Origin of the sequence: Umezawaea sp. (assembly GCF_036375055.1) — a bacterium.
Classification (GTDB): Bacteria; Actinomycetota; Actinomycetes; order Mycobacteriales; family Pseudonocardiaceae; genus Umezawaea.
Genome location: NZ_DASUSQ010000124.1, coordinates 1 through 52,714 on the forward strand (window position 1 = coordinate 1; position 52,714 = coordinate 52,714).

General features: G+C 71.3%; 55 protein-coding genes. 35 read left to right on the plus strand and 20 right to left on the minus strand.

Annotation, left to right across the window (positions count from 1 at the left end; genetic code table 11):
- Positions 1-793 (plus strand): adenosylhomocysteinase (locus VFZ92_RS30750; protein WP_330879571.1); only part of this gene is annotated, 793 nt, incomplete at its 5' end.
- Positions 794-925: 132 nt separating this feature from the next.
- Here VFZ92_RS30750 and VFZ92_RS30755 read toward each other — a convergent pair.
- Positions 926-1,912 (minus strand): hypothetical protein, encoded by a 987-nt coding sequence (locus tag VFZ92_RS30755; RefSeq protein WP_330879572.1) that lies wholly within the window; start codon positions 1,910-1,912, stop codon positions 926-928.
- 161 nt (positions 1,913-2,073) lie between these two features.
- Here VFZ92_RS30755 and VFZ92_RS30760 point away from each other — a divergent pair, with 161 nt between their 5' ends.
- From VFZ92_RS30760 to secA, 7 genes are all read left to right on the plus strand, one after another.
- On the plus strand, positions 2,074-2,718 hold the full coding sequence (locus VFZ92_RS30760; RefSeq protein WP_330879573.1) for a dTMP kinase: 645 nt from the start codon (positions 2,074-2,076) through the stop codon (positions 2,716-2,718).
- Positions 2,719-2,990: 272 nt separating this feature from the next.
- Positions 2,991-3,668: an MtrAB system response regulator MtrA gene (gene mtrA / locus VFZ92_RS30765; RefSeq protein WP_259627158.1), complete on the plus strand. Its 678-nt coding sequence runs from the start codon at positions 2,991-2,993 to the stop codon at positions 3,666-3,668.
- A gap of 19 nt (positions 3,669-3,687) precedes the next feature.
- Positions 3,688-5,601, plus strand: a complete 1,914-nt coding sequence (gene mtrB / locus VFZ92_RS30770) for an MtrAB system histidine kinase MtrB (protein WP_330879574.1) — start codon at positions 3,688-3,690, stop codon at positions 5,599-5,601.
- Positions 5,598-7,349: an LpqB family beta-propeller domain-containing protein gene (locus VFZ92_RS30775; protein ID WP_330879575.1), complete on the plus strand. Its 1,752-nt coding sequence runs from the start codon at positions 5,598-5,600 to the stop codon at positions 7,347-7,349. Before mtrB ends, VFZ92_RS30775 begins: the two co-directional genes overlap by 4 nt.
- A gap of 37 nt (positions 7,350-7,386) precedes the next feature.
- A complete protein-coding gene (locus VFZ92_RS30780) occupies positions 7,387-8,049 on the plus strand; it encodes a hypothetical protein (protein WP_330879576.1) in 663 nt (220 codons plus the stop codon).
- A 576-nt stretch (positions 8,050-8,625) separates the two neighbouring features.
- Positions 8,626-9,312 (plus strand): ribosome hibernation-promoting factor, HPF/YfiA family, encoded by a 687-nt coding sequence (hpf, locus tag VFZ92_RS30785; RefSeq protein ID WP_330879577.1) that lies wholly within the window; start codon positions 8,626-8,628, stop codon positions 9,310-9,312.
- Positions 9,313-9,591: 279 nt separating this feature from the next.
- Positions 9,592-12,450 (plus strand): preprotein translocase subunit SecA, encoded by a 2,859-nt coding sequence (secA, locus tag VFZ92_RS30790; RefSeq protein WP_330879578.1) that lies wholly within the window; start codon positions 9,592-9,594, stop codon positions 12,448-12,450.
- A gap of 635 nt (positions 12,451-13,085) precedes the next feature.
- Here secA and VFZ92_RS42530 read toward each other — a convergent pair.
- Positions 13,086-13,514: an Rv3235 family protein gene (locus VFZ92_RS42530; RefSeq protein ID WP_414720066.1), complete on the minus strand. Its 429-nt coding sequence runs from the start codon at positions 13,512-13,514 to the stop codon at positions 13,086-13,088.
- A 54-nt stretch (positions 13,515-13,568) separates the two neighbouring features.
- Between VFZ92_RS42530 and VFZ92_RS30795 the strand changes: the two genes are divergently transcribed.
- Both VFZ92_RS30795 and VFZ92_RS30800 read left to right on the plus strand, forming a co-directional pair.
- Positions 13,569-13,979, plus strand: coding sequence for an HAD-IA family hydrolase (locus VFZ92_RS30795; RefSeq protein WP_330879579.1), 411 nt, complete (start codon positions 13,569-13,571; stop codon positions 13,977-13,979).
- A 36-nt stretch (positions 13,980-14,015) separates the two neighbouring features.
- On the plus strand, positions 14,016-14,507 hold the full coding sequence (locus VFZ92_RS30800) for an isochorismatase family cysteine hydrolase (protein WP_330879580.1): 492 nt from the start codon (positions 14,016-14,018) through the stop codon (positions 14,505-14,507).
- Between the two features lie 352 nt (positions 14,508-14,859).
- Here the strand turns inward: VFZ92_RS30800 and VFZ92_RS30805 are convergent, their stop codons facing one another.
- Positions 14,860-15,618 (minus strand): RNA methyltransferase, encoded by a 759-nt coding sequence (locus VFZ92_RS30805; protein WP_330879581.1) that lies wholly within the window; start codon positions 15,616-15,618, stop codon positions 14,860-14,862.
- A 65-nt stretch (positions 15,619-15,683) separates the two neighbouring features.
- Between VFZ92_RS30805 and VFZ92_RS30810 the strand changes: the two genes are divergently transcribed.
- From VFZ92_RS30810 to VFZ92_RS30820, 3 genes are read left to right on the plus strand one after another with little or no spacing between them, the layout of a single operon-like run.
- The gene (locus VFZ92_RS30810) at positions 15,684-16,361 is read left to right on the plus strand and encodes a phosphotransferase (protein WP_330879582.1); all 678 of its coding nucleotides are present in this window, start codon (positions 15,684-15,686) and stop codon (positions 16,359-16,361) included.
- Between the two features lie 54 nt (positions 16,362-16,415).
- The gene (locus VFZ92_RS30815; protein WP_330879583.1) at positions 16,416-17,798 is read left to right on the plus strand and encodes a wax ester/triacylglycerol synthase family O-acyltransferase; all 1,383 of its coding nucleotides are present in this window, start codon (positions 16,416-16,418) and stop codon (positions 17,796-17,798) included.
- Positions 17,795-18,298 (plus strand): DUF6912 family protein, encoded by a 504-nt coding sequence (locus tag VFZ92_RS30820; protein ID WP_330879584.1) that lies wholly within the window; start codon positions 17,795-17,797, stop codon positions 18,296-18,298. The genes VFZ92_RS30815 and VFZ92_RS30820 overlap by 4 nt, the downstream gene beginning before the upstream one ends.
- A gap of 43 nt (positions 18,299-18,341) precedes the next feature.
- Here the strand turns inward: VFZ92_RS30820 and VFZ92_RS30825 are convergent, their stop codons facing one another.
- A complete protein-coding gene (locus tag VFZ92_RS30825) occupies positions 18,342-18,728 on the minus strand; it encodes a VOC family protein (RefSeq protein WP_330879585.1) in 387 nt (128 codons plus the stop codon).
- 151 nt (positions 18,729-18,879) lie between these two features.
- On the opposite strand from VFZ92_RS30825, the gene VFZ92_RS30830 reads away from it, so the two are divergent.
- Both VFZ92_RS30830 and VFZ92_RS30835 read left to right on the plus strand, forming a co-directional pair.
- Complete coding sequence (locus tag VFZ92_RS30830; protein WP_330879586.1) at positions 18,880-19,800, plus strand: sigma-70 family RNA polymerase sigma factor; 921 nt, start codon at positions 18,880-18,882, stop codon at positions 19,798-19,800.
- On the plus strand, positions 19,797-20,369 hold the full coding sequence (locus tag VFZ92_RS30835) for a TIGR03086 family metal-binding protein (protein ID WP_330879587.1): 573 nt from the start codon (positions 19,797-19,799) through the stop codon (positions 20,367-20,369). Before VFZ92_RS30830 ends, VFZ92_RS30835 begins: the two co-directional genes overlap by 4 nt.
- Here the strand turns inward: VFZ92_RS30835 and rsgA are convergent.
- Both rsgA and aroA read right to left on the minus strand, forming a co-directional pair.
- Positions 20,332-21,345, minus strand: a complete 1,014-nt coding sequence (gene rsgA, locus VFZ92_RS30840) for a ribosome small subunit-dependent GTPase A (RefSeq protein ID WP_330879588.1) — start codon at positions 21,343-21,345, stop codon at positions 20,332-20,334. The two genes, VFZ92_RS30835 and rsgA, sit on opposite strands and share 38 nt — an antisense overlap.
- A 1-nt stretch (position 21,346) precedes the next feature.
- Positions 21,347-22,615: a 3-phosphoshikimate 1-carboxyvinyltransferase gene (aroA, locus tag VFZ92_RS30845; protein WP_330879589.1), complete on the minus strand. Its 1,269-nt coding sequence runs from the start codon at positions 22,613-22,615 to the stop codon at positions 21,347-21,349.
- Between the two features lie 102 nt (positions 22,616-22,717).
- Between aroA and VFZ92_RS30850 the strand changes: the two genes are divergently transcribed.
- Together VFZ92_RS30850 and VFZ92_RS30855 are read left to right on the plus strand one after the other, a co-directional pair.
- On the plus strand, positions 22,718-23,482 hold the full coding sequence (locus tag VFZ92_RS30850; RefSeq protein ID WP_330879590.1) for an SOS response-associated peptidase: 765 nt from the start codon (positions 22,718-22,720) through the stop codon (positions 23,480-23,482).
- Entirely contained in the window at positions 23,479-24,093 is a 615-nt protein-coding gene (locus VFZ92_RS30855) for an alpha/beta family hydrolase (RefSeq protein WP_330879591.1), read from the plus strand. Before VFZ92_RS30850 ends, VFZ92_RS30855 begins: the two co-directional genes overlap by 4 nt.
- Before the next feature lie 321 nt (positions 24,094-24,414).
- Here VFZ92_RS30855 and ybaK read toward each other — a convergent pair whose 3' ends face one another.
- Positions 24,415-24,891: a Cys-tRNA(Pro) deacylase gene (gene ybaK / locus VFZ92_RS30860; RefSeq protein WP_330879592.1), complete on the minus strand. Its 477-nt coding sequence runs from the start codon at positions 24,889-24,891 to the stop codon at positions 24,415-24,417.
- A gap of 179 nt (positions 24,892-25,070) precedes the next feature.
- Between ybaK and VFZ92_RS30865 the strand changes: the two genes are divergently transcribed.
- Together VFZ92_RS30865 and rsrA are read left to right on the plus strand one after the other, a co-directional pair.
- Complete coding sequence (locus VFZ92_RS30865) at positions 25,071-25,703, plus strand: sigma-70 family RNA polymerase sigma factor (protein ID WP_330879593.1); 633 nt, start codon at positions 25,071-25,073, stop codon at positions 25,701-25,703.
- Positions 25,700-26,005: a mycothiol system anti-sigma-R factor gene (gene rsrA, locus VFZ92_RS30870; RefSeq protein WP_330879594.1), complete on the plus strand. Its 306-nt coding sequence runs from the start codon at positions 25,700-25,702 to the stop codon at positions 26,003-26,005. The genes VFZ92_RS30865 and rsrA overlap by 4 nt, the downstream gene beginning before the upstream one ends.
- A 96-nt stretch (positions 26,006-26,101) precedes the next feature.
- On the opposite strand, the gene VFZ92_RS42535 is transcribed toward rsrA, so the two are convergent.
- Positions 26,102-26,176, minus strand: a complete 75-nt coding sequence (locus VFZ92_RS42535; RefSeq protein ID WP_096498094.1) for a 50S ribosomal protein bL37 — start codon at positions 26,174-26,176, stop codon at positions 26,102-26,104.
- A gap of 96 nt (positions 26,177-26,272) precedes the next feature.
- Here VFZ92_RS42535 and VFZ92_RS30875 point away from each other — a divergent pair, with 96 nt between their 5' ends.
- Positions 26,273-27,751, plus strand: coding sequence for a sensor histidine kinase (locus VFZ92_RS30875; RefSeq protein ID WP_330879595.1), 1,479 nt, complete (start codon positions 26,273-26,275; stop codon positions 27,749-27,751).
- Positions 27,752-27,903: 152 nt separating this feature from the next.
- Here VFZ92_RS30875 and VFZ92_RS30880 read toward each other — a convergent pair whose 3' ends face one another.
- Together VFZ92_RS30880 and VFZ92_RS30885 are read right to left on the minus strand one after the other, a co-directional pair.
- Positions 27,904-28,158, minus strand: coding sequence for a WhiB family transcriptional regulator (locus VFZ92_RS30880; RefSeq protein ID WP_015104912.1), 255 nt, complete (start codon positions 28,156-28,158; stop codon positions 27,904-27,906).
- A 225-nt stretch (positions 28,159-28,383) separates the two neighbouring features.
- Complete coding sequence (locus VFZ92_RS30885) at positions 28,384-29,340, minus strand: diacylglycerol kinase family protein (RefSeq protein ID WP_330879596.1); 957 nt, start codon at positions 29,338-29,340, stop codon at positions 28,384-28,386.
- 260 nt (positions 29,341-29,600) lie between these two features.
- Here VFZ92_RS30885 and VFZ92_RS30890 point away from each other — a divergent pair, with 260 nt between their 5' ends.
- From VFZ92_RS30890 to VFZ92_RS30905, 4 genes are all read left to right on the plus strand, one after another.
- Positions 29,601-30,008 carry a hypothetical protein gene (locus VFZ92_RS30890; protein ID WP_330879597.1) on the plus strand — a complete coding sequence of 136 codons (408 nt, stop codon included), beginning with the start codon at positions 29,601-29,603 and terminating at the stop codon, positions 30,006-30,008.
- Between the two features lie 174 nt (positions 30,009-30,182).
- Positions 30,183-30,926, plus strand: coding sequence for a S1 family peptidase (locus tag VFZ92_RS30895; protein WP_330879598.1), 744 nt, complete (start codon positions 30,183-30,185; stop codon positions 30,924-30,926).
- A gap of 170 nt (positions 30,927-31,096) precedes the next feature.
- The gene (locus VFZ92_RS30900) at positions 31,097-31,897 is read left to right on the plus strand and encodes an SAM-dependent methyltransferase (protein ID WP_330879599.1); all 801 of its coding nucleotides are present in this window, start codon (positions 31,097-31,099) and stop codon (positions 31,895-31,897) included.
- Between the two features lie 92 nt (positions 31,898-31,989).
- Positions 31,990-32,520, plus strand: coding sequence for a DUF4328 domain-containing protein (locus VFZ92_RS30905; protein WP_330879600.1), 531 nt, complete (start codon positions 31,990-31,992; stop codon positions 32,518-32,520).
- Between the two features lie 51 nt (positions 32,521-32,571).
- On the opposite strand, the gene VFZ92_RS30910 is transcribed toward VFZ92_RS30905, so the two are convergent.
- The 3 genes from VFZ92_RS30910 to VFZ92_RS30920 form a co-directional block, all read right to left on the minus strand.
- Positions 32,572-32,958 carry a DUF5684 domain-containing protein gene (locus VFZ92_RS30910; RefSeq protein ID WP_330879601.1) on the minus strand — a complete coding sequence of 129 codons (387 nt, stop codon included), beginning with the start codon at positions 32,956-32,958 and terminating at the stop codon, positions 32,572-32,574.
- A 158-nt stretch (positions 32,959-33,116) separates the two neighbouring features.
- A complete protein-coding gene (locus tag VFZ92_RS30915) occupies positions 33,117-33,602 on the minus strand; it encodes a GNAT family N-acetyltransferase (protein WP_330879618.1) in 486 nt (161 codons plus the stop codon).
- Positions 33,593-34,204 (minus strand): histidine phosphatase family protein, encoded by a 612-nt coding sequence (locus VFZ92_RS30920; RefSeq protein ID WP_330879602.1) that lies wholly within the window; start codon positions 34,202-34,204, stop codon positions 33,593-33,595. The genes VFZ92_RS30915 and VFZ92_RS30920 overlap by 10 nt, the downstream gene beginning before the upstream one ends.
- Before the next feature lie 124 nt (positions 34,205-34,328).
- Here VFZ92_RS30920 and VFZ92_RS30925 point away from each other — a divergent pair, with 124 nt between their 5' ends.
- Positions 34,329-34,484 carry a DUF6131 family protein gene (locus VFZ92_RS30925; protein WP_330879603.1) on the plus strand — a complete coding sequence of 52 codons (156 nt, stop codon included), beginning with the start codon at positions 34,329-34,331 and terminating at the stop codon, positions 34,482-34,484.
- A gap of 63 nt (positions 34,485-34,547) precedes the next feature.
- Here VFZ92_RS30925 and VFZ92_RS30930 read toward each other — a convergent pair whose 3' ends face one another.
- Complete coding sequence (locus VFZ92_RS30930) at positions 34,548-35,147, minus strand: TetR/AcrR family transcriptional regulator (protein ID WP_330879604.1); 600 nt, start codon at positions 35,145-35,147, stop codon at positions 34,548-34,550.
- 349 nt (positions 35,148-35,496) lie between these two features.
- Entirely contained in the window at positions 35,497-35,913 is a 417-nt protein-coding gene (gene sodN / locus VFZ92_RS30935) for a superoxide dismutase, Ni (RefSeq protein WP_259627126.1), read from the minus strand.
- A gap of 102 nt (positions 35,914-36,015) precedes the next feature.
- Here sodN and VFZ92_RS30940 point away from each other — a divergent pair, with 102 nt between their 5' ends.
- Entirely contained in the window at positions 36,016-36,309 is a 294-nt protein-coding gene (locus VFZ92_RS30940) for a S26 family signal peptidase (RefSeq protein ID WP_330879619.1), read from the plus strand.
- On the opposite strand, the gene VFZ92_RS30945 is transcribed toward VFZ92_RS30940, so the two are convergent.
- On the minus strand, positions 36,302-36,904 hold the full coding sequence (locus VFZ92_RS30945) for a dTDP-4-dehydrorhamnose 3,5-epimerase (protein WP_330879605.1): 603 nt from the start codon (positions 36,902-36,904) through the stop codon (positions 36,302-36,304). The two genes, VFZ92_RS30940 and VFZ92_RS30945, sit on opposite strands and share 8 nt — an antisense overlap.
- A 286-nt stretch (positions 36,905-37,190) precedes the next feature.
- Here VFZ92_RS30945 and VFZ92_RS30950 point away from each other — a divergent pair, with 286 nt between their 5' ends.
- Both VFZ92_RS30950 and VFZ92_RS30955 read left to right on the plus strand, forming a co-directional pair.
- The gene (locus tag VFZ92_RS30950) at positions 37,191-38,378 is read left to right on the plus strand and encodes an NAD(P)-dependent malic enzyme (protein WP_330879606.1); all 1,188 of its coding nucleotides are present in this window, start codon (positions 37,191-37,193) and stop codon (positions 38,376-38,378) included.
- 253 nt (positions 38,379-38,631) lie between these two features.
- Positions 38,632-41,811 carry a sensor domain-containing protein gene (locus tag VFZ92_RS30955; RefSeq protein ID WP_330879607.1) on the plus strand — a complete coding sequence of 1,060 codons (3,180 nt, stop codon included), beginning with the start codon at positions 38,632-38,634 and terminating at the stop codon, positions 41,809-41,811.
- Here the strand turns inward: VFZ92_RS30955 and VFZ92_RS30960 are convergent.
- The gene (locus VFZ92_RS30960; RefSeq protein WP_330879608.1) at positions 41,808-43,385 is read right to left on the minus strand and encodes a bis-aminopropyl spermidine synthase family protein; all 1,578 of its coding nucleotides are present in this window, start codon (positions 43,383-43,385) and stop codon (positions 41,808-41,810) included. The genes VFZ92_RS30955 and VFZ92_RS30960 overlap by 4 nt on opposite strands.
- Before the next feature lie 174 nt (positions 43,386-43,559).
- Between VFZ92_RS30960 and VFZ92_RS30965 the strand changes: the two genes are divergently transcribed.
- The 4 genes from VFZ92_RS30965 to VFZ92_RS30980 are packed head-to-tail and all read left to right on the plus strand — an operon-like array spanning position 43,560 to position 46,943.
- Positions 43,560-44,645 carry an ABC transporter ATP-binding protein gene (locus tag VFZ92_RS30965; protein ID WP_330879609.1) on the plus strand — a complete coding sequence of 362 codons (1,086 nt, stop codon included), beginning with the start codon at positions 43,560-43,562 and terminating at the stop codon, positions 44,643-44,645.
- Between the two features lie 59 nt (positions 44,646-44,704).
- Positions 44,705-45,313, plus strand: coding sequence for an ABC transporter permease (locus VFZ92_RS30970; RefSeq protein WP_414720071.1), 609 nt, complete (start codon positions 44,705-44,707; stop codon positions 45,311-45,313).
- On the plus strand, positions 45,313-46,059 hold the full coding sequence (locus VFZ92_RS30975) for an ABC transporter permease (protein ID WP_414720072.1): 747 nt from the start codon (positions 45,313-45,315) through the stop codon (positions 46,057-46,059). The genes VFZ92_RS30970 and VFZ92_RS30975 overlap by 1 nt, the downstream gene beginning before the upstream one ends.
- The gene (locus VFZ92_RS30980; protein WP_330879612.1) at positions 46,056-46,943 is read left to right on the plus strand and encodes an ABC transporter substrate-binding protein; all 888 of its coding nucleotides are present in this window, start codon (positions 46,056-46,058) and stop codon (positions 46,941-46,943) included. The genes VFZ92_RS30975 and VFZ92_RS30980 overlap by 4 nt, the downstream gene beginning before the upstream one ends.
- Positions 46,944-46,991: 48 nt before the next feature.
- Here VFZ92_RS30980 and VFZ92_RS30985 read toward each other — a convergent pair whose 3' ends face one another.
- The 3 genes from VFZ92_RS30985 to VFZ92_RS30995 form a co-directional block, all read right to left on the minus strand.
- On the minus strand, positions 46,992-47,774 hold the full coding sequence (locus VFZ92_RS30985; protein ID WP_330879613.1) for an IclR family transcriptional regulator: 783 nt from the start codon (positions 47,772-47,774) through the stop codon (positions 46,992-46,994).
- Between the two features lie 147 nt (positions 47,775-47,921).
- Positions 47,922-48,866: an NAD-dependent epimerase/dehydratase family protein gene (locus tag VFZ92_RS30990; protein ID WP_330879614.1), complete on the minus strand. Its 945-nt coding sequence runs from the start codon at positions 48,864-48,866 to the stop codon at positions 47,922-47,924.
- Between the two features lie 20 nt (positions 48,867-48,886).
- A complete protein-coding gene (locus tag VFZ92_RS30995) occupies positions 48,887-49,105 on the minus strand; it encodes a hypothetical protein (RefSeq protein ID WP_330879615.1) in 219 nt (72 codons plus the stop codon).
- Between the two features lie 177 nt (positions 49,106-49,282).
- On the opposite strand from VFZ92_RS30995, the gene VFZ92_RS31000 reads away from it, so the two are divergent.
- The 3 genes from VFZ92_RS31000 to hutU all read left to right on the plus strand — a co-directional run.
- Positions 49,283-49,465 carry a hypothetical protein gene (locus VFZ92_RS31000; RefSeq protein WP_330879616.1) on the plus strand — a complete coding sequence of 61 codons (183 nt, stop codon included), beginning with the start codon at positions 49,283-49,285 and terminating at the stop codon, positions 49,463-49,465.
- 162 nt (positions 49,466-49,627) lie between these two features.
- Entirely contained in the window at positions 49,628-51,136 is a 1,509-nt protein-coding gene (gene hutH / locus VFZ92_RS31005; protein WP_414720070.1) for a histidine ammonia-lyase, read from the plus strand.
- Positions 51,133-52,714, plus strand: a 1,582-nt coding sequence (gene hutU, locus VFZ92_RS31010) for a urocanate hydratase (RefSeq protein WP_330879617.1), incomplete at its 3' end; no start/stop codon positions are given. The genes hutH and hutU, both read left to right, overlap by 4 nt.

Genomic DNA, 52,714 nt, shown 5'->3' on the forward strand with positions numbered 1-52,714 from the left:
CCCGGCCATCAACGTCAACGACTCGGTCACCAAGTCGAAGTTCGACAACAAGTACGGCTGCCGCCACTCCCTGATCGACGGCATCAACCGCGCGACCGACGTGCTCATCGGCGGCAAGGTCGCGGTCGTCTGTGGCTACGGCGACGTCGGCAAGGGTTGCGCTGAGTCGCTGAGGGGCCAGGGCGCCCGCGTCATCATCACCGAGATCGACCCCATCTGCGCGCTCCAGGCCGCGATGGACGGCTACCAGGTCGACACCCTCGACAACGTCCTCGACATCGCCGACATCGTGATCACCGCGACCGGCAACAAGGACGTCGTCACCGTCGAGCAGATGTCGAAGATGAAGCACCAGGCGATCCTGGGCAACATCGGCCACTTCGACAACGAGATCGACATGGCCGGCCTCGAGGCCGAGGGCGTCGCGACCCGCAAGAACGTCAAGCCGCAGGTCGACGTCTGGACCTTCCCGGCCGAGGGAGACCGGCCGGAGCACTCGATCATCGTGCTCTCCGAGGGCCGGCTGATGAACCTCGGCAACGCGACCGGCCACCCGTCGTTCGTCATGTCCAACTCGTTCACCAACCAGGTCCTCGCCCAGATCGAGATCTTCACCAAGCCGGAGGACTACCCGGTGGGTGTCTACGTGCTGCCCAAGCACCTCGACGAGGAGGTGGCGCGCCTCCACCTCGGGTCGCTGGGCGTCAACCTCACCGAGCTGACCACCGACCAGGCGTCCTACCTCGGTGTCGACGTCGCGGGCCCGTACAAGTCGGACCACTACAGGTACTGAGCCGACCGCGGGCCCCCGCGGGGCCGCGTCGGCAGGTCGTTCGAGTCGGGTGGTGACGAGGTCTCCGCCCGACTCGAACGACGTCGGGGCCGAACTGCCCGCTCGCGCCGTCCCCGGAGGAGCGGCCGTGCGTCAGCTCCACTCGACGGAGACACCCGCCGTGCCGGGGCCCACGTCGCTGAAGTAGGCGCTCACCACCCCACCGAGCCCGCACACCAGTTCCTCCACGTCGACCGGCGTCGCCGTCGGTCCGCTGCGGAACTGCTTGGTGCACCGGGCGGGCAGCGCCCGGCGGTGGAAGCCCAGCTGCACGAGGTAGCTGCGGCACGGGTCGCGGAACGTGCGGTGGTGGCCGGGCGTGGGGCCGCCGGTGTCGTCCACGACGGTGTAGCTGAAGACGTGCTCCTCGCCCTCGGCGAGCCGCCGGTCGAACAGCAGTTCCACCGCCAGCCCGCGCGACGCGGCCTGCCTGCGCAGCCGCCCCTGCCGACAACCCTCACCCGGACGGATGGCGGCGCTCTCGATGTGGCTGCCCTCGTCGCCCTGGTGCACGGCCAGGTAGCGGTCGGGTCCGGCGCGCAGCGCCCTGACCACCAGCCGGGTCGTCACGGCGCGCTGCTCGTGCCTGCCGCCGACCAGCACGGCGTCGTGCACGCACAGCACCTCCAGCCCCGCGTTCGACCTCGACGACTCGGGGATGGCGTCGAACTCCGACGGCAGCGGCACGGTGTCCGCCCAGGCCGACGCGAGTTCGGCGAACGCCGAGGGCGTCGGGCGGACGTGCGGTGGGTGGCGGGGGCCGATCAGCGCGGTCAGCGAGTCGGTCGGCAGCTTCAGGACGACCTCCAACGCCCGCACGGTCGGGATCGCCCTGGGCACTTCCGGGTGACGGAGACCCCGTTGCCAGTAGCTGAGCGTCGATTGGCCCACCTGCACGCCGAGCTGCTCGATGTGCGCCCGCAGCCGGGCCAGGGAGAGCCCCCGGTGGGCGATGGCGTCGCGCAGGGCCCGGTGGAACGGCCCGTAGCGGAGCGTTTCGGCAAGTGAGGCGGGCACCTCTCCGGTCGGGAGGCCGGTCGGCTCGTCAGCCGGACCGGCGTGCCCGAAGTCCGCGGTCACCGCGGCACCACCTTCCGCACGCCGAAGTGTTGGTTCACCGTAGTCACTCGATCTGGTGACCGGAAGATCCTGTTTCACCCATGTGGGTTACAGGCTTGGGACGGTTACGGCGTTCGCCTGCGTCCGGCGGTGACGGACCGCCGCACAACTAGGGTGGGCAGGTGGGAAAGCTCGTGGTTATCGAGGGACTTGACGGTGCGGGCAAGCGGACCCTGGCGGGTGCGCTGACCGCGGAGCTGGCCGAGCGCGGCGCGAAGGTGGTGACGGGCGCGTTCCCCCGCTACGAGGAGGACGTGCACGCCGAGCTGGTGCGCGACGCGCTGCACGGCAGGCTCGGCGACCTCACCGACTCCGTGCACGGCATGTCCGTGCTCTACGCGCTGGACCGGCGGGGCGCCGCCGACCGGATCAGGGCCGACCTGGACCAGTACGACGTGGTGCTGCTGGACCGGTACGTCGCGTCGAACGCCGCGTACGGCGCCGCCCGGCTGGGCCAGGGCGCTCGGGGCGAGTTCGTGGAGTGGGTGCGCGCGCTGGAGGTCGACCGGTTCGGGCTGCCGGTCCCGGACCTCCAGCTGCTGCTGAGGGTGCCGACGGCGGTCGCGGCGGACCGCGCGGCCCGGCGCGAGGCGTCCGACGCCGACCGCGCCCGCGACCTCTACGAGTCCGACGACGGGCTCCAGCAGCGCTGCGCCGCGGTCTACGACGACCTGGCCGCCGACGGCTGGCTCGGGCCGTGGGAGGTGCTCGACGGGTCGGCGGACGTGACGATCACCCCTGTCGTGGATCGCCTGTTCGGTCCCTGATCGTCACGCGGTGTTCACCTGCCAGGCCAGCGTTGACCCCGGCCTTCTAGACCGTAAGAGTGGGTTTTCGCGAACGGTTCGGGACCTTCGGTAACGAATAGTGAGCGTGCCGCGTATTAGTCCGAGACAACCGCTCAGCGGCGCTAACAGGGCGAGGTGGCCTGGTGGAACGACGGCACCAGATGGTTACGGATCGAACCCGCGCGACGACCAGCAGCGATGATCGCTGGGCGGTGCGCGAACGGCCGACCGTCAGTGCAACGATGTCGGGCATGAAGGCACGTGTGCTGGTGGTGGACGACGACCCCGCGTTGGCGGAGATGCTGACCATCGTGCTGAGGGGTGAGGGCTTCGACACCGCGGTGGTGGCCGACGGGGCGAGGGCCCTGCCCGCGCTGCGCGAACTCAAGCCCGACCTGGTCCTGCTGGACCTGATGCTGCCCGGCATGAACGGCATCGACGTGTGCAAGGCGATCCGCTCGGAGTCGGGCGTCCCGATCGTCATGCTGACGGCGAAGAGCGACACCGTGGACGTGGTGCTGGGCCTGGAGTCCGGCGCCGACGACTACGTGGTCAAGCCGTTCAAGCCGAAGGAGCTGGTCGCGCGGATCAGGGCGCGGCTGCGGCGGACCGAGAACGAGCCGGCGGAGACGCTGGCGATCGGCGACCTGAGCATCGACGTCCCAGGGCACGAGGTGCTGCGGGAGGGCAAGCCGATCCAGCTCACGCCGCTGGAGTTCGACCTGCTGGTGGCGCTGGCGCGCAAGCCGCGCCAGGTGTTCACCAGGGAGGTCCTGCTGGAGCAGGTCTGGGGCTACCGGCACGCGGCCGACACCCGGCTGGTGAACGTGCACGTCCAGCGCCTGCGGTCCAAGGTCGAGCGGGACCCGGAGCACCCGGAGGTCGTGCTGACCGTCCGCGGCGTCGGGTACAAGGCCGGTCCTCCGTGATGTCCGGGGGGAGCCGGGGATGACGTGGCTCACGCGGCTGCTCCTCCCCGCCGTCCGCAACGGGCGGCGGGTGGCGGAGCAGGCGCGCAGGCGGTGGCTCGCGTTCGGCGAGCTGTGGCGGCGGTCGTTGCAGCTGCGGGTGGTGGTCAGCACCCTCGCGCTGTCCTCGGCCGTCGTCTTCGTGCTGGGAATGGTGCTCCAGATGCAGATCACCAACCAGCTGCTGGAGACCAAGACCAACGCCGCGATCCAGCAGACGAAGGCCAGCGCCGCCGCGGTGCAGCCGGACCTCCTCGGCCTCAACCCCGGCCCGGACACCGTGCGCACGCGCTTCCTCAGCGCCGTGAACAAGCTCAACACCGCCAGCTCCGGCCAGGACGTCGCGAGTTCCGGGGCCGGCGCGTTCGAGCCCGTCTTCGACGACGCGGGCAACATGGGCGTCGACGGCCAGCCGAACTCCGTCGGACCGTACTGGGAGGTGCCCGAGGGCCTCGCCAAGATGGTCCAGAGCGGCTTCTCGGGCAGCCAGATCACCACCGTGGAGCGCGAGGCGGGCCCCACCACGCTGCTCGTCGTCGGCGTCCCGGTCAGCACGTCGGCCCGCGCGATGCAGCTCTACCTGCTGTTCCCGCTGACCAGCGAGCAGGCCACGGCCGAGGTCGTGCAGAACACCCTCATCGTCGGCGGGCTCGTCCTGCTCCTGCTGCTCGCGGTGATCGCGAACCTCGTCACCCGGCAGGTCGTCCGCCCGGTCCGGCACGCCGCCGAGGTCGCCGAGCGGTTCGCCGACGGCAGCCTGGACGAGCGGATGGCCGTGGTCGGCGAGGACGACGTCGCGAGGCTCGCCCAGTCCTACAACGAGATGGCCGAGAGCATCCAGGAGCAGATCCAGCAGCTGGAGGACTTCGGCCAGCTCCAGCGCCGCTTCACCTCGGACGTGTCGCACGAGCTGCGCACCCCGCTGACCACGGTCCGGATGGCCGCCGACGTGCTGCACGCCTCGCGCGAGCAGTTCCCCGGCGGCCTGGCCCGCTCGACCGAGCTGCTGGTGGACGAGCTGGACCGGTTCGAGTCGCTGCTCGGCGACCTGCTGGAGATCAGCAAGCTCGACGCGGGCGTCGAGGAGCTGGCCGCCGACCCGGTCGACGTCCGGGTGCTCGCCCGCCGCGCCCACGACGCCGTGCGGGCCATCGCCAAGGGCAACGGCACGACGATCGTCATGGACATGCCGGACCACGACGTGACGGCCGAGCTCGACTCCCGGCGCGTCGAGCGGATCCTCCGCAACCTCCTCGCGAACGCCGTCGACCACGGCGAGGGCCTGCCGGTCGAGCTGACGGTCCGCAGCGACGGCAACGCGGTGGCGATCACCGTCCGGGACCACGGCGTCGGCCTGCGCGCGGGCGAGGCCGAGCTGGTGTTCAACCGCTTCTGGCGCGCCGACCCGTCCCGCAACCGCCGCACCGGCGGCACCGGCCTCGGCCTGTCCATCAGCCTGGAGGACGCCCGCCTGCACGGCGGTTGGCTGGAGGCGTGGGGCGAGCGCGGCCACGGCGCCCTGTTCCGCCTCACCCTGCCGTGCACGCACGGCCGCGAGATCACCAGCAGCCCCCTGCCGCTGCGCCCGGTCGACGCGCCGGAGCACGTCGTCGGGTCGGACGCGGACGACGCGCCGGAGCAGGTGGAGCTGACCGAGTCCGAGATCACCTGGCAGCCCGCGCAGCCGGTCGGCGACATCGAGCCGGACGAGCAGCCCGCCGTCCAGGAGCCGTCGGACGTCGAGCCGCCGAAGCTCGCGTGGGACTCGGAGAAGGAACCCGTCAAGATCACCTGGGACTCGGAGAAGGCGGTGGACGAGCCCGTCCGGCGGTCCGCCCACCCCGTCGGCGGACTCGACGCGACCGAGCCCTCCGAGCGCGAGGAGGCGCGGTGAAACGGCGCTCGCGAGTGCTGGCCCTGCTGGTGGCGCTGCTCCCGCTGGCGGGCTGCGCGGCCATCCCGACGCAGACCTACCCGAAGCCGCTGGGCCCGTCCGCGGCGCGCCAGACGTCCGTCGAGGCCCCGGAGCCCCAGAAGGACCTGGACGCGCTCCAGATCGTCCGCGAGTTCATCCTGGCGTCGGCCAACCCCGAGGTCGACTACGCCGCCGCGAAGGCGTACCTCACGCCGGACGCGCGGAAGTCGTGGAACACCAAGGGCACGCCGACGATCATCGACAACGCCTTCAACACCGTGCCGAGCACCGGCGACGCCGACCTGCCCGCGGACGCCAAGGAGCGCACGGTCCAGCTGCTGGGCCGCAACGTGGGGCGGCTGGAGCTGGCGGACAGCTCGTTCGTGCAGCAGGGCGGTGACCTGAACGAGCCCGTGCGGGTCCAGCAGGTCGACGGGCAGTGGCGCATCTCGACGCCCCCGGTCGGCGTGCTCGTCACCATCGCGGACTTCACCCGCAACTACCAGCGCGTGGTCCTGTTCTTCTACGACAAGGACCGCAACGTCCTGGTGCCGGACCCCCGGTTCGTGGTCATCCCACCCGCGAGCGGCATCCCGCAGCGGGTGGTCGAACTGCTGGTCAAGGGCCCGTCGAGCGCGATGCGCGGCGCGCTGTTCAGCGAACTCGGCCCGGACGCGGGCATCAACAAGAACACCGCCGAGGCCAACGACGGCGCGCTGGAGGTCGACCTCACCAGACTGGGCGACCCGAGCCCCGCGGTCCGCAAGAAGATCGTCGCGCAGGTCGTGCGGTCCCTGGCGGGGGTCACCAGCAGCCGGGTGCGCGTGCTGCTCGACGGCGACGTCATCTCCACGGAGAAGCCGGACTGGCGGCCCGCCGACGTGCAGTCCGGCGAAGCGCTGATCACCCCGACGGCCGAGGAGCGCGGCATGGTCGCCACCGGCGGCAAGCTCCTGTCGCTGCCGGAGGACGCCCAGGTCAAGGGCCCCGCGGGCACGGGGGAGTACAACGTCGTCAGCGGTGCCCAGTCGCTCGACGGGTCGCAGCTCGCCGTCGTGAGCCGCACCGGCCCGAACGCCGTCCGCCTCCGCGTGGGTCCGGCCGAGGAGGCGCTGCGCGAGGTCGAGCTGCCCGCGGCCAGCCTCACCAGACCCACGTGGATGCCCGGCAACACCGTCGGCCAGCCCGGCACCGAGGTGTGGACGGTCGCCGACGGCACCAACGTGGTCCGCGTGGTCCGCGGCGAGGGCGGCGCGCTGAGCGCCAACTCCGTCAACGCCACCGAGCTGACCGGCTTCGGCCACATCGAGGAGCTGCGGCTCTCCAGGGACGGCACGAGGGCCGCCGTCGTCGTGAGCGGCAGGCTCTTCGTCGTCGCGGTCGTCCGCGGCGAGGACTCCTCGATCGCCCTGCGCATCCCGAGGCCCCAGCCGACCTCGCTGGACGGCGTCGTCAAGACCGTCGACTGGCTGGCCCAGGACGTGCTGGTCGCGGGCACCTCGCTGCCCAACAGCCCGGTGGTCCGGCTCAACATCGACGGCCTGAAGATCGAGCGCTACAACACCTCGAACCTCACCGTGCCCATCACCTCGATCGCCGCCGCGCCCGGCCGCCCCATCCTGGCCCTGGACCGCTCCGGCCTGTGGAGCGCCAGCGAGGTCGGCGACGTCTGGCGCGGCAACCAGGTCAAGCCCGAGTCCACCGGGTACGTCTTCTACCCCGGCTGACCGGGAACTGTCGGTGTCCGGGAGCACCCTCGACCCCGTGCTCACCCAACTCCTGGACCTCGTCCTCCCACCCCGCTGCGCGGGGTGCGGCGGCCCAGGGGCGTGCTGCCCCGCCTGCCTGGCGGAGTTCGGCGCCCCGACCCGCGCGCACCTGCCCGGCCGCCCCGCCTACGCGCTGGCCGACTACCGGGGCGCTCCCCGCGACCTGGTCCTCGCCTTCAAGGAGCGGGGCCGCCGCGACCTCGCCACGAGCCTGGGCGCCCTGCTCGGCCGGGCCCTGCGCTCCGTCCCCGAGGCCCGTCCCGACGCCGACGGCACCTGGTGGCTGGTCCCGGCCCCGTCCCGCCGCTCGGCCAGCCGCAGCCGGGGCGGACCCCACGTGCTCCGCCTGGCCCGAGCGGCGGCCGCGAGCGCCGGTGTCCCGGTGGCCGTGGCCCCCGCGCTCGTCCTCACCCCCGGCACGCGCGACTCCGCGGGCCTCTCCGCCGCGGCCCGCCGCGCGAACCTCGCGGGCCGCGTCCGCCTGACCGGCGCGCTGCCCCCGCCGGGCACCGGCGTGGTCCTCCTCGACGACGTGGTGACGACCGGGGCCACCGCGGCGGAGTGCGCCCGCGTCCTGCGCACCGCCGGGGTCGGGGTGAACGCCGTCCTCGCCCTCACGTCCGCCGCCGCCCACCGGTGGTGGTCACCACCGGGTTGACCCGCTCGACCGGGGCGGGTAGCGGCGCGGGTGCGGTGAATCCCGTTCACCCCGGGCTACGAAGATCCACTCCAAGATCAGGTAGTTCAAACCACCCGCAAGAGTGACGCCGGATAAACATCGACAATGGATCGGATCTATTCCGCTCGGCCGGGAACCTGGCGCCCACGTCGGCCGTTGGCCGGACATGACGTCCATCCGGAGCCGGAACACGGCGGTGACTCAGCCGAGTGGTCTGCGGCGCGCGCTGCGCCATCCGGGTGAGTCCGCGGCGCCGCGCGCTGCCGGCCGTGCCCCCGGTGGCACGGCCAGTGGCCAGTTTCGGTCGCGGAGCGTGACAGGGCGTTTTTCTCCGAGTTCCCCCGCCCCGGGGGCTGTCGCTGAGATGAATACCGGGCTAACGTGCTGCGCTATCAGCGTTCCCGGCCCGGTGGGGAAGGAGGCGAAAAGCCCATGACCCTGGCGCCGGAAGACTTGTTGAGGACGACCCTCAGCGACAATCCGCGACTAATGTTCGCGTTTCCGGTGCCGCACTGATCCAAGCCACAGCTCGCAGCAAAGCGAGGGAGGTCGTGTATGGACATCGTCGTTAAGGGCCGCAACGTCGAGGTGCCCGATCACTACAGGGTGCACGTGACGGAGAAGCTGGCCCGGCTTGAGCGCTACGACCGCAAGGTCATCCGCTTTGACGTGGAACTCTTCCACGAGCCGAACCGCAGGCAGGCGAAGAACTGCCAACGGGTCGAGATCACCGGCAAGGGTCGCGGACCGGTCGTCCGCGCCGAAGCCTGCGCAGGCGACTTCTACGCCGCGCTCGACTCGGCGGTCAGCAAGTTGGAGAACAGCCTGCGCCGATCCCATGACAGAAGGCGCGTACACCACGGGCGACGCGGCCCGACATCCGTCGCGGAAGCGACCAGTGGCCTCGGGGCCGTCGTCACCCCCACCGACACGAACGGGTCCGCGCAGCGCGCGCGGCTCGGGCAGACAGCTCTGCTCGACGCCCCCGACCCCTCGGACGACTACGCGGGTGTGGCCGAAGTTCCTGCTCAGCAGCGCTGGGACGACGTCGAGGACAACCTCCCCGGCCGGATCGTCCGCGAGAAAGAGCACCCGGCCAAGCCGATGACCGTCGACCAGGCCCTCTACGAGATGGAGCTGGTCGGCCACGACTTCTTCCTGTTCGCGGATTCCGACTGCGGCAGGCCCAGTGTCGTCTACCGGCGGAAGGGGTTCGACTACGGCGTGATCCGGCTCGCCTGACCGGTTCGACCGCCCATCGACCTTCGACCGAGATCCCCCGGAGCACCCGCTTCGGGGGATCTCGGCGTTTTCGCGGCACCAAAGCGCACCCTCGACCGTTGTACCGTCGTGCGCGGCGCATCCGGGGACCTGTCACAGCGAGTTCTGGACCGGTTCCTGCCTGTGTCGGTGCACACAGGTCTCGCTCTTGCCTACGATGTCGGCTAGAGCGGGCTTCTCGAGCCTGGTGGAAGGCGCCCTGAACGGGCGCGTCGCGATGAGGTAATGAGGTCGACCCGGATGGTGCTGTCCCGACTGCTCCGCGCTGGCGAGGGCAAGATGCTCAAGCGCCTGCGCAACATCGCAGCGCACATCAACAACCTGGAAGACGAAGTCGTAGACCTCACGGATGCGGAACTCCGGGAGAAGACGAACGAGTTCCGCAGGCGCTACGCCGACGGGGAGTCCCTCGACGAGCTGCTTCCTGAGGCGTTCGCCGTCGTCCGCGAAGGTGCGAAGCGCACGCTGGGCCAGCGGCCCTTCGACGTGCAGCTCATGGGTGGTGCGGCGCTGCACCTCGGGCAGATCGCCGAGATGCGCACGGGTGAGGGCAAGACCCTGACCTCGGTGCTGCCGACGTACCTCAACGCCCTGGCGGGCGAGGGCGTGCACGTGATCACGACCAACGACTACCTCGCCAAGCGCGACGCGGAGTGGATGGGTCGTGTCCACCGCTTCCTCGGCCTCACCGTCGGCGTGATCCTGTCGGAGCTGACGCCGGAGCAGCGCCGCGTGGCGTACAACGCGGACATCACCTACGGCACGAACAACGAGTTCGGCTTCGACTACCTGCGCGACAACATGGCGTGGAGCCTGGACGAGTGCGTGCAGCGCGGCCACTACTTCGGCCTGGTCGACGAGGTCGACTCGATCCTCATCGACGAGGCGCGCACGCCGCTGATCATCTCCGGCCCCGCGGACCAGTCGTCGCGCTGGTACCAGGAGTTCGCCCGGCTCTCGCCGCTGCTGAAGAAGGACGTCCACTACGAGGTCGACGAGCGCAAGCGCACCGTCGGCATCTCCGAGGTCGGCGTGACCTTCATCGAGGACCAGCTCGGCATCGAGAACCTCTACGAGGCCGCGAACACGCCGCTGGTCGGCTACCTGAACAACGCGCTCAAGGCCAAGGAGCTCTTCACCAAGGACAAGGACTACATCGTCCGCAACGGTGAGGTCATGATCGTCGACGAGTTCACCGGCCGCGTCCTGGCCGGTCGGCGGTACAACGAGGGCATGCACCAGGCCATCGAGGCCAAGGAGCGCGTGGAGATCAAGGCGGAGAACCAGACCCTCGCCACGATCACGCTCCAGAACTACTTCCGCCTGTACAAGAAGCTGGGCGGCATGACCGGTACCGCCGAGACCGAGGCGGCCGAGTTCCACCAGACCTACAAGCTCGGCGTGGTGCCGATCCCGACGAACCGCCCCGCGCGCCGCGACGACCAGCCCGACCTCGTCTACAAGACGGAGGAGGCGAAGTTCGAGGCCGTCGCGGACGACATCGCCGAGCGCCACGAGAAGGGCCAGCCGGTCCTGATCGGCACGACGAGCGTCGAGCGCTCCGAGTACCTGTCGAAGCTGCTGGTCCGCCGCGGCATCCCGCACGAGGTGCTGAACGCGAAGCACCACGACCGGGAAGCGCTCATCATCGCGAAGGCGGGCCGCAAGGGCGCCGTCACCGTCGCGACGAACATGGCCGGTCGAGGCACCGACATCGTGCTCGGCGGCAACCCGGACATCATCGCCGACCACGAGCTGCGCGAGCGCGGCCTCGACCCGGTCGAGGCCCCGGAGGAGTACGAGGCCGCCTGGTCGAAGCTGATCGAGGAGGTCACGCGCGACGTCAAGGCCGAGGCCGAGGAGGTCCGCGAGGCCGGTGGCCTGTACGTGCTCGGCACCGAGCGCCACGAGTCGCGCCGCATCGACAACCAGCTCCGCGGTCGTTCCGGCCGCCAGGGCGACCCCGGCGAGTCCCGGTTCTACCTGTCCTTGAAGGACGAGCTGATGCGGCGCTTCAACGCCGCCATGGTCGAGACCGTGATGACGCGGCTCAAGGTGCCGGACGACGTGCCGATCGAGCACAAGATGGTCACCAGGGCCATCCGCAGCGCTCAGACCCAGGTCGAGCAGCAGAACTTCGAGATCCGCAAGAACGTCCTCAAGTACGACGAGGTGATGAACCTCCAGCGCAAGGTCATCTACGCCGAGCGCCACCGCGTGCTCGACGGCGAGGACCTGCGCGAGCAGGTCGAGCACATGATCACCAGCGTGATCGAGGAGTACGTCGACGGCGCGACCGCCGACGGCTACTCGGAGGACTGGGACTTCGAGCAGCTGTGGACGGCGTTGAAGACGCTGTACCCGATCAAGCTCGACTGGAAGCAGCTCGTCGAGGGCGACGACGACATCACCCGCGAGTCCCTGCGGGAGACGTTGCAGAAGGACGCGCTGGAGGCCTACCAGGCTCGCGAGGCCGACATCGACTCGCGCGTCGGGCCGGGTGCCATGCGCGAGCTGGAGCGCCGCGTGCTGCTGTCCGTGTTGGACCGCAAGTGGCGCGAGCACCTGTACGAGATGGACTACCTCAAGGAGGGCATCGGCCTCCGGGCGATGGCCCAGCGCGACCCGCTGATCGAGTACCAGCGCGAGGGCTTCGAGATGTTCAACAGGATGTTGGACGCCTTGAAGGAGGAGATGGTCGGCTTCCTGTTCAACCTCCAGGTGGAGGCGGCAGAACCGGAACCGGTAGCCGCACCGCCCATCCCGGTGTCGCTGAGCAACGGCGCCGGCCCGCTGACCGGCAGCCGAGCCCGCGCGCGCGCCGCAGCGGCCAGCGAGGCCCCCGCCCCCGCTCCGGAGGCACCGGCGGGCCCGGCGCTGGCACAGCTCTCGGCCGGCTCCGCGATCCCCCCGGCGCTGCGCGGCAAGGGGCTGGACGAGCCGGGCAGGCAGCGCCTGAGCTACTCCGGGCCCAATGAGGACGGAGAGGCCGAGGCGCGCGACGCCGAGGCGGGCGACGACACGGCGGGCACCCGAAAGGAACGCCGCGCGGCCGCCAGGGCCCAGGCCAAGTCGGCCAGGAAGGGCCCGCGCAGGTAGGGCTTTCAAGAGCGAGTCAGCGAGAGGGCCGTTCCCGATGGGGACGGCCCTCTCGCTGTGAATGGTGGGGGCCCGTGGTTCGAACTGGAGGCCGAGGCGCTTGAGCTGCGAGGTCGAGTGCTCAAGCCCTGGTAACCGGGGCTGAGACCAAGGGCGGAGCCCGACCCTCCCTCCACCGCGGCAACGACACTGGACCACCTTTTCCACCGCGGCAACGAACCCCACCCACAACCGCCAAGCATCCCTTCCCCACCAGCCCCACCACCCAACCCGGAGCCCTCAACCACCCCAACCCTCCGCCGCCCCGGTCCCACAGCGCCCTCGCGGTTTCCGGAGTTTGTCAAGGCATCTTTTCCGCCTTGACAAACTCCGGAAACCGTACGAGACGATCGCGCGACCGGGGTGGTGGAGGGGGGCCCACGCCCCCGGATCACACAGCGATGAGAACCCGGGCCACCGCCACTCCCAGCGGTGGTGGCCGATGTGACTCGGGGACCCCTGGATTTTGACCCTTTGATCGGGCTGAAGGGCAGGTGGTGTCAAGCAGCCCGATCAGCGAGGGCAAGGATCAAATCCCCGACTGAAATCGGCCACGCTTCAGAGAAGACCCCGACCCGCCTTGGTCGGCCCGCACTCTATTTGATTACTTTGAAGACCGTGCACGTCCAGTGTCCCCCCGTGTGTTCCAGTCTCGCGACCAGTGCGTGCACCCTGTTGTTTCTGGTCAACGTGCCCGATATCTCCGCCGCCGTCGGTGCCACTCGGCACAGGCGGATTCTGCCGAGGCGTACGCGCCCTGTCTCCACCGGCAGTTCTCGTGCTGCCTTTTCGTCCATCAACCCTATGAGTTGTCGTGGTGCTCGGCGGCCGTCCAGGGCTTCCGCCACGAACGTGAGTATTCTGCGTGCGTCTTCCTCGGTCAGGCGGCGTTCCGGTGCTGTTCGCATCGCCGGTATTTCCGTGTTCGCTCGTGGTGGCGGTTGCAGCGACCCCAACGTTCGCAACTGGGACGGCACATCGACTCCTGTGGACCTGGTGATCTGTCGCAGGTACCGAGTGCCCATCGCTCCGAACCGGACCGTGATCACCCGATCCGGTGAGCGGCGTAGGTTGCTCCTGTGCTGCGTGGACTGGTGTTGGACTTCGGTGGGGTGCTCACCGACTTCGGTGATGGGTTCGCCGTCGAGCCGCCGTTGTTGACGGTTGTTCGGGAGGTTCGGGCGCGCGGGTTGTCCACCGGGCTGCTGTCCAACGCGGACGGGTTGTGGGCGCCCCCCGCCGAGTGGGACGGGTTGTTCGACGTCGTGGTCGTGTCCGGCGAGGTGGGGTTGGCGAAGCCCTCCGCCGCGATCTACTCGTTGACCGCCGAGCGCCTCGGCCTGCGGCCCGAGGAGTGCGTGTTCGTCGACGACCTGGCGGTCAACGTGCGGGGTGCGGCGGCTGTCGGGATGGTGGGGGTGCACCACACGTCCATTGCGGTCACTGTTGGCGAACTTGCTGTGCTGCTTGGGTTTCCGCTGCTACCCTGAAGATCAACTCATCATGACGTCAGGTGGTTCAAGCCCTTGCTCAGCGCTCGGTCAGTCCTGGTCCTGGTGGAGCCGCAGCAGCGGATCCTCGACATGCCCCTCGCCCCGATCGGGGGTTCGGCCGTGGTGGACGCGGTGGTCCGGCTGCGCGACGCGTTCGACCGGGCCGCCGCGCCGGTGGTGATCGTGCGGCACCTGCGCGGCGACGGCGCCGACGACGTGGTCGAGTCGCTGGAGCCGGGGCGCGGTGAGCACGTGGTGACGAAGACCGGGGTCGACGCGTTCAGCGGTACGCGGCTGGTGTCGGACCTGCGGGACATCGGGGCGAAGTCGGTGGTGATCGCCGGGGTGTCCACGAAGCACGGTGTCGGCGGCACGGCGGCCAAGGCGTTGGCCCTGGGGTTCGAGGTGACCGTGGTGTCCGACGCGACCGCGAGCGCGTCCGTCGAGGAGCACCAGGCGACGCTGTGGCGGCTGAACGAGGACGGGGTGGCCGTTCTGACGGTCGACGAGGTCCTGGCTCGCTGACACCCTCCGTGAACCGAGCGCGGTGGTCGGGTGCACCCGCGCGGAGCGCGTTGTTCTGCTAGGGGCATTCCGGATGTCCGCACCGGTCACAGCCCGCGAGAGAACCCGCCCCTTTTCGGTCATTGTCCGTCATCACCGCGCCTGCGTAACGTCAACGGCGTCGACGGTTGAGGTGAAGGGGGCGAACAGGTGAACACCAGTCACGAATTGTGCGGTTCCAGCCCCGTGGCTCGAATGCCGCCGACCACGGGACGCTGACACGGGAATTCGATCCGGCGCTCGCCGCGCCGTGGTGGCGATCGTGTCGTGACTCGCTGGACCCGCCGCTGGAAAACGCGGCGGGTCCAGTCGACTACCTACCCGCTTCGCGCCTGCGGACGACCTCGAAGCACAGGACGGCGGCGGCGCTGGCGACGTTGAGCGATTCGACGCCCGCGAACATCGGGATCGACAGCCAGCCGGTGACGTGCGGGCGGACGTCGTCGGAGATGCCGTTCGTCTCGCTGCCGAGCACGAACGCCGCCCGCTCGGGCAGGTCCGCGGTGTAGATCGACTCCTTGGCGTTCGCGTCCAGCGCGAACAGCGGGTAGCCGTGGGCGCGGAGGTTCGCGGCGGCCTCGGCGGCGGTCGCGCAGCGCAGCATCGGCGCGCGGAACGCGACCCCCGCGGACGCCTTGACCACGAGCGGGTCGATCGAGGCGACGCCGCGCCGCGGCACGACGATGCCGTCCATGCCCGCCGCGGTGGCGGTCCGCAGGATCATGCCGACGTTCGCGGGCGTGGTGATCCCGTCGAGCACGAGGACACCGCGCGGTCGCTCCGGGCCGTCCAGCGCCAGGTCGAGGGGGAGCATCCGGGGAGCGACCACGTCGGCGAGAACGCCCTGGTCGTGCCGCCCGTTGCCCGCGAGCACCTTGACCCGCTGCTCGGTCGCGCGCTGCACGCGCACCCCGCGCCGCTTGGCCGCGTCGAGGATCTCCCTGGCCGCCGCGCCGCGCGCGGTCTCGGCGAGCACCACCTTGTCCACGTCCAGGCGCGGGTCGTCGAGCGCTTCGAGGACCGGCTTGCGGCCGTAGACGGTGACGAACTTGTCCTTGGGGGAGATTTCCACGTGCAGAAGGGTGCCATGCCCGTTCAGGGGCTTGCATTGGCGCCGTCAACCATGAGGATCGTCACATGAGCTCGGGCGAGCGCAGCGTTGCGCACCGCGCCCGCCTCTTGGCCAGTGGTCAAGAGGCGGACGTCTTCTTGCGGCCGGACGGCCTCCTGGTCAAGCACAACCGCGACGGCCGGGACCTCGATCCCGAAGCCGAGCTGATGCGCTACCTGCGCAAACGCGGGATTCCGGTGCCGAGGGTCCACGGCGTCGAGGACGAGGGCCTGGTCATGGAGTACGTTCCCGGCCCCCGGATGTCGGTCGAGCTGGACCGCAGGCCGTGGCGCGCCGCCGCGCTCGGGCGCCAGCTGGCCGAGCTGCACCACCGCCTCGACGACGTCCCGGCCCCCGACTTCCTGCCCGGCTCGCCGAAGGGGGCGCTGCTGCACCTCGACCTGCACCCCGGCAACGTCGTGCTGGGCCCGGACGGCCCCGTGGCGATCGACTGGGCGTGCGCCGCCCGCGGCGACCGCCGCGTCGACCTGGCCCTGAGCTGGCTCGCGATGGCCGTCGGCAAGCTCCGCCCCGTCCGCCGCGCCGCCAGGGCGCGCCTGGTCAGGTCGTTCCTCGCCGGTGTCGACGACGCCGTCCGGCAGGCCATGCCCGCCGCCGCCGAGATCCGCCTCGCCCGCCACGACCGCGACCCGGAGGAGGTCAGGGCCGTGGAGGAACTGGTCGAGCGCTGCCGCCGTCCGTGACGGACGACCTCGGTGTTCCCCGGTCCCCGACCGGCGGCGGGCTAACCTGACCCCATGCCCGATCGCCTGTCCGCGTTGGACGCCTCGTTCCTGTACCTGGAGGACGCCACGACGCCGATGCACGTCGGTGGGGTCGCGGTGTTCCGGAGACCGAGGACGGGGTTCGACTACGACCGCCTCGTGGAGCTGATCGAGCAGCGCCTGCCGCTGGTGCCGAGGTACCGCCAGAAGGTCGTGCACGTCCCCGGCAGGCTGGCCAGGCCGGTGTGGGTCGACGACCCGGACTTCGACGTGACCTACCACGTGCGCAGGTCCGCCCTGCCCAAGCCGGGCAGCGACGCGCAGCTGCACGACCTGGTGGCCCGGCTCATGTCCCGCCCGCTCGACCACACCCGTCCCCTCTGGGAGACGTACCTGGTGGAGGGCCTGAAGGGCAACCAGATCGCCGTCATCACCAAGACCCACCAGGCCGTGGTCGACGGCGTGGGCGCGATCGAGATCGGCCAGGTCATGCTGGACGTCTCCCCGAGCCCGCGCAGGCCGCTGGAGAGCCTGTGGATGCCCCAGCCGGAGCCCAGCGGCCTCCAGCTGGTCGCCGACGCCGTGGCCGAGGCCGTGCAACGGCCGGGTGAGCTGGTCGAGAACGTCCGCTCGGCCGCGATGGACACGGTCGCCACCGTGCAGAAGGTCGCTGGCGCGCTGGGCGGTCTGGCCTCCGCCCTCCGCACGGCGTCCACCCCGGCGCCGGGCAGCCCCCTCAACGTCCGCATCGGCCCGGCCCGCCGCTTCGCCGTCGCGCGCGGCACCCTGGAGCAGTTCCGGGCGATCCGCCGCGCCCACGGCGGCACGGTCAACGACGGCGTGCTCGCGGTCCTCTCCGGGGCCATGCGCGCCTGGCTGATGTCGCGGGGCGAGGTCGTCTCCGCCCACACCACCATGCGCGCGATGGCGCCGCTCTCGGTGCGCGACGAGGACGGCTCCAACGGCGTGGCGGCGTTCCTGGTCGACCTGCCCGTGGGCGAGTCGAACCCGGTCGTGCGCCTGCACCACGTCAGCCACGCGATGCGGGCCCACCAGGAATCCGGCCAGTCGGTGGCGGCGGACACCCTGGTCAAGGTCTCCGGCTTCGCCCCGCCGACCCTGCACGCCCTGGGCGCCCGTGCGGCCAGCTCGTTCTCCCGACGGCTCTTCAACGTCGTCGTCACGAACGTGCCCGGCCCCCAGGTGCCCCTCTACGCGGCAGGCGCGAGGATGACCGAGATCTTCCCGGTGGTCCCGCTGGCGAAGAACCAAGCCCTGTCGATCGGCGTCACGTCGTACGACGGTGGTGTTTACTTCGGTCTCAACGCCGACAGGGACGCGATGTCCGATGTGGACGTTCTAGCTGCGATGGTCGAGGAATCCGTGGAAGAACTGATGGGGACGGTATCGGAATGAGGGTCTACCTTCCGGCGACCGTGGCCATGCTGCGCGACCTGGTGGACACCGGTGAGTTCCGCCCGGTGGGCGGCACGGCGTTCGCGCTGACACCGGCACTGAGGGAGTCCTACGCCGCGGGCGACACGGAGGAGCTGGAGTACGCGGCCATGCTCGACGCGGCCCGCGCCTCGATCCGCCTGCTGGCGGCCGAGCTGGGCACGGACGACAAGGCCATGCCGAGGCGGGCGGTCGTCTCGGTGGACGTCGACGACGTGAAGCTCCGCCCCGACCTCGACTTCTCGGTCGTCAAGGTCTCCGGTCCGGTGCCGCTGGAGCTGGTGGCCGCGATCCACCTGGACACCTCGGAGGCCGAGGACGCGGTGCGCGCGGCGGCGGAGGTGATCGACGAGGCCGACCTGGGCGACCCGGACGCGGAGTTCACGCTCGGCAGCGCGGAGGACCACGAACTGGCCTGGTACGCGCGTCAGGAACTCCCGTTCCTGCTGGACCTCATGTAGCGCCCCTCCGAGCGGGGTGGGGAGGGGGTGCTCGAAGTCGGGGTCACATCCCCTCGGCGGGCTCCCACAGCTCGATCCGGTTGCCCTCCGGGTCCACGCACCACCCGAACCGCCCGAACTCCGAGTCCTCGGTCTGGGGCAGCACCTCGACGCCGCGGGCCTTCAGCTTGGCCAGCAGGATCCGCAGGTCGTCCACCCGCAGGTTCAGCATGGCCCGCTGCCCCGGCTCCCCGAGGTAGTCGGTGTTGTTCGCGAACAGCGCGATGGTCGTGGTCCCGGGGTTGTCCTCGGTGGACGAGTCGACCCAGTGGAACGTCACCGTCCCGTGGTCGTTCATGGGCACGCCGAGGTTGTCGCGGTACCAGCCGGCCAACCGCGCGGGATCCCTGGCGCGGAAGAAGACGCCGCCTATTCCCGTCACCTGCGCCATGGCGCGCAGGCTACCGCGCACCCCCGTTCCGGGGACATGGGCGCACCTCCCCGTACACCCGAACCGGTTAACACCCCCATCCGTTCATACGAACCGCGATGAGTTTCCACCCCCGAACGGGTCATCACCACGGACAGAGGAGGTACCCACGATGGCCGACGACTTCATCAGGCTCTCGGACCCGTTCCGCCGCGAGCTGCTCGCGCACTGCTACCGGATGCTGGGCTCGGTGCACGACGCCGAGGACCTGGTGCAGGAGACGTACCTGCGCGCGTGGAAGGCCTACGACCGGTTCGAGGGGCGGTCGTCCCTGCGGACGTGGCTGTACCGGATCGCGACCACCGCGTGCCTGACCGCCATCGAGAAGCGCGCCCGCCGCCCGCTGCCCACCGGCCTGGGGTCGGACTCCGACCCGGAGGACGACCTGGTCGACGGCACCGAGGTGCTGTGGCTGGAGCCGGTGCCGGACGAGCTGGTCGGCGCGGACCCGGCGGCGATCGTGACCGAGCGCGAGACGATCCGGCTGGCGCTGGTCGCCTCGCTCCAGTACCTGCCGCCGCGGCAGCGGGCCGTGCTGGTCCTGCGCGACGTGCTCAGGTGGCGGGCCGCCGAGGTCGCCGAGCTGCTGGGGACGTCGACCGCGGCGGTCAACAGCATCCTCCAGAGGGCGCGGGCGCGGCTGGCCGAGGTGACCGAGGACGCGGTGGTGGAGCCGTCGACCGCGGCGCAGCGCGAGCTGCTCGACCGGTACGCGGCGGCGTTCGAGGCCAAGGACATCCCGGCGATCGTCGGTCTGTTCACCGCCGACGTCGTCTGGGAGATGCCGCCGTTCAGGTCCTGGTACCGCGGTCCGGAGGCGGTCGCCAGGCACCTGGAGATCCGCTGCCCCGGTGAGGTCCGGGTGGTGCCGACGCGCGCGAACGGCCAGCCCGCGTTCGGCCTCTACCTCAGCGGGAAGCCGTTCAACGTCCAGGTGCTGGAGGTCGGGGAGAAGGGCATCACCCACGTGGTCAACTTCCTCGACACGTCGCTGTTCGAGGTGTTCGGCCTGCCGCCCTCGGTGGCGACGTGAGCCACGTCGACCTGCTCGAACGCGCCGTCACCTACACGCTCGGCTGCCTGCACGGGGTCACCCCGGCCGCCCTGTCGCGCCCGACCCCGTGCCGCGACTGGGACCTGCGGGCGCTGCTGCGGCACCTGGTCGACTCGCTGGCGGCGCTGCGGGAGGCCGCCGACGACGGGCACGTGGACCTGGAGCCCGCGGCCGTCGACCACGACGACCCGGTCGCCGCGGCCCGCGACCACGCCCGGCAGGTGCTCGGCGCGTGGACGGCCCGCGACGGCCGTCCCGCGGTGTCCGTCGGCGGGTGCCCGGTGACGACGGACGTCGTGGCGAGGGCGGGCGCGCTGGAGGTCGCCGTGCACGGGTGGGACGTCGCCCGCGCGTGCGGCGACGTCCGGCCCATCCCGCGCGCCCTCGCCGACGAGCTGTACCCGGTGGCGCTGCTGCTGGTCAGCGACGCCGACCGGCCCGCTCGCTTCGCCGCGCCGCTCCGACCGGAGACCCCGGCCGACCGGCTGCTCGCCTACCTGGGCCGCGGCACTAGTCCGGGTACTCCTCCAGGCCCGCGCGCGAGCTGAGCAGGCGGCGCAGGGAGTCCAACCGGCCCTGCGTCGCCACGCCCGTGGTGACCAGCTCGTCCAGCACGCAGTCCGGGTCCTCCGGCGCGCCGAGGTGGCCGCAGCCCGACGGGCACTCCTCGGCCATCTCCCTCATGCCGGGGAACGCGGCCACGATGTCGGTCGGCGTGATGTGCGCGAGCCCGAACGAGCGGATGCCCGGCGTGTCCACCGCCCACCCGCCCTCGGGCAGCGGCAGCGCCACGGTCTGCGTCGACGTGTGCCGCCCCTTGCCGACCCCGCTGACCACGCCGACCGCCCGGTTGGCGCCCGGAACGAGCTGGTTGATCAGCGTCGACTTGCCGACACCGGAGTGCCCGATCAGCGCGGACACCCTGGTGGCCATCTGCTCCCGCAGCGGCTTCGGGTCCTCGTCGGACCTCGTCACGACCACCACGAGGTCCAGTTCGGCGTACGCGGCGAGCAGCTCGTCCGGGCTCGCCAGGTCGGCCTTCGTCAGGCACAGGACCGGCGTCAGCCCACCCGCGTAGGACGCCACCAGGCACCGGTCGATGAACCCGGTGCGCGGCACGGGGTCCGCCAGCGCCGTCACGATGATCAGCTGCTCGGCGTTGGCGACCACGACCCGCTCGAACGGGTCCGTGTCGTCCGCGGTGCGGCGCAGCACGCTGCTCCGGTCGGCGACCTTCACGATGCGGGCCAGCGTGTCCGGCTGCCCGGACGCGTCGCCGACCAGACCGACCCGGTCGCCGACGACGACCGGCGTCCGCCCCAGCTCCCGTGCCCGCATCGCGGTCACCAGGCGCTCCGGGTCGTCGTCCAGCGCGCACGTCCACCGCCCGCGGTCCACGCCGACCACCATCGCGGGCACGGCGTCCGCGTGCTCGGGGCGCTTCTTGCTGCGCGGCCGGGTCCCCTTCCCCGGCCGCACCCGCACGTCGGACTCGTCGAGCTTGTGCCAGTCGCCACGGCTCACGTCAACGGACCTCGTTGAGCATCGTCGCCCACATTCCTGGGAAGTCGGGGATCGTCTTGGAGGTGCTGCCGATGTCGTCGACCTCGACGCCCGGCACGACCAGGCCGATGATCGCACCCGCGGTGGCCATCCGGTGGTCGGCGTACGCGCGCCACGGCCCGCCGCGCAGCGGCTTCGGGTCGATGACCAGGCCGTCCTCGGTCTCCTCCGCCGCTCCGCCGACGCCGTTGATCTCGGCGACGAGCGCCGCGAGCCGGTCCGTCTCGTGGCCGCGGATGTGCGCCACGCCGCGGATCCGCGTCGGCCCGTCCGCCAGCGCCGCCAGCGCGGCGACGGTCGGGGTCAGCTCGCTCTCGTCGTGCAGGTCGATGTCCAGGCCCGCCAGCCGCTCCGGCCCGCGCACGGTCAGCCCGCGCTCGTCCAGCACGACCTCGCAGCCCATGCGCTGGAGGATGTCGCCCACCGCGTCGCCCGCCTGGGTCGTCTCGGTCGGCCAGCCGGGCACGGTCACCTCGCCCCCGGTCACGGCCGCCGCCGCCAGGAACACCGTCGCGTTGGACAGGTCCGGCTCCACGTGCCACTCGCGCCCGCGCACCGGGCCGGGCGCGACGGTCCAGGTGTTCGGCTCCCGGTCGTCCACCTCGACGCCCGCGGCGCGCAGCACCTCGACGGTCATCGCGATGTGGGGCAGCGACGGGACGGGTTCGCCGTCGTGCAGGACCCGCACGCCCCGCTCGTAGCGCGCACCGGACAGCAGCAGGCCCGAGACGAACTGCGACGAGCCGGACGCGTCGATCGTCACGTCGCCGCCGCGCAGGGAGCCGGTGCCGGTCAGCGTGAACGGTAGCCCGTCGCCCGCGATGTCCGCGCCCAGCGCGCGCAGCGCGGACAGGACGGTGCCCATCGGCCGGAGCCGCGCGTGCGGGTCGCCGTCGAACCGGATCTCCCCGGTCGCGATGGCCGCGGCGGGCGGCAGGAACCGCATCACCGTGCCCGCGAGGCCGCAGTCGACGTCCGCCGGTCCGCGCAGCTCGCCGGGGGTGACGTGCCAGCTCCCGTCCTGGCCGTCGGTGACGGCGACGCCCAGCGAGCGGAGCGCCTCCACCATCAGCGTGCTGTCGCGGCTGCGCAGGGGCGCGTGCAGCACGGAGGGGCCGTCGGCCAGCGCGGCCAGCAGCAGCAGGCGGTTGGTGATCGACTTGGAGCCGGGCACGGGTACCGTCGCGCGGACGGGGCCGTTGGCGGTGGGAGCGGACCACTGCTGAGTCATGGGTCGATGATTGCGCATGGGGCGGTCGAGGGGTCGCACCGGTGCCGGCGACGTGCGACGATGGCTTGCCCAGAAGTTGATCTGGCGCGGAGGTGATCTGGAGTGTGCGGTAGGTACGCCTCCACCAAGGACCCGGCGCTGCTCGCGGCGGAGTTCGACGCGGTGGACGCCACGGAGGGCGACGCCCCCGGTCCGGACTACAACATCGCCCCCACCAAGAACGTGCTGGCCGTGGTGGAGCGGCACCCCCGCGACGCCGACGGCGAACCCGACCCGACGGTCACGGAGCGCAGCGTCCGCGTGATGCGCTGGGGTCTGGTGCCGCACTGGGCGAAGGACATGTCCGGGGCCGCAAAGATGATCAACGCGAGGTCGGAGAGCGTCCTGACCAAGCCGTCCTACCGGGACAGCGCCGCCAAACGCCGCTGCATCCTCCCCGCTGACGGTTGGTACGAGTGGCAGCCGGGCGAGGGCAGGAAGCAGCCCTTCTTCATCAACCCCGACGACGGCTCCAGCCTGGCCATGGCGGGGATCTGGTCCGTGTGGTGGCAGCCGGACGAGGAACTGGGCCGCAAGGCCGTCATCACGTGCGCGGTGCTGACGACGGACGCCGTCGGCGAGATGGCGTCGGTGCACCACCGGATGCCGCTGCTGCTGCCCGCGTCGCACTGGGGCGCGTGGCTGGACCCCGACTCCGCGGACCCCTCCGCGCTGCTGGCGCCGGACGAGGCGCTGGTGGACTCGCTGGAGCTGAGGCCGGTGTCGATGGCGGTCAACAACGTCCGGAACAACAGCCCCGAACTGATGGACCCGATCTCGCTGTCGCCCGCCGAGATGCCTGAACCGACGCTGTTCGAGCTGTCATGACCAGCACCCTCGTCGACACGCCGCACGGTCCCGCTCGGGCCGAGCTGCACTGCTCGGCCGAGGGGAGGGCGGCCCTGCTGCTGGGGCACGGGGCCGGTGGCGGGATCGGGGCGCCGGACCTGGTCGCGGCCACGCGGGCGGCGGTGGACGCCGGGGTGCACGTGGCGCTGGTCGAGCAGCCGTACCGGGTGGCCGGGCGGAGGGCCCCCGCGCCCGCGAAGCAGTTGGACGTGGCGTGGTTGGCCGTGGCCGAGGACCTGGGTGTGCGCTGGTTCGACGGGATGCCGCTGCTGTTCGGGGGGCGGTCGTCCGGGGCTCGGGTGGCCTGCCGGACTTCGGTGGAGGGGTTGGCGGTGGCCGTGCTGTGCCTGGCCTTCCCGGTGCACCCCCCTGGGAAGCCGGAGAAGAGCCGGGCCGGGGAGCTGGCGGGGGTCGAGGTGCCCACGTTGATCGTGCAGGGGGAGGCGGACCCGTTCGGGAGGCCTGAGACGGCTCATCACCGGGAGGTGGTGCTGTTGAAGGGGGACCACTCGTTGAAGGCTGATGCCGAGGGGTTGCAGAGGGCTGTTACCGGGTGGCTGGATCGGGTGTTGCGGCCGCTTGAGGTGTGAGGGTGGTTGTGGGGGTGGGCCGTGGGTGTCCGGCTTCCGGCGTGGGTGGGGCTGTGGGTGCCCGGCTTCCGGCGTGGGTGGCCGATTTGACCCGGGGCCCCTCGATTTGCCCCTTTGCCGGGCTTGAAGGGGCAGGTGGGAAGCCCTTGCCCGACAAATTTCAAGGGCAGATCCCCCGAGTAAGATCGGCCACTGTTGCGTGGTGGGGTTGCGCTCCGTAGCTGGTCGGCAGTCGGTCCCTGCTGGTCCTCTGCGGGTCGCCTCACGTTGCTGGTGCTGCGGGGTGCTGGTGCTGTGGGCGCTGCTCGTCTTTGGCGCTGCTCAGGCTGAGATATTGGCTACCGCCGCGTTGGTCAGGCGGGTCAGGTCTGCTGGGGCGATCTCCACCTCCAGGCCCCTGCGGCCCGCGCTGACGAAGATCGTCCCGAAGTTCGTCGCCGAGGTGTCCAGGACCACCGGTAGGCGTTTCTTCTGGCCCAGTGGTGAGATGCCGCCCGCCACGTAGCCGGTGGCCCGCTCTGCCGCTGCCACCTCGGCCATCTTGGCCTTCTTGCCCTTGAGGGCCGCGGCCAGTGCTTTCAGGTCCAGCTGGTTCGTCACGGGGACCACGCCCACTGCCAGGCTGCCGTCCAGGTCCACCACCAGGGTCTTGAACACCTGGTTCGGCAGCAGGCCCAGGGCTTCCGCCGCCTCCAGCCCGTAGGACTCGTGGCGGGGGTCGTGTGCGTACGAGTGGAGGGTGTGGGCCACGCGCTGCTCGTCCAGCAGGGCTGTGGCGGGGGTCCCGCGTCCGGCCATGGAGGAACGATATCGGGGGGAATGCCGGAGTTCCGCGTCGCGTTCGGAGGAGTGTGGTTACCGAGGTGATGGAGCAGCGGCCGGTGGACGGCCCGGCGGACCAGGTCCGCGTATTCTGGGACCCGTCCCAGCCAGCAGTAGCCGTCGCGCCATCATCGGGTCGGCGGGAGAGGAGCGCGGTGCCCGCCACCCGTTCGCAGGCCAACCCGACGGATGAGACACCCGCGGAGCGGGCTGCTCGCTTCGAGCGCGACGCGATGCCGCTGCTCGACCAGTTGTACGCCGCCGCTCTGCGGATGACGCGCAACCCGGCCGACGCCGAGGACCTCGTGCAGGAGACGTACCTGAAGGCCTACGCCGCCTTCGCCTCGTTCTCGCAGGGCACGAACCTGAAGGCGTGGCTGTACCGGATCCTGACCAACACCTACATCAACGGGTACCGCAAGAAGCAGCGGCAGCCGTTGCAGCAGCCCACCGACGAGATCACCGACTGGCAGTTGGCGAAGGCCGAGAGCCACACGTCGCGCGGTCTGCGGTCGGCCGAGGTCGAGGCGATGGACCTGCTCCCGGACAACGACGTGAAGGAAGCGCTCCAACGTCTTCCGGAGGAGTTCCGGATCGCGGTATACCTTGCTGACGTCGAAGGCTTCGCGTACAAGGAGATCGCCGAGATCATGGGCACCCCCATCGGCACGGTGATGTCCCGGTTGCACCGGGGGCGTCGCCAGTTGCGCGAGCAGCTCTCCGACGTCGCGCGCGAGCGCGGTTTCCTGCGCAACGGTCAGCCCGAGGAAGAGGTGGCGGGGCGATGAACTGCGGCGAACCCCACGACACCGACTGCTCGGAGGTCCTCTCCGAGGTCTGGTTGTTCCTCGACCAGGAGTGCGACGTCAAGCGCAAGGAGCTGCTTCAGAAGCACCTGGAGGAGTGCCACCCGTGCCTGGAGCAGTACGGCATCGAGGAGCACCTCAAGATGCTGCTGGCCCGCAAGTGCGGGGGTGAGCACGCGCCCGAGACGTTGAAGGAGCGGTTGCGCGCGCGCATCCACGAGACGCTGGCGCAGCACGGCGCCGTCGAGGTGCGGTCGACCACGATCAAGGTCGTCGAGGAGTAGCGCTCCTCCGACCGCCGCCGTCCACGTGGGACGTGCGACCGCGGAACGCGAAAGGCCCTCCGGGACAGTCCCGGAGGGCCTTTCTTCGGCCTGCGATCAGGCGTTGGGGCGCTTCCCGTGGTTAGCGCCACCCTTTTTGCGATCGCGGCGCTTGCGGGCACGCTTCGACATGGGTGTCTCCTTGAGCATCTGGTCAACTGCTTCTCCTCAGTGTGACACGCGCTCGACCGGGCACTGGCAGGGGTCTGAACCGTGGTTGTATGACGCGTGTCCACCCTCACGGATCTGCTCGCCGAGCACACCAGGCTGTCCGGCGCGGCAGTCGACCACCTCCAGCTCGTCGTGGCCGAGTGGCAGCTGCTCTCGGACCTCTCCTTCGCGGACTTCCTGCTGTGGGTGCCGCTGGACGACGCCACGTTCCTCTGCGTCGCGCAGGCCAGGCCGACGACGGCGCCGACCGCGCACCCCGAGGACGTCGTCGGCAGCTCCATGCAGGTCGAGGAGCACCCGCAGCTCCGGCGCGCGATCATCGAGTCGCGGATCTGCCGCGAGGAGGACCCGCTGTGGCACCTCGGGGTGCCCGTGCGGCGCGAGACGATCCCCGTGCGGCTGGGCAAGCAGGTCATCGCGGTCATCAGCCGCAACACGAACCTGGCCGTGCCGCGCGTGCCGAGCCCGCTGGAGATCTCCTACCTCGGCAGCGCCGCGGACCTGTGCCAGATGATCGCGGACGGCACGTTCCCGACGACCGAGCCGTCGCCGGACGTGCACACGAGCCCGCGCGTCGGCGACGGGTTCATCCGGCTCGACGCGGCGGGCGCCGTGGTGTTCGCGAGCCCCAACGCGCTGTCGGCGTACCACCGCATGGGCCACGCGTCCGACCTGGTGGGCGTGCACCTGGCGCCGCTGACGCGGTCGCTGATCGACGACCCGTTCGACGCGACCGAGATCGCGCACCGGTTCCGCGCGGCCGTGGACGGCAACCCGTCCATGCGCATGGAGGCCGAGTCGCGGCGCGGGGCGTCCGTGCTGTTCCGCGCGCTGCCGCTGAGGCCGCGCGGCAACCCGGCCGGTGCGCTGGTGCTGTGCCGCGACGTCACGGAGGTCCGCAGGCGCGACCGGGCGCTGATGTCGAAGGACGCCACGATCCGCGAGATCCACCACCGGGTGAAGAACAACCTCCAGACCGTGGCGGCGCTGCTGCGGTTGCAGTCGCGGCGCACGAGCAACGAGGAGGCGCGCGAGGCGCTGGCCGAATCGGTGCGTCGGGTGACGTCCATCGCACTCGTGCACGAGACGCTGTCGATGTCCGTGGACGAGCGCGTGGACCTGGACGACGTCGTCGACCGGGTGATTCCGATGATGAGCGACGTGGCCACCACGGAGACCCAGGTGTCGGTCCGCCGGGAGGGGCCGTTCGGGGTCGTGGCGGCCGAGTTGGCGACCCCTCTGGTGATGGTCCTGACCGAGCTGGTGCAGAACGCGTTCGAGCACGCCTACGCCCCTGGCCAGCGAGGGGAGGTCGTGGTGCACGCGGAGAGGTCGGCCCGCTGGCTCGACGTGGTGATCGCCGACGACGGCAAGGGACTGCCGCAGGGGTTCTCGCTGGAGCGCACCGAACGGCTCGGTCTCCAGATCGTCCGGACCCTCGTGGAGTCCGAACTCAGGGGTTCCTTGAGCTTGCGGCGGAGGCCGCGAGGCGGTACTGAGGCGGTCCTGCGCGTGCCGCTCCGGGGCCGGCGCTAAACTGTTCTCCGTGCACACGTGGCGACCCGCCTCAGCGGCGCCTCGTGGTCATGCGGGAGGGTGTGCAAACAAAAACTGAGGGCCCGACACCTGGCACGGTGTCGGGCCCTCAGTTTGTCCTTGGTTTCGGTGCCAACTGCCGGTCTTGCGACTCAGGCGTTGCTCCGGGCCCGCGTGCGGGCGTTGCGGCGCTTGAGTGCGCGACGTTCGTCTTCGCTCATCCCGCCCCACACACCGGCGTCCTGGCCGCTCTCGAGTGCCCACGCGAGGCAGTCGGAGACGACGGGACAGCGGCGGCAGACGGTCTTCGCCTCGGCGATCTGCAAGAGCGCAGGACCGCTATTCCCCACGGGGAAGAACAGCTCGGGGTCCTCGTCGCGGCAGATTGCGCGGTGGCGCCAGTCCATTGGAACTACTCCTCAGCTAGGCGCGCTCGAAGGCACGCCGATCGTCAGCGGTCGTTTTGGGGTGCTTGTGAATGCTTTCACGAACGGCGGGGATGTCAAGGGGTTAGCACTAACCCGGTGAGTGAACTCACCCAAAAGATCGACACCGTTCACCAGCGGTTTCACTCTACGAAGTTCGCGTCCGATCGAACATCGCAGGTCGGTCGCAAGATCATCACGCAGAGGTCACACGGCGACCGTGAGAGCTTCACGAACGGACGTGAACTCGACTTCGGTGCAATCGCCGAGCAGGTCGCCGTCCACCTGGAGGTTGACCGGCTCCTTGCTCGTCACCCGAACATATTCAACGTCGTCGCGGCGCAGGAGGTTCCCGCCCTTGGGATTTCCTTCTCGCACGAGCAGGTGGCCCACGTACCGCAGCACCGTCGGCAACCCGAGGTTGCGCAGCGCGAAGAGGCCGAGGTCGTTGTCGAACGACGTGGACGGGTTGAGGCGGATCGCCTTGCCGCCCAGGTAGGTCCACGGGTCGGTGTTCGACACGAACGCCATCCGCAGGTCCGTGATCGGCTCCTCGTCGGGGATCCGCACCGTGAGCGAGGGGGTGCGCCTGCGCTGACCGACGTAGCTGGCCAGCGCGGTGCGCGCGTAGAGGGAGGGGCTGGCCTCGCGGCCCTTGGCGCGCTGCTCCTCGACGTTCGCGACCACGTCCGCGTCCCAGCCGACACCGGCGTTGAACGTGAACCAGCGGTCGTTGTCCGCGGTGGTGGAGGCGGGCGGGCCGCTCGACGCGACCCTGCCGAGCCCGACGCGGCGGCTCGTCCCGTGCTCGATCGCCTGGAGCAGGCGGTAGGTGGCCTCCACGGGGTCGCGCGGCAGCCCGAGGGCGCCCGCGAAGACGTTCGCGGACCCGCCGGGGACCACCCCGAGCATCGGGAGGTCCGGCGAGAGCCCGGCGCGGAGCATGCCGTTGACGACCTCGTTGACCGTGCCGTCGCCACCGTGGGCGACGACCATGCCGTACCCGTCGAGGACGGCCTGGGCCGCGACGTCACCCGCGTGGCCCCGGTACCGCGTCTCGACGACGTCGAGCTTCACCGTGCTGGCCAACGCGTGCGCCAGCACGTCCCGGCCTCCGGCCGTGGTCGAGGTCGCCTGTGGATTGACCACCAGAAGTGCGCGCACACTTGCAGAGTAGGACAGCGCGTGACCGCGGACGGTCCGCGCATCCCTCGTCCGAGGGGCGCCATGCGCACTGGAGTGGTCCAAATCTCCTTTCCACCGCGTCGCAGCCCCGTCTACGGCAAGTGCACCCCAGCGGACCGCCGGCAAGCCGAAGACCCCTTGATCTTCGCCCCTCCGGCTGCCGGATGGGAGGCCCGGACGGGTGGCCTACGATCCGTGACGACCACAGACCGTTATGCACCGTTGTGAGGGGCTCGCAGGTGGCGATCCAGACCCAGGTCCCGGCGGCCGTGCGGGTGGCCGGGGCCATGACCGCGCTCCAGGGGCTCGCGGGCATCGCGTTCGCCGTCGCGCTCGTCGTGCGGGCCTTCGGCGGCGCCGAGTCGACCGGCAAGGTCCTCGGTGAGGCGGCCTACTTCACGGTGCTGTGCGCGGGCGTGCTCGCCGCGGGCATCGGGCTGGTGCTCGGCAGGCGCTGGGGCCGGACGCCGTCGATCGTCGTGCAGCTCCTGCTGCTGGGCGTCGCCTGGTACGCCTACGGCCCGTCGGGGCAGCAGCTCGTCGGATCCCTGATCGGCATCTACGCCGTCGTGGTGATCGCGCTGCTGTTCACCAACCCGGTTCGGCGCTGGACCCTCGGGGTGGACGAGCCCGACGCGGAGGAATAGGCCCGTTCGACTGGTTCTTCCGCCGGAATAGCCCGATTGGTGCGATTGGTGCTTTTGGCTCCCCTCCGAAGGTCGGATGGTTCGCCAACTATCGGAGGGTGTCCCGTGTCACTCGAAAGCGTGACGCTGAGGGTGGTGAATTCACCACTCCCTGCGTTCGTTAGGTGACATCACATGCGATTCAAGCGCACCCTGTCCGCGCTGATCGGTGGAGCCACGGCACTCGTGGCCTTCGCCTCCCTGGCGCCCGTCGCCTCGGCCCAACCGGCTCCCGGCGACGTGACCCCGTTCATCATCGGTGGCGGCACCGCGTCCAACGCCCCCTGGGCGGCCCGGCTGTTCGCCAACGGCCGCGAGAACTGCTCGGCCACGATCATCGCGCCGACCTGGATCCTGACCGCGCAGCACTGCGTGGCCAGCTCGGCCACGTACACGTTCCGCGTCGGCAGCCTCGACCAGACCAGCGGCGGCACCGTGGTCAACGCGGTCAGCATCACCCAGCACCCGTCGGCGGACCTCGCCCTGGTGCGCATCGACCGCTCGGTGGGGGGCACGTACGCGCCGCTCGGCACCACCACGGCGGTGCGCGCGGGCCAGACCGTGCAGCTCTACGGCTGGGGCGCGACCTGCACCAACCAGCCCGAGATCAACTGCCAGTCGCGCTACCTGAAGGTCGCGGACACCACCGTGACCAGCGTGACCGGCCGCGACTACCGCGGTGGCATCGCCGTGTCGGTGCGCCGCGGCAACGGCATCGCGGCGGGCGGTGACTCCGGCGGCCCGATGTTCGCCACGAGCCCGGCCGACGGCCGCTACTACCAGGTCGGCGTGGCCTCCACGAGCGACCGCGCGACCGTCTCGAACTACACCAACATCACCCGCTACCGCCCGTGGATCCAGTCGCTGGCAGGCGTCTGACCGGTTCGCCCGGCCGAGGGGTCTTCCCTCGGCCGGGTTGGCCAGGCGGCTTCCACCAGTAATAATCACCCTACGTGTTCACTTTTGGCGGATGGACACGAACGGAGTAGCCGGATACCGTGCGACGACGAGTTCGCGCTGCTCCGGGACGTTCCAGGGTGAGGTGTGCGGTGCAAGAGCGCCCGAAGCGGGTGTCGGCCGGTGGTGGCGTCGAGCGCCCGAACCTGGCCCGGCTCTTCGACTACTACCTCGGTGGCGCCCACAACTTCGCCGTCGACCGCGAGTTCGCCGAGCGCTCCATCAAGTTCTTCGCCGCCGACGACGCCGCCCGCACCACCCGGTCGTTCCTGCGCCGCGCCGTCCACCTCTGCGCGACCGCGGGCATCCGCCAGTTCCTCGACCTCGGCTCGGGCATCCCGACCGCGGGCAACGTCCACGAGGTCGTCGAGCGCGTCGACCCGAGCTGCCGGGTCGTCTACGTCGACAACGACGCGGCGACCGTCGCGCACGGCCGGACGATGCTCCGCACCAGCACCACCGCCGCGGTCGTGCACGCCGACGTCCGCGACCCCGACGCCGTGCTGAACGCCCCCGAGACCGCTCGGCTGCTGGACCTCGACGAGCCCGTCGCGGTCGTGATGGTCGGCATCCTCCCGTACCTGTCGGACGACGACCGGCCCGCCGACGTGGTGGCGAAGTACCGCGAGGCGGTGGTCCCCGGCAGCAGGCTGGTCGTCTCGCACCTCACCGCCGACCTCGAACCCGAGATGATGGGCAAGCTCGTCCACCTCGGGACGCTCGCGGGCACCACCCTCACCCCGCGCGGCGAGGCCGCCGTGGCGGAGCTGTTCACGGGTTTCGACGTGCTCGCGCCCGGCGTCGTCCCGGCGGGCACGTGGCACCAGGACGGCGAGGACACGAGCCCGTCCTCCTGCCTGTCCTACGGTGCCGTCGGCGTCCGGCTGCCCTGAGCCGAACTGGTCGGCGGATCGCCGCGAACCTCCGGTGGACCTACGATCCAGGCTGGTCGGCACTTCGGAGGGGGAATGCCGTGGACTCCGCGATGACCCTCAGGCCCCACGTCGTGTCGACCCAGGCGGGGCTGCTGTGCGCGCTGCTCGCCGCGCAGGCGGGCGTGCAGCTGCTGTCGATCGCCGTGCCGTTCCTGCGGTACTTCGCGGTGCTGCTGTTCACCTGCGCCGCGCCGGTGCTGCTCGTGTGGCTCTACCGGGTCCGGCGCAACGCCGAGGTGCCCGGCCGCGTCCACCGCTGGAGCCCCCGCTGGGTGGTCGGGATGTGGTTCGTGCCCGGTCTGAACCTGTGGGCGCCCCACCAGGCCGTCGCCGACGTCGCCGCGGCGGGCGTTCCGGAGTCCCGGCGCGGCGAGGTGACCCGGCAGGTCCTCGCCTGGTGGCTGTCGTGGCTCGTCGGCCTGGCCGCCACCGCCGGGAGCGCGTGGCCGCCCACCGCCCCGCTGCTGCCGCCGTGGGTCGCCGCCGTGTTCCTCGCGCTGGCCAGCGCGCTGCTGATCGTCGTCGTGCGGAGGCTCACCGCGTTGCACCCGGTCGACGAGAGGTTGATCGGGGGGAGGTGACCGGGTTCCCCCGCACGTGTTGCCCCCACGTGCGGGGAAACCGCTTCCAGGTCAGGCGCGCGCGGCGGCCGGGCCCCGGTAGGTCGCGCTGCCGAAGCCGAGGATCGAGTAGCCGATGACGCTGAGGAAGCCGAGCAGGACGATGCCGAACGCCGCACCCTTGCCGAAGGACTTCGCGATGTCCACGAACACGATGAAGGAGATCACGATGTTCACCAGCGGGATGAAGAACAGCACCAGCCACCAGCCGGGACGGCCCGCGACCTTGAGCATGGTGTAGATGTTGTAGAACGGGATGATCGCGGCCCAGCCGGGCTTGCCCGCCTTCGAGAAGACCTTCCACATCGCGATGATGGTGAGGAGGCCGAAGAGACCGCCGATGATGCCGGGGACGATGAAGGCAGAGCTGTCCACGGTAGCGGTGGTTTCGTAGTTCACGAGGTGTTCCTTCCGAAACCCTGGCAGCGAGTTCGCGGACACCTGTCGCCGCGATCGGGGTCCCGCTGCCGGGCACGGCGCGGAACGCTGCCAGAGCGCCGGGCGTGCTGTTCGGGGAATCGACGTTTTCGTGAGCATTTCGAGACTTGCGGGGTGGATCAGTCGGATGATCCCAGTGCCGCGAGCGCCTCGTCGGTCAGGCGGAACACCGTCCACTCGTCCATCGGCACCGCGCCGAGCGACTTGTAGAAGCCGATCGCGGGGGCGTTCCAGTCGAGCACGGCCCACTCCAGGCGCGCGTAGCCGTTCGCCGCGCACTCCCGCGCCAGCTCGGTCAGCAGCGCCCTGCCCAACCCGGAACCGCGCTGGGACGGCCGCACGTACAGGTCTTCGAGGTAGATGCCGTGCGTGCCCCGCCACGTCGAGAAGTTGAGGAACCACAACGCCATCCCGACGACCGCACCGTCCACTTCGGCCACGTGGCCGAACAGAGCGGGGGCCGGGCGGAACAGGGCGTCGTGCAGCCGCTCGACCGTGAGGTGGCAGTCGGCGCGGGCCCGTTCGTACTCGGCCAGCTCCTCGGCGAGCCCGACCACGGCGGGCACGTCCTCCGGGCGGATCCGGCGGACCGGCACTAGTCCCAGTCCCACGACGGCACGTTGAGGTGGCGCACCTGCGCGTCGCCGCGCTCGTCGCCGAGCACCGACGTGCCCGCCGGGTCGAGTCCGAAGTGGACGCCGTCGCGCGGCCCGAGGCCGAGCCAGGTCGCGATCAGCACGCGGCTGAAGTGGCCGTGGCCGACGAGCACCACGTCACCGCCGAGCAGCGCCGTCCGGACCCGCGCCACGACCGCCGACGCGCGCTCGCCGACCTGGTCCGCCGACTCTCCGTTCGGGATCTCGTGCGTCCAGACCGTCCAGCCCTCGACGGTCTCCCGGATCTCCGGCGTCGTCCTGCCCTCGTAGTCGCCGTAGTCCCACTCGGCGAGGTCCTCGGTGATGTCGTCGACCGCCAGACCCGCCAGCTCGGCGGTGCGCAGCGCGCGCTGCCGCGGACTCGTCAGCACCAGCGCGGGCGGCACCGACGTGCCGCGCAACCGTGCCAGCACCGCGCCCGCCCGCCGGGCCTGCTGCTCGCCCTTGTCGGTCAGCGGGACGTCGGTGCGACCGGTGTGCTGCCCCGATTCGGACCACGCGGTCTGGCCGTGGCGCAGCAGGTAGACGGAGTAGCGACCATTTGTGCTCACCGTCCGGATCCTAGTGCGGCCCGCACGCCGGCCGCCCTATGGCAAAACCCACTGTGATGTCACCCGTTGGTGTTTGGCCCGCTGTGCGCTGGGTATCCACCTCTCAAGACACATGGAGGTTCTGATGATCGTTCTTGGTTTGATCCTGCTGGTCGTCGGTTGGTTGGCCGGGATTTCGATCCTGACGACCGTCGGCACCATCCTGCTCGTGATCGGCGCCGTTCTCGCCGTGCTCGGGGCGGTGGGCCGTCCGATCGGCGGTCGGGCGCACTACTTCTAAGCCGACCACGCACGCACGCACCACCAGGGGCGTCCCCGTACCGGGGGCGTCCCTGGTGGTGCGTCACTCCAACGGCACCGTGAGCAGGCCGCGCAGGTAGGCCCGCAACGAGCCCACGAGGTCCACCCGGTCGCTGTTCGACAACCACTGGACCTGCAAGCCGTCCATCAGCGCGACGAAGTTCAGCGCCGCCACGTCCGGGTCCACGCCCTCGCGCAGCTCCCCCCGTTCGGCGACCACCCGGAACGACGCCGCCGCGAACCGGCGGGCCATCCGGTAGTGGTGCTCGAAGTAGTCGTGCGCCGGGTGGTCGGCCGCGACGGCCTCGGCGGCCAGCCGCGAGTACAGGTCGACGATGCCGGGGTGGCGGACGTTGTGCGCGGCCAGCGCGACCAGCCTGCGCAGCGCGTCCAGGCCGGGCGCTCCGGACAGCCGAGCGCCGTCCTCGGTGTCGCGCCGCTCCAGCACCGCCGCGAGCAGCGCCTCCTTGCTGGGGAAGTAGTACAGCAACCCCGCGTGCGTCATCCCGACCCGCCGCGCGATCTCCCGCAGCGACGAACCCCGGTAGCCCGCCTCGGCGTACGTGGCCACCGCGGCCGCCAGGATGTCCTCCCGCCGCAGCCGCCCCTTGAGATAACCCTCGCTACTGTCGGCGGCGCGCACCCGCACATCATGCCGCAGTGGGACCGAGTGCCAGGGCGACGGCTTGCTGCGGTTGTCGGGTCCCGGTCCGGTGTCGGGTTCCCTCCGGTCGTTGGGTCCGTCCGGTGTCAGGTCCCGTTCGGTGTCGAGTCCCGTCCGGTGTCGGGTCTGTGTTCTTCGTCCAGTTCCCGTTCTGCCCAGTTCCGGGACGTGCTCTCGCCGGGCGGCAGGTCTCCGAGGTGGTGCGAGGCCCCTCGGGTGGACTGTGCTGGGCCGTCGAGGTGGTTCGGGCGGCCGATGCCGCACATGCGGAACGACGCCGGTCAGCGAGAGGTCGTCTCGCTGACCGGCGTCGTCCAGAGGCCGCGGACTACGCGGCCTTGGTCTCCCAGAAGATCTTGTCGATCTGGGCGATCAGGTCCAGCAGTTCCTGTCCCTTGGCCGGGTCCATGGAGCCCTTGGTGCCGCTGGCACCGGCCGCCTTGGTGGCGCGGTTGAACAGGTCGTGCAGTTCCGGGTACTTCTCGAAGTGCGGCGGCTTGAAGTAGTCCGTCCACAGCACCCACAGGTGGTGCTTGACGAGCTCGCTGCGCTGCTCCTTGATCAGGATCGCGCGCTCCCGGAACTCCGGGTCCTCGTTCGCCTGGTACTTCTCCTGGACCGCCTTGACCGACTCCGCTTCGATCCTGGCCTGAGCCGGGTCGTAGACACCGCACGGAAGGTCGCAGTGCGCGGTGGCCTCCAGCAGTGGGCGGCGGAGTTGGCGGATGCGCGACAGCAGTCGCATCTTGCCTCCCTGACAGTGAATGCTCCGACGTGGAGGACCCTACTCCGGACAGAACGGCGCGGCAGGCGGAGGTGATCGTTGGCACCGCGGGAGGAGAACCCGTTGCCGCTGCTCCGGGTGCGTGGACCGTCGATGGTTCCCGCGGTTCGGGACGGCGACGTCGTGGTGGTGCGGTACGGGGTTCCGCCGAAGGTGGGGGACCTCGTGCTGGTGAGGTGGGGTTCGCGACCCGACCAGCTGTCGATCAAGCGTGCCCACGAGCAGCGGGGAAGTGGCTTGTGGCAAGTACTTGGCGACAACCAGTTCGGGTCGACGGACTCGCGGACCCTCGGGCCCGCGGAGGTGCTGGGGGTGGTGCGGTGGCGGCTGTGGCCGCGACCGCGGCGGCTCAGGTAGTGCGGAGCTTCGCGTACCAGGCCTCGCACTCGGCGTAGTCCGGCAGGACGCCGTCGGCCACGGCCTGGGAGAGGCCGGGGGCGGCGGTGTCCTTCTCCGAGAGGATCGGGGTGAGGTCGGCGGGCCACGGGAGGGCCAACTCCGGGCACAGCGGGTTGAGGCCGCGCTCGCCCGCGGGGTTGTAGCCCTCCGAGCAGAGGTAGGCCATCGTCGTGTCGTCCTCCAGCGCGATGATCGCGTGGCCGAGGCCCTCGGAGAGGTAGACGGAGTTCAGCGTCGTCGAGTCCAGCCGGACGACGTCGTGCTCGCCGAACGTCGGGGAGCCGACGCGCAGGTCGACGATCACGTCGAGCAGGGCGCCGCGCGGGCAGTACACGTACTTGGCCTGCCCGGGGGGCACGTCGGCGAAGTGGACGCCGCGGATCGTGCCGCGCCTGGAGGTGCTGTGGTTCGTCTGCGCCAGGCGGAGCGGGTGGCCGACCGCCTCGACGAACGCGGGCTCCTGGAACGGCGCGGCGAACACCCCCCGGTCGTCCGGGAACGCCTTTGGGGTGAATTCCCAACTTCCGGGGATTTTCGTCTCGCTCACTCGCATGTCTCCTATGGTAAAGCGCGAGGTGATCTTGACCGATTCTGCCTGCGGAAATGGATCGGGCGTTCTAATAAACCGGACGGACGTCTTGGTAAACCCCCTCTGACCTGCGGCGGAAGTGTGACGCGCACCGCAGACACAAATCTTGATGACTGTCATGCTGACCGGACCGCAGCACTCTGACCGGACGGCAAAGCGCGTTCGGTCACACCCGTCAAGGCCCCGTGGATCGAGCGTGACAACGCTGGTCGCGGTGCGCCGCCAGGCACGCACCGCAGGAGGACCAGACGTGACCGCTTTGAACGAGAACCCCGTGACCACCGCCCAGCCGACGGACGACGAGATCTTCGAGGCGCACGTCGGCGGCAAGCTCAGCCTCGGCGTGACGGCGTCGCTGGCGGACCCGCGCGCGCTGTCCATCGCCTACACGCCGGGCGTCGCGAAGGTCAGCAGCGCCATCGCCCGCGAGCCGGAGCTGGCCGCCAAGTACACCTGGGCGCACCGGCTGGTCGCCGTGGTCAGCGACGGCACCGCCGTCCTCGGCCTCGGCGACATCGGCCCCTCGGCCTCCCTGCCGGTCATGGAGGGCAAGTCCGCGCTGTTCAAGACGTTCGGCGGGCTCGACTCCATCCCGCTGGTGCTGAACACGACGGACGTGGACGAGATCGTCGAGACGCTGGTGCGGCTGCGGCCGTCGTTCGGCGCGGTGAACCTGGAGGACATCTCCGCCCCGCGCTGCTTCGAGCTGGAGGCCAAGGTCGTCGAGGCCCTGGACTGCCCGGTCATGCACGACGACCAGCACGGCACGGCCGTCGTGGCGCTGGCCGCGCTGCGCGGTGCCAACACCGTCCTGGGCAAGGACATCGCGAACCAGCGGGTCGTCGTCTCCGGCGCGGGCGCCGCGGGCGTCGCCTGCGCGAAGATCCTGCTGGCCGCGGGCATCGGCGAGGTCACCCTGGTCGACTCGCGCGGCATCATCCACGAGGGCCGCGCGGGCCTGAACCCCGTCAAGGAGGGGCTGGCCGCCGTGACCAACGGCAGCGGGCTGCGCGGCGGCATCGCGGAGGCGCTGCGGGGCGCGGACATCTTCCTCGGCGTCTCGTCGTCGCAGGTCGGCGAGGACCTGGTCGCGAGCATGGCGTCCGACTCGATCGTGTTCGCCCTGTCGAACCCGCACCCCGAGGTGCACCCGGACGTCGCGAACCGGCACGCCGCGATCGTGGCCACGGGCCGGAGCGACTTCCCGAACCAGATCAACAACGTGCTCGCCTTCCCCGGCATCTTCCGCGGGGCGCTGGACGCGGGCGCCCGCCGGATCACCGAGGGCATGAAGCTCGCGGCGGCGGACGCCATCGCGGCCGTGGCCTCGGACGACCTGGCGGCGGACCGCATCGTGCCGAGCGCGCTCGACCCGAGGGTCGGTCCGGAAGTCGCGGCCGCTGTGGCTGCCGCCGCGCGGGTTGACGGCGTAGCCTGATCTTGCAGGAGTAGGACGAAATTCCGGTCCTGGCTCACTCGTCCGTCACCTTCAGGGAGAGCGTCTCCACGTTCGTGGTAGCGCCTTACCCCGCGAAGGGGGTGGGCGATGACGCTCCGAAGCGCTACCGTCCCTCTCCTCGGGTGAATGTCCGAGGAGAGGGACGCGTTTCTGCCGCAATTCGGGTGCAGCCAGGTCCGCCGGCTGATCACCCCTGCGCCGCGACAGACGTCGACGCGGGAAGGGTGGGGCCGTGCCCAAGCGGACCGGGAACGCTTCGGTGGCGCTCGAGCCTGCCCAGCGGAAGGCCGTCACACTGGACGGCGTGACGCTCCCCGACACCCCGTGCCTGCTGTGCGATTCCAAGGGTGTCGTCATGCAGGCGAACGCCTCCGCCGTGGAGCTGGCGCGGGCGGAGTCATCGGACGTCCTGGTCGGCAAGCGGCTCAGCCAGCTCCTGCTCGGCGACCAGTCGGACCTCCGGCTGCACCGGTCGACCGGTGCCCCGCTCCCGGTGCGCGTCGTGCGCAACCCCGTCCCCGGCACGGGCCTCCAGGCCGTGCTCCTGGTGGACGTCTCCGACCTGGCCTCCGTCGCCGACGCCCTGCGCGACGAGCAGCGCAGGCTGCGCACGGTGCAGCGGGTCGCGGGGATCGGGTCCTGGGAGTACGACCCGGCCACGGGCGTGACCGTGTGGTCGGACTCCCACTACGAGCTGCTCGGGCTCGAACCGGGCACGGTCGTGCCGGGCGCGCAGGCCGTGCTGGACGTCGTGCACCCGGACGACTACGAGATGGTCGCCAGCTACTGGACCAACCGGGAGCTGTCCGGCGACGCCATAGACGTCGAGTACCGGATCATCCGCCCGGACGGCGAGCTGCGGCGCATCCGCGGCGTCGCCGAGGCGAAGATGGCCGCGGACGGCAGCGCCCAGCTGATCACCGGCTACATCATGGACATGACCGCGCAGTGGCGGGCCGACCAGGAGCTGGCGCTCGAACGCCGCCGCCTGCTGGACGCCCAGCGGATCGCCCGCATCGGCAGCTGGGCCTTCGAGGTCGACACCGCGGCGATGCACCGCAGCGAGGTCCTCGTCGAGATGTACGACGAGATCGAGTACGAGCCGGGCGCCAAGCTGATCGACGGCGTGCACCCCGACGACCTCGGCCTGATGGACGAGCTGCGGGACAAGCTGCTCAGCGCCGTGGACGAGTCGACCGTCGAGGTCGAGGTGCGCAGCAAGCACAACGACAAGGTCTTCATCTGCCGCGCGCGCCCGGAGTTCGGGCCGGGCGGCCAGGTCGAGCGCCTGCACGGCACCGTCCAGGACGTCACCGAGGCCAGGCTGCTGGAGCGGCAGCTCCGCGAGGACCGGCGCAGGCTCGCCGACGCGCAGGCCGCCGCCAAGCTCGGCGTCTGGGAGTGGGACCTCCAGTCCGACGACACGGTGTGGTCGGACATGCTGACGGAGCTGTTCGGCGTGCCCCGCGACGAGCGGACGAGCTACCAGACCTACCTCGACCTGGTGCACCCCGACGACCGCGTCTGGGTGGACGAGCTGTGGCAGCAGCTGGTCGCCGACAAGTCGCCGGTGCAGTGCGAGCACCGGATCGTGCGGCGCGACGGCAAGGTCAGGGTGTTCCGCGCCCACGGCGTCGTCGTCGAGGGCCAGCCCGGCGACCGGCCGCGCGCGGTCGGCACGGCGCAGGACATCACCGAGCAGCGCGCCGCCGAGACGCGGATGAAGCGGTCCAGCCAGCGGTTCGCGGACCTCGTGTCGCTCACCCCGGTCGGCATCGGCCTGTTCGACGAGGCCGAGCGGCTGGTCGACGCGAACGACGCCCTGTGCGACCTGCTCGGCATGGAGCTGGAGGAGCTGCGCGGCGTGACCGCCGAGCAGATGACCCACCCGGACGACAACCCGTCGCGGCTCCAGTCGGTCGGCCGGATGACGGCGCTGGGCGCGGACCGCACCCACAAGATCCCGCAGCGCATCCTGATCCGCCCGGACGGCGAGCGGGTGTACTGCGAGCTGCACATCGCGCTGTCCGTGCAGGACGACGGCCGCCGGTTCTGGCTGATCGTGTTCCAGGACATCACCGAGCGCCGCCGCACGGCCGAGGCCCTGCGCCACCAGGCGACGCACGACGAGCTGACCGGCCTGCCGAACCGGGCGCTGGTCAAGGAGATCCTGGGCGAGCTGCTGGACGGCCCGGACCGCTCCAAGGTCGCGGTGCTGTTCTGCGACATCGACAACTTCAAGCGGGTCAACGACTCGCTGGGCCACGACGCGGGCGACGAGCTGCTGGTCGCGCTGGCGCGGAGGCTGGAGGACGGGCTGCCCGAGGGCTGCACGGCCGCCAGGCTGTCCGGCGACGAGTACGTGATCATCTGCGCCGACCTGGAGCAGGCGGGCGGGGTGGACGTGCTGGCCACCAAGGTCGCGGGCCTGCTGCGGACCGCCGTCCCGGTGCACGGCCAGCTCGTCCGGGTGTCCGCGTCGATCGGCGCCTCGGTGCCCAACGGCGCCCGCACGACCGGTGCCGACCTGCTGCGCTTCGCGGACGCGGCCATGTTCGAGGCCAAGAGGCGGGGCGCGGGCCGGGTGTCGCTGGCCAGCGCCGCGCTGATCGCCTCGGCCGACCGCCAGGTCCACCTGGAGGGCCAGCTCCGCGACGCGCTGGCCAACGACGAGCTCCAGCTCCACTACCAGCCCGTCGTCGGTGTCGACGGCACGGTCATCACGGCGGAGGCGCTGGTGCGCTGGCCGCACCCGGACCGGGGGCTGCTGCCGCCGGACGTGTTCCTGCCGGTCGCCGAGCAGGGCGACCTGATGCGCGACCTGGACCGGTGGGTGCTGCGGACCGCGCTGCGCGAGGCGTCGACGTGGCCGACCCACAACGGCAGGACCGTGTCCATCGCCGTCAACCTGTCCGGGCTCGTGCCCGGTGACGCGGAGTTCGTCGACATCGTCGCGGACACCATCGCCGAGGCCGGGATCCCGTGGAACCGGGTCGTGCTGGAGCTGGTCGAGACCGCGCTGGTCGACCTGCCGTCACGGGTGCGCCAGTCGATGGACGAGCTGGTGCAGCGCGGCGTGCAGTTCGCCGTGGACGACTTCGGCACCGGCTACTCGTCGCTGGCCCGCCTCAAGGACCTGCCCGCGCAGATCATCAAGGTGGACCGCCGGTTCGTCTCCGGGGTCGGCAACGACTCCTCGGACTTCGCCGTCGCGCGGGCCGTCGTCGACATGGCGCGGGCGATGGGCCGCAAGTGCGTCGCCGAGGGCGTCGAGACCGCGACCCAGTTCCACGTGCTGCGCGGCGTCGGCGTGGACGCCTACCAGGGCTGGCTGTTCTCCCGCCCGGTGGCGGCCAAGGAGTTCCGGGCCGTGCTCGCGCTCGGCCCGCTGCACGTCCCGCGCGCGGGTTAGCCCTCGACCGACGCCTCGACCAGCGGCAGCAGCGCGGCGATCCGGTGCCGCGGCAGGTCGACCAGCCGCACGTCCAGGTCGGGGTGCTCGCCGACGGCGGCGTCGATGCGCTCGCGCGCCGCGCGCTTGGTCAGCTCCCCGCGGGACGCGGTGATCAGCGCCTCGCGCCACACGTTGCCGAGCTTGCCGTGCGCGCGCAGCAGGACCTCGCGGACGACGAGCTTGCCGGGGCTCAGCTCACCCGCCAGAACCTGCTCCGCCACCACGACCGTGTGCTTGTTGTCCGGGGTGCCGCGGAGGAACCGGAGCCGGAAACGGCTGTCCACCAACGACGTCAGCTCGCGCTGGCCCTTCTCGCTCGACACGTTGGGGTGATTGTTGGGCACCAGCGCCGCCAGCCGCGCGGGGACGCTGGCGAGCAGCGTGCGCAGCAGCCACGGACCGGGGTCGCCGGTCAGGTCGACGGCGAGCGAGGCCGCGCCCCTGCCGATCGGCTCGTACCAGCCCGGCTTGCGGGGCTTCGGCGGCGGCGAGGACTCCGGGCGCGGCGCGAGGTCGGACAGCACCTCCAGCGCCTCCCGGCTGGGGCCCGCGCCCTCCAAGGACTGGGGTCCGTGGGTGTAGATGCCGGTCCGGCCGGACGAGCCCGAGCCCTTGCGGGACGTGGGGCGGCAGACGTAGAGGTCGGCGGCGCTGCCGATGGCCTGGGCGCCGTCGAAGCGGTGGAACGCGGGCAGGATCGCCTCGAACACCAGCCCGAGCCGTTGCAGCTCCTGCTGCACCTTCAGGCCGAGCGCGGGCGTGCGGTCGCTGAACCCGTACGCCAGCAGCACCCGGCCGAGGGCCGGGTCGGCGAGGCAGTCGATCGCGCGGCCCGCGAACAGGCCCATCCCCTCCGGCGTGTACGGCGGGTCGCTGAACACCAGGTCCGCCGACTCCAGCACCGACGGCGGCAGCCCGAACCGGAAGTCGGCGTGCAGGCAGCGGACGTTCCAGCCGCGCTCGGTCGCGAGGGCGTCGACGAACTCCAGCAGCCGGTCGTCCACGTCCACCACGGTGACCTCGACGTCCGGGTTCACCGCGCACACCGCCAGCGAGGTGAGGTCGTGGTCGCCGAGGCAGAGCAGCCTGCGCCCGCCCAGGTCGTACGTCGAGTCCAGCCACAGCGCCCGCTTCAGCGCCGTGTCGGCCGTGGCCTGCACGTGGTCGAGCGAGGTCAGCGGCGCGGGCACGCTGGCGATGTCCGCGAGGATCGACCGCAGGGTGTCGGTGTGCCGCGACACCAGGGTGTTCACCGGGTCCGCGAGGCCCTCGTCCACCCCGAACGCCTCGGCGTACGCCGAGGCCCGGTACGGGGCGAGCCGGTACCGGTCGCCCTGCGTCTCCAGGTCCTCCTCGGCGGCGGCCAGCAGCTCCTGCACCGTGCGCCGCGGCACCGCGGGAAGCCGCACCAGTTCGGCGAGGGTGTGCCAGTCCCGACCGAGCAGCGTCAGCACCGGGCGCAGCCTGCGCGCGTGCACCCCCCGTTCGGCCAGGAGGGCTCGTACTCGGTCGATCGGCTCGTTGGTACCCACAACCGGAGCAGAGTAGTGAGTGCGTTCCGGAAGGTTACGAGGAGGAGACGTCTGGCCTTCCACGCCTTGGAACGGCCTGCCGATGTCAGCCGTTCGGGCTAGGGTCGATTCTCCTGAACTTCGCTTTGTGTGAGAGCGGCCGACTGGCGGCCGTCCCTACCGGAGGGGTCTCGTGTGATCGAGTTCCGAGCCGTGACCAAGCGGTTCGACGACGGGACGATCGCCGTGAACAGCCTGGACCTGACGGTCGAAGCCGGCACGATCACCGTCTTCGTCGGACCGTCGGGCTGTGGCAAGACGACGTCGTTGCGCATGGTCAACCGCATGATCGACCCCACGTCCGGCACGATCCTGGTGGACGGGAAGGACGTGCTGTCCGTCGATCCACCGACGTTGCGCCGGGGGATCGGGTACGTCATCCAGCAGGCCGGGTTGTTCCCGCACCGCACCGTGCTGGACAACGTCGCCACGGTGCCGCTGCTGATGGGGTGGAGCAAGAACAAGGCCCGGAGCCGCGCCGCGGAGCTGCTGGAGCTGGTGGGACTGCCCGCCGAACTCGGCAGGCGGTACCCGGTGCAGCTCTCGGGCGGCCAGCAGCAGCGGGTCGGCGTGGCGCGGGCGCTGGCCGCCGACCCGCCGGTGCTGCTGATGGACGAACCGTTCAGCGCGGTCGACCCCGTGGTCCGGGAGGGGTTGCAGGACGAGCTGCTGCGCCTCCAGGCGGAACTGGACAAGACCATCGTGTTCGTCACGCACGACATCGACGAGGCCGTCCGCATCGGCGAGAAGGTCGCGGTGTTCCGCGAGGGCGGCATCCTGGCCCAGTACGACCAGCCCGCCGAGCTGCTCGCGCGGCCGGCGGACGACTTCGTCGCGCACTTCGTCGGCAAGGACCGGGGCTACCGCAGCCTGTCCTTCGTGGACGCGTCCGGTGTGGAGGTCGGCGCGGTGCCGACGGTCGTCGTCGGCGAACCGGTCGACGCCGCGCCCGCGTGGCGCCTCGCCGTGGACGAGCGGAAGCAGCCGCGCGGCTGGCTCCCGCCGGAGGCCACTGTGGACGGTGCGTTGACGGAGGACGTGCTGAAGCCCGGCGGCTCCCTGTTCGAGGTGGGGCAGTCGGTCCGCGGCGCGCTGGACGCGGCGCTGTCGTCGCCGTCCGGCCTCGGCGTGGCCGTCGACCCCGAGGGCGCGGCCGTCGGCGTGGTGACGGCGACCCAGGTGCTCGCGGTGATCGAGGGCCACCGCGAGAGCAGGGGCTGACCGTGGGCGACCTCGGCAAGTACCTCGGCGACGCGGGCACCCGCGGGCTGATCTGGGACATGCTGCTGGAGCACGTGTACCTGTCGCTGCTGCCGCTGGTGATCTCCGTCCTGCTGGCCGTCGTGCTCGGGTGGGTGTGCCACCGCTACGGCTGGTTCCGCGGCGCGCTGCTCGGCACCGCGAACATCGTGTACACGGTGCCGTCGCTGGCGCTGTTCGCGATCATCCCGGCGGTGATCGGCACCCAGGTGCTGGACATCAACAACGTGGTCATCGCGCTGACGGTCTACACGACGGCGCTGCTGACCCGCCCGGTCAGCGACGCGCTCGACGCCGTGCCCGCCCACGTCACCGCCGCCGCGACGGCGATGGGGTTCCGGCCGCTGCGCCGGTTCCTGACCGTCGAGCTGCCGCTCGCGGTGCCGGTGCTGTTCGCCGGGCTGCGGGTCGGGTCGGTCAGCAACATCAGCCTGGTCAGCGTGGGTGCCCTCATCGGCACCGGCGGGCTGGGCGTGCTGTTCACCGACGGCTTCCGCAGCCGCTACCTCGCGCCGATCGTCGTCGGCATCGTGCTGACGCTGCTGCTCGCGCTGCTGGTCGACGTGCTGCTCGTGGCGCTGCGCCAGTGGCTCACGCCGTGGAACAACCTGCGGGGGGTGAAGCCGTGATCTTCGCCGACGCCCTCGCGTGGCTGTTCGACCCGGTCAACTGGAGCGGGTCCAAGGGGATCCCGGTGCGCATCGGCGTGCACCTGCTGTACTGCCTGGGCGCCGTGCTCGGCGCGAGCGCCATCGCCGTGCCGCTGGGCCTGTTCGTCGGCCACACCGGCCGCGGCGGGACGTTCCTGGTCGGCGGCAGCAACGCGCTGCGCGCGCTGCCGACGCTGGGCCTGGTCACGTTCCTGTACCTGATCGCCGGTGGCGGAACAGGTCCCGTCCTGGTCGCGTTGATCGTCCTCGCCGTCCCGCCGATCCTGGCGGGGACCTACGCGGGCATCCAGGACGTCGACCGCGGCGTCGTGGACGCGGCCCGCGGCATGGGGATGACCGGCGGCCAGGTGCTGTGGCGGGTGGAGCTGCCCAACGCCCTCCCGCTGCTCATCGGCGGGCTGCGCAACGCGACCCTCCAGGTCGTGGCGACCGCGTCGGTCGCCGCGTACGTCGGGATCGAGACCCTCGGCCGTCCGCTGCTGGACGGCCTGCGCGTGCTGGACTACGGCCAGTTCGTCGGCGGCGCCGTGCTCATCGCGCTGGTCGCCGTCGCGCTCGACCTGCTGCTCGCGGGCGGGCAGAAGGTCGTCGTCCCCCGCGGCCTGCGGTTGACGGGCCAGCCGACCGGCCCGAAGAAGGGCAAACGCTCGCAGAAGCTGGTGGCAACCGCCGCTCAGCCTGATTCAGGAGGAAGCACGGCATGAAGCGCTCCTTGGCCGTGGTCGTCGCGGCGGCCGCACTGCTCGCGTCGGCCTGCGGTTCGGCGGAAGACCTCAGCGGCAGCGGACAGCAGGCCGCCTCGGGTGAGGTCGTCGTCGGCTCGGCCGACTTCACCGAGAACAAGATCCTCGCGGAGGTCTACGCGGGCGCGTTGAAGACCGCGGGGCTGAAGGCCACCGTGAAGTCGGGCATCGGCGCTCGCGAACTGGTCGTGAAGGCGTTGCAGGACAAGTCCTTGGGCGTCGTGCCCGAGTACACCGGCAACCTGCTCAACTACTTCGACAAGACGAACGCCACCACCACCGCCGAGGACGTGTACTCGGCGCTCAAGTCCAAGACCCCGTCCGGGCTGTCCGTGTTGGACAAGTCCGCCGCGGAGGACAAGGACGTGCTCGTGGTGACGAAGGCGACCGCGGACGCCGGCGTGAAGTCCGTCGCGGACCTCGCCGGGAAGCCGGACTTCGTGCTCGGCGCGGCCGGCGAGTGGGCCCAGCGCTGGGAAGCGAAGATCAACGAGGTCTACGGCGTGAAGTTCAAGGAGATCAAGACCACCGACGCCGGTGGCCCGGTCACCGTGGACGCGCTGAAGGGCGGCACCGTCCAGGTCGCCAACCTCTACACGACGTCCGCCGACATCAAGGCGAACGACTTCGTCGAGCTGGCCGACCCGAAGAACATGTACCCGGCGCAGAACGTCGTGCCGCTGCTGCGGTCCGACGCGCTGGACGACAAGGGCAAGGCGGCGCTGAACAAGGTGTCCGCCGCGCTCACCACGGAGAAGCTGGCCGAACTGGTCAAGCGCGTGGACGTCGACAAGGAGACGATCGCGAACGTCGCGGCCGACTTCCTGTCGAAGGAGAAGATCTGACGCTCCAGCTCGCGGAAGGGGCCGTCCCGATCGGGGCGGCCCCTTCCTTCACCTCACCGGACGGCCTCCGATGCGCGTGGTGAGCTCCTCGGCGGCGAGTCGCGCGTCCTCGGCGAGTTCGGGCCACGTTTCGCCGCACTCGGCGTCGCACACGTGGCGGAAGGTCACGGTGATGGCCGCGATGGGGCGTTCGCCGTGGTCGAAGACCGGAGCGGCGACGGAGGCGAAGCCCTCGGTCACGTAGCCGTCCTCGACCGACCAGCCCTGGCGGCGTTCGGTGCCCAGCACGGCGCGCAGCGCGGGCAGGCTGTGCGGGCCGCGGCCGGTGCGGTCCACGAAGCTCGCGGCGGTCGGGAACAGCGCCCGCACCTGGGCCGCGGGCAGCCTGGCGAGCATCGCCCGACCGGAGGCGGTCAGGTGCGCGGGGAGGCGGACACCGACGTCGGACACGATCGACTGCGGCTGCCTCGGCTGCTCCCGCACCAGGTAGAGGGCTTCGGCGCCGTGCAGGACACCCAGGTGGGCCGTCCGCTCGACGCGGTCGACGAGCCTGCGCAGCACCGGCCTCGCCAGCCGTTCGAGCGGGTCGTGGCGGAGGTAGGCCGAGCCGAGTTCGAACGACGCCACCCCGAGGCCGTACAGGCGCTCCTCGGGGAAGTGCGTGGCGAAGCCCGCCTCGGTCAGCTCGGACAGCAGGTGGTAGGTCGTGGACCTCGGCAACGCCAGTTCACGGGCGACGGCCGTCGCCGACACCGGGCCCGGTCTGCCCGCGAGGAACTGCAGAACGGCCAGCCCGCGGCGCAGCGCGGGCACGTCGCTGCTGATTCCCATGCGACCGAGGCTAGTTGGTCTTTTCCGTCCCGGGTGGGCGAAGTGGTGCCGCGGGACGTGGACCGCCACTCCCTCTCCGACCGTGCGCCGCTTCGCCGTTCCGAGAGGGTGGTGCTCGTCCCTCCCGGTCTTCTCCGCACGCCGCCATCAGCGGGAGGAGGTGGCTCCTCCTCGGCAGGCGGAGTGGTCCGGGAACGTCTCGCGGATCGCGCGGTCGATCGACCGCGGCGTTCCGCGCTTCACGAACAGCTCCCGCAGCATCAGATCGGCCATCCCGGCCGGGTTCATGCCGGACTGCTTGCCCGTCAGGTTCTGGACCAGCCCGGTGAGGGTCATGGCGCCGCGCACCGCCCCGGCGGGGAGGTCGTGGACCTTGCGGGAGTGACCGGCCGCGATGGCGATGCGGCTGATCAGGTCCTTCCACGTCAGGTTCTCGTCCACCACCGGGATGTCCTCGCCGGACGCCTCCTCCAGCGCCAGCACGGCGGCGTCCGCCACGCTGGTGGCGGTCGTCGCGGCGCTGCCGCCGGGCGGGACCAGCAGCGGCGAGCGCGACCGGACCCACCTGTCCAGGCCGCCCGACCAGTTCGGCAGCCTGCCCTCCGCGCGGCCGAACACGAACGGCAGTTCCAGCACGGCCACGGGCAGGTTCGGGCCCGCCGCCTCGCGGCCCGCCCGCGCCTGCTCGACCCGGCTGCGGACGTACGGGTGCGTGACCGCCAGCTCCCACTCGGGGTGCGAGCGGTCGAAGTGCGTGTAGTACGAGCCGAGCACGACCGCCCTGGTGGCGCCCGCCTTCCTGGCCGCCTCCATCAGCTTCACCACCGGTACCACGTTGCCCGCGTGGAACACCGGGTACGACGGCCTGCGCGGGATCCGCCGGTCGTCCCTGCCCGCGGCGAAGACGACGCCGTCGTGGCCCGCGAGCAGGGACGCAAGGTCGGCCTCGGTGACCTCGGTCGCGTCGAACGTCCTGTCGATCCCCGGCCGCGCGGTGCGGGCGACGGCGGTCACCTCGTGCCGCCGTTCCCGCAACCGCTCCACGACGTGCTGCCCGACCAACCCGCTCGCACCCACCACCAGGACCCTCATGGGAACGATCATGCCGGACGTCAGAGCCGGCCGAGGATGGTCGGGTCGGTCGTCCCGGTGTCCTCGGCAGGCAGCACGGCCTTGCTGAGGGTGATCGCCATCGTGCGGTCGCCCTCGAACGGCAGGTAGGTCTCGGTCCTCTCCGCCTTCGGCACGGTGCACAGGTACCGGTTGTGCGGCTCGATCATGGTGTTGCCGGAGCCGAGGTGGATCTTGTACGTGCGGCGGTCGCCCTTCACGTGCGGGAACCTGTCCTCGATCGTGCACCGCCCGCCGACCGCGCTCCCACCCCCGCTCCGGCGCCGGCGGCCCCGCGCCTGCCGCGACGGCGAGGGTGGCCGGTTGTCCGCCACCCCGGACGGCGGGGGACCACGTTCCTGCGGCGACCCGACCCGGCGGACGACGTCCTGGTCGAGGTGCTCGACAGCCGGTGGGAGGGCACGCGCCACGCCGCGGCGCTGGGTTCGCGGAAGCCCTTCGTCGACGGCGAGCCCGTGGAGGTCCGCGGGCCGCGGGGGATCGCCGGAGACCACGGCCTGGCCGCCCAGGTGGACCCCGGTGGCTCGGCGTCCAGCCCGTGGCGGGCACGGCCGACGTGATCCCCGTGGAGCGGCTGGTCGCCATCGCGAACGCCGCACGGGTCGACCCGCACCCGGACATGTCCTGGCCGGGCGAGCGCTGAACCGGTGCTGTCTGGGATACCAGACAAAGTCGTGCCCTCCGGGGTCGTGGAAACGGCCTCGGGGGGTTGTGATGTGCACATGGTGCAACCCGTGCAGCTGGGTCCGAAGCCGCTGACCCGCGAGGACGTGCAGGCCGTCGCCCGAGGCGGCGTGCCGGTGGAGATCCCGGAGGCCACCAGGGAGCTGGTGGCCTCGGCGAGGGCGCACATCGAGCGGCTCGCCACCGCGGAGCAGCCGACCTACGGCGTGTCGACGGGGTTCGGGGCGCTCGCGGTCCGGCACATCCCGCCGGACCGGCGGACGGCGTTGCAGCGGTCGCTGATCCGCTCGCACGCGGCCGGGGCCGGGCCGGAGGTGGAGCGGGAGGTCGTCCGCGCGCTCCAGCTGCTGCGGCTGCGGACCCTGTCGACGGGCCACACGGGCGTGCGGCCCGAGACGGTCGACGCGATGGCGGCGATGCTGAACGCGGGCATCACGCCGGTCGTGCACGAGTACGGCTCGCTGGGCTGCTCCGGCGACCTGGCGCCGCTGTCGGCCGCCGCCCTCGCGCTCATGGGCGAGGGGATGGTGCGCGACGCGTCGGGCGAACTGGTCGAGGCGGGCGTCGCGCTGCGCGCGGCCGGGATCGAGCCCGTCGTGCTGGCCGAGAAGGAGGGCCTGGCGCTGATCAACGGCACCGACGGCATGCTCGGCATGCTGGTGCTCGCCATCAGCGACCTGCACGCCCTGCTGGACCTGGCCGACCTCACGGCCGCGATGAGCGTCGAGGCGCTGCTGGGCACCGACCGGGTGTTCGCCGCCGACCTGCACGCCCTGCGCCCGCACCCCGGCCAGTCCGCGTCCGCCGCCCGGATCGCCGGGCTGCTGCGGGGCTCGGAGATCATGGAGAGCCACCGCGGCCCCGACTGCACCCGCGTGCAGGACGCGTACTCGCTGCGCTGCTCCCCGCAGGTGCACGGCGCCGCCCGCGACACCGTCGCCTACGCCGAGGTGGTCGCCGACCGCGAACTCGCGAGCGTGATCGACAACCCGGTGGTGCTGGCCGACGGCCGGGTGGAGTCGAACGGCAACTTCCACGGCGCCCCGATCGCCTACGTGCTGGACTTCCTGGCCATCCCGGTCGCGGACGTCGCCAGCATCGCCGAGCGCCGCACCGACCGGATGCTCGACGTGAACCGGTCGCACGGGCTGCCGCCGTTCCTCGCCGACGACCCCGGCGTCGACTCCGGCCACATGATCGCCCAGTACACGCAGGCCGCGATCGTGTCCGAGCTGAAGCGCCTGGCCGTGCCCGCCTCCGTCGACTCCATCCCGAGTTCGGCGATGCAGGAGGACCACGTGTCCATGGGCTGGTCCGCCGCCCGCAAGCTGCGCAAGGCCGTCGACGGGCTGACCACCGTGCTGGCCGTCGAACTCCTGACCGCCGCCCGCGCGCTGGACCTGCGCGCACCGCTCAAACCCGCGCCCGCCACCGCGGCGGCCGTGGCGAAGCTCCGCGAGACCGTCGCGGGCCCGGGCCCGGACCGGCACCTCGCCCCCGAAATCGCGGCCGCCGAGGCCCTGATCCGAAGTGGAGCCCTCCGTTGACCTCCGAGATTCGTGCCAAGCGCGGTCTGGACCTGACCGCCAGGAGCTGGTCCACCGAGGCCGCTCTGCGCATGTTCCACAACAACCTCGACCCCGACGTGGCCGAGCGCCCCGAGGACCTCGTGGTCTACGGCGGCACCGGCAAGGCCGCCCGCGACTGGCCGAGCTTCCACGCCATCACCCGCGAGCTGGAGAACCTGGCCGACGACGAGACGCTGCTGGTGCAGTCGGGCCGCCCGGTCGGCGTCCTGCGCACCCACGAGTGGGCGCCGCGCGTGCTCATCGCCAACTCGAACCTGGTGCCGGACTGGGCGAACTGGCCCGAGTTCCGCAGGCTCGAAGCCGCGGGCCTGACCATGTACGGCCAGATGACCGCCGGGTCGTGGATCTACATCGGCACCCAGGGCATCCTCCAGGGCACCTACGAGACGTTCGGCGCCGTGGCGGACAAGCGCTTCGGCGGCACGCTGCGCGGCACCCTCACGGTCACCGCGGGCCTCGGCGGCATGGGCGGCGCGCAGCCCCTCGCGGTCACGATGAACGAGGGCGTGGCCCTCTGCGTCGACGTCGACCCGCACCGCGTCCAGCGCCGGGTGGAGACCCGGTACCTGGACGAGGTCGCCGACGACCTGGACGACGCCGTCGCCCGCGTGCTCGCGGCCAAGGCCTCCGGCACCCCGCTGTCCGTCGGTGTCGTCGGCAACGCGGCCGAGGTGCTGCCGGAGCTGCTGCGCCGCGGCGTGGACGTGGACGTCGTCACCGACCAGACCTCCGCGCACGACCCGCTGGCGTACCTGCCCGCCGGGGTCGCGCTGGAGGACTGGCAGGACTACGCGGCCACCAAGCCGGAGGAGTTCACCGAGCGCGCCCGCGCGTCGATGGCCGCGCACGTCGAGGCCATGGTCGGGTTCCTCGACCGCGGCGCCGAGGTGTTCGACTACGGCAACTCGATCCGCGGCGAGGCCAAGCTCGGCGGGTTCGAGCGGGCGTTCGACTTCCCCGGTTTCGTCCCCGCCTACATCCGCCCGCTGTTCTGCGAGGGCAAGGGCCCGTTCCGCTGGGCCGCGCTGTCCGGAGACCCGGCCGACATCGCCAAGACCGACAGGGCGATCCTGGAGCTGTTCCCGGAGAACGAGAAGCTCGCCCGGTGGATCACGATGGCCGGTGAGCGCGTGGAGTTCCAGGGCCTGCCCGCCCGGATCTGCTGGCTCGGCTACGGCGAACGCCACCTCGCGGGCCTGAAGTTCAACGAGATGGTCGCGAGCGGCGAGCTGTCCGCGCCGGTCGTGATCGGCCGGGACCACCTCGACTGCGGTTCGGTCGCCTCCCCGTACCGGGAGACCGAGGCGAGGGCCGACGGCTCCGACGCGATCGCCGACTGGCCGCTGCTCAACGCGATGATCAACACGGCGTCGGGGGCGAGCTGGGTGTCGATCCACCACGGCGGCGGTGTCGGCATCGGCCGCTCGATTCACGCCGGTCAGGTCACGGTGGCCGACGGGACGGAGCTGGCGGCGCAGAAGATCGAGCGCGTGCTGACCAACGACCCCGGCACGGGCGTGCTGCGGCACGTCGACG

Bases quoted from the DNA above. Each gene is read 5' to 3' on its own strand.
- VFZ92_RS30810 (WP_330879582.1), top strand. From the start codon at position 15,684: ATGAGCTCGGGCGAGCGCAGCGTTGCGCACCGCGCCCGCCTCTTGGCC.
- VFZ92_RS30985 (WP_330879613.1), bottom strand. From the start codon at position 47,774: ATGGGAATCAGCAGCGACGTGCCCGCGCTGCGCCGCGGGCTGGCCGTT.
- sodN (WP_259627126.1), bottom strand. From the start codon at position 35,913: ATGCGACTGCTGTCGCGCATCCGCCAACTCCGCCGCCCACTGCTGGAG.
- VFZ92_RS30925 (WP_330879603.1), top strand. From the start codon at position 34,329: ATGATCGTTCTTGGTTTGATCCTGCTGGTCGTCGGTTGGTTGGCCGGG.
- VFZ92_RS30825 (WP_330879585.1), bottom strand. From the start codon at position 18,728: ATGGCGCAGGTGACGGGAATAGGCGGCGTCTTCTTCCGCGCCAGGGAT.
- hutH (WP_414720070.1), top strand. From the start codon at position 49,628: ATGGTGCAACCCGTGCAGCTGGGTCCGAAGCCGCTGACCCGCGAGGAC.
- VFZ92_RS30980 (WP_330879612.1), top strand. From the start codon at position 46,056: ATGAAGCGCTCCTTGGCCGTGGTCGTCGCGGCGGCCGCACTGCTCGCG.
- VFZ92_RS42530 (WP_414720066.1), bottom strand. From the start codon at position 13,514: ATGGGCACTCGGTACCTGCGACAGATCACCAGGTCCACAGGAGTCGAT.
- VFZ92_RS30880 (WP_015104912.1), bottom strand. From the start codon at position 28,158: ATGGACTGGCGCCACCGCGCAATCTGCCGCGACGAGGACCCCGAGCTG.
- mtrA (WP_259627158.1), top strand. From the start codon at position 2,991: ATGAAGGCACGTGTGCTGGTGGTGGACGACGACCCCGCGTTGGCGGAG.
- hpf (WP_330879577.1), top strand. From the start codon at position 8,626: ATGGACATCGTCGTTAAGGGCCGCAACGTCGAGGTGCCCGATCACTAC.
- VFZ92_RS30970 (WP_414720071.1), top strand. From the start codon at position 44,705: ATGCTGCTGGAGCACGTGTACCTGTCGCTGCTGCCGCTGGTGATCTCC.
- ybaK (WP_330879592.1), bottom strand. From the start codon at position 24,891: ATGGCCGGACGCGGGACCCCCGCCACAGCCCTGCTGGACGAGCAGCGC.
- secA (WP_330879578.1), top strand. From the start codon at position 9,592: ATGGTGCTGTCCCGACTGCTCCGCGCTGGCGAGGGCAAGATGCTCAAG.
- VFZ92_RS30945 (WP_330879605.1), bottom strand. From the start codon at position 36,904: ATGCGAGTGAGCGAGACGAAAATCCCCGGAAGTTGGGAATTCACCCCA.
- VFZ92_RS30830 (WP_330879586.1), top strand. From the start codon at position 18,880: ATGGCCGACGACTTCATCAGGCTCTCGGACCCGTTCCGCCGCGAGCTG.
- rsrA (WP_330879594.1), top strand. From the start codon at position 25,700: ATGAACTGCGGCGAACCCCACGACACCGACTGCTCGGAGGTCCTCTCC.
- aroA (WP_330879589.1), bottom strand. From the start codon at position 22,615: ATGACTCAGCAGTGGTCCGCTCCCACCGCCAACGGCCCCGTCCGCGCG.
- VFZ92_RS30855 (WP_330879591.1), top strand. From the start codon at position 23,479: ATGACCAGCACCCTCGTCGACACGCCGCACGGTCCCGCTCGGGCCGAG.
- VFZ92_RS30815 (WP_330879583.1), top strand. From the start codon at position 16,416: ATGCCCGATCGCCTGTCCGCGTTGGACGCCTCGTTCCTGTACCTGGAG.
- VFZ92_RS30905 (WP_330879600.1), top strand. From the start codon at position 31,990: ATGACCCTCAGGCCCCACGTCGTGTCGACCCAGGCGGGGCTGCTGTGC.
- VFZ92_RS30895 (WP_330879598.1), top strand. From the start codon at position 30,183: ATGCGATTCAAGCGCACCCTGTCCGCGCTGATCGGTGGAGCCACGGCA.
- mtrB (WP_330879574.1), top strand. From the start codon at position 3,688: ATGACGTGGCTCACGCGGCTGCTCCTCCCCGCCGTCCGCAACGGGCGG.
- VFZ92_RS30990 (WP_330879614.1), bottom strand. From the start codon at position 48,866: ATGAGGGTCCTGGTGGTGGGTGCGAGCGGGTTGGTCGGGCAGCACGTC.
- VFZ92_RS30820 (WP_330879584.1), top strand. From the start codon at position 17,795: ATGAGGGTCTACCTTCCGGCGACCGTGGCCATGCTGCGCGACCTGGTG.